The sequence below is a fragment of the Pedobacter sp. MR2016-19 genome, assembly GCF_014947265.1.
Classification (GTDB): Bacteria; Bacteroidota; Bacteroidia; order Sphingobacteriales; family Sphingobacteriaceae; genus Pedobacter.
Genome location: NZ_JADCNK010000001.1, coordinates 1 through 57,671, shown reverse-complemented (window position 1 = coordinate 57,671; position 57,671 = coordinate 1). Strand labels below are relative to the sequence as shown.

54 protein-coding genes (1 of these 54 running past the window's edge) are annotated in these 57,671 nt (G+C 37.8%); 27 read left to right on the top strand and 27 right to left on the bottom strand.

Going from position 1 to position 57,671, the window contains the following annotated elements:
• On the top strand, positions 1-136 hold the 3' portion of the coding sequence (locus tag IM793_RS00270; RefSeq protein WP_227256084.1) for a CapA family protein. 992 nt of this gene lie to the left of the window's left edge; only the last 136 of its 1,128 coding nucleotides appear in the window; its start codon lies beyond the left edge, outside the window; the stop codon is at positions 134-136.
• A 115-nt stretch (positions 137-251) separates the two neighbouring features.
• Complete coding sequence (locus IM793_RS00265; RefSeq protein WP_193419208.1) at positions 252-437, top strand: hypothetical protein; 186 nt, start codon at positions 252-254, stop codon at positions 435-437.
• Between the two features lie 121 nt (positions 438-558).
• On the opposite strand, the gene IM793_RS25070 is transcribed toward IM793_RS00265, so the two are convergent.
• The 3 genes from IM793_RS25070 to IM793_RS00250 all read right to left on the bottom strand — a co-directional run bounded on the left by IM793_RS25070 (position 559) and on the right by IM793_RS00250 (position 3,858).
• Positions 559-771 (bottom strand): helix-turn-helix domain-containing protein, encoded by a 213-nt coding sequence (locus tag IM793_RS25070; protein WP_193419207.1) that lies wholly within the window; start codon positions 769-771, stop codon positions 559-561.
• 743 nt (positions 772-1,514) lie between these two features.
• Positions 1,515-1,700: a hypothetical protein gene (locus IM793_RS00255; RefSeq protein ID WP_193419206.1), complete on the bottom strand. Its 186-nt coding sequence runs from the start codon at positions 1,698-1,700 to the stop codon at positions 1,515-1,517.
• Between the two features lie 115 nt (positions 1,701-1,815).
• Positions 1,816-3,858, bottom strand: coding sequence for a M13 family metallopeptidase (locus IM793_RS00250; protein ID WP_193419205.1), 2,043 nt, complete (start codon positions 3,856-3,858; stop codon positions 1,816-1,818).
• A gap of 89 nt (positions 3,859-3,947) precedes the next feature.
• Between IM793_RS00250 and IM793_RS00245 the strand changes: the two genes are divergently transcribed.
• The 3 genes from IM793_RS00245 (at position 3,948) to IM793_RS00235 (ending at position 6,901) form a co-directional block, all read left to right on the top strand.
• Complete coding sequence (locus tag IM793_RS00245) at positions 3,948-4,877, top strand: SPFH domain-containing protein (RefSeq protein ID WP_193419204.1); 930 nt, start codon at positions 3,948-3,950, stop codon at positions 4,875-4,877.
• 201 nt (positions 4,878-5,078) lie between these two features.
• On the top strand, positions 5,079-5,972 hold the full coding sequence (locus tag IM793_RS00240; RefSeq protein ID WP_193419203.1) for an SDR family oxidoreductase: 894 nt from the start codon (positions 5,079-5,081) through the stop codon (positions 5,970-5,972).
• Between the two features lie 8 nt (positions 5,973-5,980).
• Entirely contained in the window at positions 5,981-6,901 is a 921-nt protein-coding gene (locus IM793_RS00235; protein ID WP_193419202.1) for an AraC family transcriptional regulator, read from the top strand.
• 66 nt (positions 6,902-6,967) lie between these two features.
• On the opposite strand, the gene IM793_RS00230 is transcribed toward IM793_RS00235, so the two are convergent.
• The 4 genes from IM793_RS00230 to IM793_RS00215 form a co-directional block, all read right to left on the bottom strand.
• Positions 6,968-9,133 (bottom strand): carboxy terminal-processing peptidase, encoded by a 2,166-nt coding sequence (locus IM793_RS00230; RefSeq protein WP_227256083.1) that lies wholly within the window; start codon positions 9,131-9,133, stop codon positions 6,968-6,970.
• Between the two features lie 270 nt (positions 9,134-9,403).
• The gene (locus tag IM793_RS00225; RefSeq protein WP_132395466.1) at positions 9,404-10,093 is read right to left on the bottom strand and encodes a hypothetical protein; all 690 of its coding nucleotides are present in this window, start codon (positions 10,091-10,093) and stop codon (positions 9,404-9,406) included.
• Positions 10,094-10,122: 29 nt separating this feature from the next.
• The gene (locus IM793_RS00220) at positions 10,123-10,965 is read right to left on the bottom strand and encodes an isoaspartyl peptidase/L-asparaginase (RefSeq protein ID WP_193419200.1); all 843 of its coding nucleotides are present in this window, start codon (positions 10,963-10,965) and stop codon (positions 10,123-10,125) included.
• Between the two features lie 119 nt (positions 10,966-11,084).
• Positions 11,085-11,960, bottom strand: coding sequence for a cyanophycinase (locus IM793_RS00215; RefSeq protein ID WP_132395464.1), 876 nt, complete (start codon positions 11,958-11,960; stop codon positions 11,085-11,087).
• A gap of 296 nt (positions 11,961-12,256) precedes the next feature.
• Between IM793_RS00215 and cphA the strand changes: the two genes are divergently transcribed.
• The gene (gene cphA, locus IM793_RS00210) at positions 12,257-14,872 is read left to right on the top strand and encodes a cyanophycin synthetase (RefSeq protein ID WP_193419199.1); all 2,616 of its coding nucleotides are present in this window, start codon (positions 12,257-12,259) and stop codon (positions 14,870-14,872) included.
• A 165-nt stretch (positions 14,873-15,037) separates the two neighbouring features.
• Here cphA and IM793_RS00205 read toward each other — a convergent pair whose 3' ends face one another.
• The 14 genes from IM793_RS00205 to IM793_RS00140 form a co-directional block, all read right to left on the bottom strand.
• Complete coding sequence (locus IM793_RS00205) at positions 15,038-15,493, bottom strand: PA2169 family four-helix-bundle protein (RefSeq protein ID WP_193419198.1); 456 nt, start codon at positions 15,491-15,493, stop codon at positions 15,038-15,040.
• Between the two features lie 128 nt (positions 15,494-15,621).
• Entirely contained in the window at positions 15,622-16,539 is a 918-nt protein-coding gene (locus IM793_RS00200) for a glycosyltransferase (RefSeq protein ID WP_193419197.1), read from the bottom strand.
• A gap of 92 nt (positions 16,540-16,631) precedes the next feature.
• Positions 16,632-17,042: a GxxExxY protein gene (locus IM793_RS00195; protein ID WP_193419196.1), complete on the bottom strand. Its 411-nt coding sequence runs from the start codon at positions 17,040-17,042 to the stop codon at positions 16,632-16,634.
• A gap of 256 nt (positions 17,043-17,298) precedes the next feature.
• Entirely contained in the window at positions 17,299-18,060 is a 762-nt protein-coding gene (locus IM793_RS00190) for a class I SAM-dependent methyltransferase (protein WP_193419195.1), read from the bottom strand.
• Positions 18,061-18,072: 12 nt separating this feature from the next.
• On the bottom strand, positions 18,073-18,720 hold the full coding sequence (locus tag IM793_RS00185) for an FkbM family methyltransferase (protein ID WP_193419194.1): 648 nt from the start codon (positions 18,718-18,720) through the stop codon (positions 18,073-18,075).
• Positions 18,717-20,045 carry a flippase gene (locus tag IM793_RS00180; protein WP_193419193.1) on the bottom strand — a complete coding sequence of 443 codons (1,329 nt, stop codon included), beginning with the start codon at positions 20,043-20,045 and terminating at the stop codon, positions 18,717-18,719. Before IM793_RS00180 ends, IM793_RS00185 begins: the two co-directional genes overlap by 4 nt.
• A 75-nt stretch (positions 20,046-20,120) precedes the next feature.
• Entirely contained in the window at positions 20,121-20,738 is a 618-nt protein-coding gene (locus tag IM793_RS00175; protein ID WP_193419192.1) for a hypothetical protein, read from the bottom strand.
• 41 nt (positions 20,739-20,779) lie between these two features.
• Positions 20,780-21,298 (bottom strand): DUF1569 domain-containing protein, encoded by a 519-nt coding sequence (locus IM793_RS00170; protein WP_193419191.1) that lies wholly within the window; start codon positions 21,296-21,298, stop codon positions 20,780-20,782.
• Positions 21,299-21,317: 19 nt separating this feature from the next.
• Complete coding sequence (locus tag IM793_RS00165) at positions 21,318-22,022, bottom strand: DUF4476 domain-containing protein (protein WP_193419190.1); 705 nt, start codon at positions 22,020-22,022, stop codon at positions 21,318-21,320.
• A gap of 77 nt (positions 22,023-22,099) precedes the next feature.
• Positions 22,100-22,789 carry a YjjG family noncanonical pyrimidine nucleotidase gene (locus IM793_RS00160; RefSeq protein WP_132395454.1) on the bottom strand — a complete coding sequence of 230 codons (690 nt, stop codon included), beginning with the start codon at positions 22,787-22,789 and terminating at the stop codon, positions 22,100-22,102.
• Between the two features lie 39 nt (positions 22,790-22,828).
• The gene (locus IM793_RS00155) at positions 22,829-23,146 is read right to left on the bottom strand and encodes a low molecular weight protein tyrosine phosphatase family protein (protein WP_193419189.1); all 318 of its coding nucleotides are present in this window, start codon (positions 23,144-23,146) and stop codon (positions 22,829-22,831) included.
• A 54-nt stretch (positions 23,147-23,200) separates the two neighbouring features.
• Positions 23,201-23,845, bottom strand: a complete 645-nt coding sequence (gene upp, locus IM793_RS00150) for a uracil phosphoribosyltransferase (protein ID WP_193419573.1) — start codon at positions 23,843-23,845, stop codon at positions 23,201-23,203.
• Between the two features lie 73 nt (positions 23,846-23,918).
• On the bottom strand, positions 23,919-25,187 hold the full coding sequence (locus IM793_RS00145) for a hypothetical protein (RefSeq protein ID WP_193419188.1): 1,269 nt from the start codon (positions 25,185-25,187) through the stop codon (positions 23,919-23,921).
• Positions 25,188-25,323: 136 nt separating this feature from the next.
• On the bottom strand, positions 25,324-25,833 hold the full coding sequence (locus IM793_RS00140) for a DUF6702 family protein (protein ID WP_193419187.1): 510 nt from the start codon (positions 25,831-25,833) through the stop codon (positions 25,324-25,326).
• Between the two features lie 187 nt (positions 25,834-26,020).
• On the opposite strand from IM793_RS00140, the gene IM793_RS00135 reads away from it, so the two are divergent.
• The 3 genes from IM793_RS00135 (at position 26,021) to uvrB (ending at position 31,401) form a co-directional block, all read left to right on the top strand.
• Positions 26,021-26,605 carry a HupE/UreJ family protein gene (locus IM793_RS00135; protein ID WP_193419186.1) on the top strand — a complete coding sequence of 195 codons (585 nt, stop codon included), beginning with the start codon at positions 26,021-26,023 and terminating at the stop codon, positions 26,603-26,605.
• A gap of 10 nt (positions 26,606-26,615) precedes the next feature.
• Entirely contained in the window at positions 26,616-28,988 is a 2,373-nt protein-coding gene (locus IM793_RS00130; protein WP_193419185.1) for a M1 family metallopeptidase, read from the top strand.
• Between the two features lie 370 nt (positions 28,989-29,358).
• On the top strand, positions 29,359-31,401 hold the full coding sequence (uvrB, locus tag IM793_RS00125; protein WP_227256082.1) for an excinuclease ABC subunit UvrB: 2,043 nt from the start codon (positions 29,359-29,361) through the stop codon (positions 31,399-31,401).
• 154 nt (positions 31,402-31,555) lie between these two features.
• On the opposite strand, the gene IM793_RS00120 is transcribed toward uvrB, so the two are convergent.
• Positions 31,556-32,428 (bottom strand): RDD family protein, encoded by an 873-nt coding sequence (locus IM793_RS00120; protein WP_193419184.1) that lies wholly within the window; start codon positions 32,426-32,428, stop codon positions 31,556-31,558.
• A gap of 239 nt (positions 32,429-32,667) precedes the next feature.
• Here IM793_RS00120 and IM793_RS00115 point away from each other — a divergent pair, with 239 nt between their 5' ends.
• A complete protein-coding gene (locus tag IM793_RS00115) occupies positions 32,668-32,865 on the top strand; it encodes a YwbE family protein (protein WP_090497912.1) in 198 nt (65 codons plus the stop codon).
• 127 nt (positions 32,866-32,992) lie between these two features.
• On the top strand, positions 32,993-33,244 hold the full coding sequence (locus tag IM793_RS00110; RefSeq protein WP_121285951.1) for a DUF4834 family protein: 252 nt from the start codon (positions 32,993-32,995) through the stop codon (positions 33,242-33,244).
• A 40-nt stretch (positions 33,245-33,284) separates the two neighbouring features.
• Here the strand turns inward: IM793_RS00110 and IM793_RS00105 are convergent, their stop codons facing one another.
• The 5 genes from IM793_RS00105 to IM793_RS00085 all read right to left on the bottom strand — a co-directional run bounded on the left by IM793_RS00105 (position 33,285) and on the right by IM793_RS00085 (position 37,325).
• Complete coding sequence (locus IM793_RS00105) at positions 33,285-33,740, bottom strand: SRPBCC family protein (RefSeq protein ID WP_193419183.1); 456 nt, start codon at positions 33,738-33,740, stop codon at positions 33,285-33,287.
• Positions 33,741-33,766: 26 nt separating this feature from the next.
• The gene (locus tag IM793_RS00100; RefSeq protein ID WP_193419182.1) at positions 33,767-34,690 is read right to left on the bottom strand and encodes a TIGR01777 family oxidoreductase; all 924 of its coding nucleotides are present in this window, start codon (positions 34,688-34,690) and stop codon (positions 33,767-33,769) included.
• Between the two features lie 6 nt (positions 34,691-34,696).
• Positions 34,697-35,512 (bottom strand): DUF393 domain-containing protein, encoded by an 816-nt coding sequence (locus IM793_RS00095; RefSeq protein WP_193419181.1) that lies wholly within the window; start codon positions 35,510-35,512, stop codon positions 34,697-34,699.
• A gap of 159 nt (positions 35,513-35,671) precedes the next feature.
• On the bottom strand, positions 35,672-36,178 hold the full coding sequence (locus IM793_RS00090; protein ID WP_193419180.1) for a GbsR/MarR family transcriptional regulator: 507 nt from the start codon (positions 36,176-36,178) through the stop codon (positions 35,672-35,674).
• Positions 36,179-36,224: 46 nt separating this feature from the next.
• Positions 36,225-37,325 carry an alginate lyase family protein gene (locus IM793_RS00085; protein ID WP_193419179.1) on the bottom strand — a complete coding sequence of 367 codons (1,101 nt, stop codon included), beginning with the start codon at positions 37,323-37,325 and terminating at the stop codon, positions 36,225-36,227.
• A 129-nt stretch (positions 37,326-37,454) separates the two neighbouring features.
• On the opposite strand from IM793_RS00085, the gene IM793_RS00080 reads away from it, so the two are divergent.
• The 16 genes from IM793_RS00080 (at position 37,455) to rfbA (ending at position 57,519) form a co-directional block, all read left to right on the top strand.
• On the top strand, positions 37,455-39,962 hold the full coding sequence (locus IM793_RS00080; protein ID WP_193419178.1) for a YfhO family protein: 2,508 nt from the start codon (positions 37,455-37,457) through the stop codon (positions 39,960-39,962).
• 2,488 nt (positions 39,963-42,450) lie between these two features.
• On the top strand, positions 42,451-43,305 hold the full coding sequence (locus IM793_RS00075) for a UDP-2,3-diacylglucosamine diphosphatase (RefSeq protein WP_193419177.1): 855 nt from the start codon (positions 42,451-42,453) through the stop codon (positions 43,303-43,305).
• A 20-nt stretch (positions 43,306-43,325) separates the two neighbouring features.
• Complete coding sequence (locus IM793_RS00070) at positions 43,326-44,315, top strand: glycosyltransferase family protein (RefSeq protein ID WP_193419176.1); 990 nt, start codon at positions 43,326-43,328, stop codon at positions 44,313-44,315.
• Between the two features lie 833 nt (positions 44,316-45,148).
• Positions 45,149-46,129 carry a DUF6427 family protein gene (locus tag IM793_RS00065; protein ID WP_193419175.1) on the top strand — a complete coding sequence of 327 codons (981 nt, stop codon included), beginning with the start codon at positions 45,149-45,151 and terminating at the stop codon, positions 46,127-46,129.
• A 155-nt stretch (positions 46,130-46,284) separates the two neighbouring features.
• Positions 46,285-47,019 (top strand): type III pantothenate kinase, encoded by a 735-nt coding sequence (locus tag IM793_RS00060; protein ID WP_193419174.1) that lies wholly within the window; start codon positions 46,285-46,287, stop codon positions 47,017-47,019.
• 1 nt (position 47,020) lies between these two features.
• Entirely contained in the window at positions 47,021-48,313 is a 1,293-nt protein-coding gene (locus IM793_RS00055) for an OmpP1/FadL family transporter (RefSeq protein ID WP_227256081.1), read from the top strand.
• Positions 48,313-48,885 carry a hypothetical protein gene (locus IM793_RS00050; RefSeq protein WP_193419172.1) on the top strand — a complete coding sequence of 191 codons (573 nt, stop codon included), beginning with the start codon at positions 48,313-48,315 and terminating at the stop codon, positions 48,883-48,885. Before IM793_RS00055 ends, IM793_RS00050 begins: the two co-directional genes overlap by 1 nt.
• A 233-nt stretch (positions 48,886-49,118) precedes the next feature.
• The gene (locus IM793_RS00045) at positions 49,119-51,203 is read left to right on the top strand and encodes a SurA N-terminal domain-containing protein (RefSeq protein ID WP_193419171.1); all 2,085 of its coding nucleotides are present in this window, start codon (positions 49,119-49,121) and stop codon (positions 51,201-51,203) included.
• Between the two features lie 65 nt (positions 51,204-51,268).
• The gene (locus IM793_RS00040) at positions 51,269-51,784 is read left to right on the top strand and encodes a DUF2480 family protein (protein ID WP_193419170.1); all 516 of its coding nucleotides are present in this window, start codon (positions 51,269-51,271) and stop codon (positions 51,782-51,784) included.
• A 160-nt stretch (positions 51,785-51,944) separates the two neighbouring features.
• Positions 51,945-52,718 (top strand): DUF3108 domain-containing protein, encoded by a 774-nt coding sequence (locus IM793_RS00035; protein ID WP_193419169.1) that lies wholly within the window; start codon positions 51,945-51,947, stop codon positions 52,716-52,718.
• A 2-nt stretch (positions 52,719-52,720) separates the two neighbouring features.
• A complete protein-coding gene (locus tag IM793_RS00030) occupies positions 52,721-53,284 on the top strand; it encodes a DUF3109 family protein (protein ID WP_193419571.1) in 564 nt (187 codons plus the stop codon).
• Positions 53,285-53,512: 228 nt separating this feature from the next.
• The gene (locus IM793_RS00025) at positions 53,513-53,725 is read left to right on the top strand and encodes a hypothetical protein (protein WP_193419168.1); all 213 of its coding nucleotides are present in this window, start codon (positions 53,513-53,515) and stop codon (positions 53,723-53,725) included.
• 412 nt (positions 53,726-54,137) lie between these two features.
• Positions 54,138-55,190: a dTDP-glucose 4,6-dehydratase gene (gene rfbB, locus IM793_RS00020; protein WP_193419167.1), complete on the top strand. Its 1,053-nt coding sequence runs from the start codon at positions 54,138-54,140 to the stop codon at positions 55,188-55,190.
• Entirely contained in the window at positions 55,190-55,738 is a 549-nt protein-coding gene (gene rfbC, locus IM793_RS00015) for a dTDP-4-dehydrorhamnose 3,5-epimerase (protein ID WP_193419166.1), read from the top strand. Before rfbB ends, rfbC begins: the two co-directional genes overlap by 1 nt.
• The gene (gene rfbD / locus IM793_RS00010) at positions 55,735-56,592 is read left to right on the top strand and encodes a dTDP-4-dehydrorhamnose reductase (RefSeq protein ID WP_193419165.1); all 858 of its coding nucleotides are present in this window, start codon (positions 55,735-55,737) and stop codon (positions 56,590-56,592) included. The genes rfbC and rfbD overlap by 4 nt, the downstream gene beginning before the upstream one ends.
• Positions 56,593-56,658: 66 nt before the next feature.
• Complete coding sequence (gene rfbA / locus IM793_RS00005; protein WP_193419164.1) at positions 56,659-57,519, top strand: glucose-1-phosphate thymidylyltransferase RfbA; 861 nt, start codon at positions 56,659-56,661, stop codon at positions 57,517-57,519.
• Positions 57,520-57,671: the final 152 nt, after the last annotated feature.

Below are 57,671 nucleotides of genomic sequence, written 5' to 3'. Positions count from 1 at the left end.
TAAACAGGATAAGATCAACCGTTTAACCCTGGATGATAACCATAGCGCCTTTAAACGGATTAAAGAGTTGACAGATATTGATTTCGTTGGTCACCAGTTGAAGTTCGCTGACAACAGAATCAGTTTAAAAGATTAATCTCCTACGACATCAGTCTCAATTTATTTCAGAATATTTGTGGTCTGAAATCGTCATATTTTAAGTCATTTAGTGACTGAATAAGTGACTCAAACCTTTAAAAACAACTTTAAGGATGAAAAAAGGATTAATACTTCATTATATTATAGGTATTGCTGCTGCAATTTTAGTATTGGCAGCAGCCTACTATATCAACCAAAATCCTAAAAACCTGTTATCTGCTGGAATTATTATCCTGGCGGGCTGCCTGGTTGCTTTTAGCCAGTACCAGATCATCAAACAGAAAAAAAAGCAGAAATGATTGCTGTTATTTTAGGAGTTACCAAGGCTGAAAATTTTAAGTCGGGTTTATCTTGACCTGGCAATCGGTGTGGTTGTTGTGTTTTTTCTATTATTGAGGAAATTTGGGCGGAATGGCTAACCTAATTATTCAATAATCCTTCAAAAGGTATATTCAAAATCTCACAAATCTGGATCACTCTTTCCAAAGATACATCTTTCATATTTCTTTCATTTTTAGAATAAACGTTCTGCGATATACCTAATTCTTGTGCCATATATTCTTGACTATAACCAAGAGTTAAACGGACTATCCTAATTTTTTCACTAACTTTCTTGTATCTGATTTCGTTCATTTCTGAGAGCATTATAAAAGAGCTGTAAAATGTTGACGACATATTAATCAGCTTTCGTTTACAATAACCCCAATTTTACATAAAAAGTATAATTAATAAAGGAATTTTACGCCAAATGGCATTTTCAAAGGGTCAAGACCAGCCAATTTTTTACACGAAACCTATTTTCTGTTAACGAATATAAATAATAAACTCTAATTTAAACATATAGTGTTTAGTAGAATTGAATTTTAGCCTGTATTTTTAGTTATTGCTGTTTGGGCTTAACCTGCTCTTCTCAGATCCAGTGCGTACTGAATGTATGAATTCATAAATATCAATATGAAGTATTTAATAAATTTTCTTCCAGCTGTTTTTTTTGGAATTTTAGGAGTTGCTATTAACAATTTTCAATTGTTTGATTTAGGCCCAGGGTATAGTACACCATATGTCCTAATGGTAGCATTATTTATAGTCGGCGTTTATAAGACAATAAAACTTAAAAATAGCACAAAGACTTACTAATCCTGTTACTGAAATTATTTAAAAAAGGAAGCATATAGTTTTTCAATCAACTGGCTCAATTGAAATCATAACATCATTGCCGCATTAGCTCCAAAAACAGAGAATTTCATTTTGGAATTATTTATAATATTAAAGGCAGACATGGGAATTCTTTTGATTACCAATAAAGAAAGTACTGCTAAAATTGCAGATGAAGTTTATGAAATTGAAGGTAGTTCAAAACGTTTGACCTATACAAACTAACTCTCATCTTTTGTATTTTTTACCAAGCCAATGCCTGATACAAAAAATATTAGTCCGATGATGCCATAAACCATCAATCCCCTTGTATTTTGACTGTGGTTTACAAAGCCATAGCCTGCGTATATTAAACCAATTATACCAAGTACAGTTAATATGGTGCCAAAAGTGCGTTTTACGTTCATGTGGTGATTATTTAATAAGATAAAGACAAATTTTTCCCCTATTTGTTTTAAAGCAAAAAAAAAGTCCATTTCGGCTATCGAAATGGACTTTTTAACAAAAATTTAAGCGCTTAATCTACCAAACTCCTAACCTGTTCGCAGGTGCTACATACATTTTTGCAGTTGCAGGAATGTTAAATGCTTTATAAAATGCTTCCATATTATACACAGGGCCATTCACACGGAACATCTCTGGGCTATGTGGATCTGTTTTTAATCTTACACGCATACTTTCATCACGGGTTTTGATTCTCCAAACCTGTGCAAAACTTAAGAAGAAACGTTGATCGGGCGTAAAACCATCAACCTTTTTATCGCCTTTTCCTTGTTCGGTTAATTTAAAGGCATCGTATGCAATGTTTAATCCACCAATATCGGCCAGGTTTTCACCTAAGGTTAAAGAACCATTTACATGCTGATTGTCCAATAGCGAGAAGTTATTGTAAAATGACTCTACTTTACCGGTTTTAGCTTTAAATTTATCAGCATCGGCTTTTGTCCACCATTCTTTTAAATTGCCTACAGCATCGTACTGGCGACCTTGATCGTCAAAACCATGTGTCATTTCGTGACCAATTACCGCACCAATTGCACCATAGTTAATGGCATCATCTGCTGCAAAATCAAAGAATGGGAACTGTAAAATTCCGGCTGGGAAAACAATTTCATTGAAAGACGGATTGTAATAGGCATTAACTGTCGGCGGAGTCATTCCCCACTCAGTTTTATCTACATTTTTGCCCAATTTATCCATCATTTCTTTGTAGGCATGTTTATTAGCGGATTGAAGATTGGCGTAGTAAGTATTTTTAGACACCTCTACATCATCATATTTTTTCCACTTATCAGGATAACCGATTTTTTTGATAAATGCATTCAGTTTTTCTAAAGCTTTCTTCTTGGTATCCGGTGTCATCCAATCTACCTTCTGGATTCTTTCAGCATATACTTTCTGCAAATTGTTTACGAGAGTTAACATGCGCTCTTTCGCCTCTGGTTTGAAGTACTTTTCAGCATATAATTGACCTAAAAGTTCTCCTAAATGATCATCGGTAGCATTTACAATAGCTTTCCATCTTTCTGTTGGTGCCTGTTGACCATAAAGTGTTTTAGCGAAAAAGTCGAATTTGGCGTCTCTGAATTTTTTAGTAAAAGCATTGGCTGATCTATTTAAAGCATCAAACTTTAATTTTTCTTTCCAGATTTCGATAGGCTGGCTTTTTACCAGGGCTGATAAGGTTTGATAGTATTTTGGCTGCCTAACAATAAGGGTATCTGTGTTTGCCCCTAGTTTGTTCAGAACAGATTTCCACTCAATGTTTGGGGTCTGTTTTTGAAAATCAGCCACCGTCATTTTGTTATAATTCTTCTGTGGATCACGAAGTTGAACAGGCGTTGAATGGGACTGTGCAATTGCTGTTTCCAGTTTTAAAATATTGTCGGCATATTTAGCTGCATTCGCAGAATCGCCTGAAAGGTTAAAAATCTTTGTGATGTATTTGATATACTCCACTCTGATTTTTTTTGCTTTATCGTCCTGTTCTAAATAGTAACTGCGATCTGGCAGGGTAAGACCGGCCTGAGAAAATGATAAAGCATTTTTACTGCTTAATTTATCATCCGGGTCTACGCCAAAGCCTAATAAATCTCCTTCGCCATTTTTATAGCCTTCAGCAGCAAAATTGATTAAATCCTTCTCGTTTTTAATCCCGTCTATTTTATTTAAGAGCGGTTTTATAGGTTCGATACCCAGCTTCTCAATGGTAAGGGTATCCATTCCACTGGTATAAAAATCGCCCACCTTCTGTTCGCTACTTCCTTTCGCCGCATTAGCTTTCGCCGCATTTTCAAGAATGCTGTTCAGATTTTTCAGGTTATCATTATATAAAGTATAAAAAGAACCCCAGCCTGTTTCGGTTTTAGGAATCTGGGTGTTTTTCATCCATTTTCCATTGGCATACAGGAAAAAGTTATCACCAGGTTTTACAGTGGTATCCATGCCGGCCTTATCGAAAAATTCGGTACGTGCATTTACGGTATCAGTTTCCTGATGGCTCTTATTCTGGCATGCCGCAAATAGCAAAACACTTGCTGCGGGAAGAAATAATTTAATTTTCATTATGCATAAGTTAGTTAGAAAGCTTAAAGCTACAAAATGCCTGATGTAGTTTGTATGAATTTTTATAACTTCATAAAAAAAATCTATTTATGCAATATACCATTTACATTATAGCTGTCGTAGGATTTATTATCTTACTCAGCTCTTTCGTTACTGTTAAACAGGGAACCATTGCGGTGGTAACGGTTTTCGGTAAGTACCGCCGTCAATTAAGGCCAGGTTTAAATTTTAAAATCCCATTAATAGAGCAGATCTATTCCCGTATTTCCATTCAAAACCGCTCCGTGGAACTATCTTTTCAAGCAGTAACACAAGATCAGGCCAATGTATATTTTAAGGCCATGCTTTTATATTCCGTAGTGAACCAGGACGAGGAAACAATAAAAAACGTAGCCTTTAAATTTGTAGATGCGACCAACTTAATGCAAGCATTAATCAGAACCATTGAAGGTTCTATCAGGGCTTATGTGGCTACGCAAAAGCAGGCAAATGTATTGGCACAACGTAATGAAATTGTACTTCACGTTAAGGAACAGATTGATCAGGTTTTAGACGGATGGGGTTACCATCTTCAGGATCTTCAATTGAATGATATTACTTTTGACGAAGAAATTATGCGTTCAATGAGTCGTGTAGTAGCTTCGAACAATTTGAAAGCAGCTGCTGAAAACGAAGGACAGGCATTATTAATTACCAAAACCAAAGCTGCTGAAGCTGATGGTAATGCGATCAAAATTGCTGCTACGGCGGAACGTGAGGCTGCACAATTACGGGGACAAGGTATTGCGTTGTTCCGTGCAGAGGTTGCCCATGGTATGAGCAAAGCCGCCCAGGAAATGGAACAGGCTAACCTTGACATTTCGGTAATCTTATTCACCATGTGGACAGAATCGATCAAACACTTTGCAGAAAATGGCGATGGTAACGTAATCTTTTTAGATGGTAGTACCGAGGGAATGAATAAAACCATGAAGGAAATGATGGCCATGCAATTGAGTCAGAATCCAAAGAAGAACTAGAGGTGTTTTTCATGCAAAAAAGACTGTTGCGGATAGCAGCGGTCTTTTTTTTTGCGTAAATTCTTCGTTTTGGCTAAACGAAGAATTGATTAGCCTAAATTGTTTCTATAAAATTGATTGAATTTTGAGTGATCATTAGATGCGATTCATATCGTAATCAATGTGTAATTGTTTACTATTTAAAACTTAAAATCAATTAATATGAAAGTTTTTGTAACAGGCGCAACCGGATTTGTCGGTTCTGCGGTAGTAAGGGAATTAATTAATGCAGGCCACGAGGTTTTGGGTTTGGCGCGGAATGAAACGGCTGAAAAAGCACTAGTACTTGCCGGAGCCGAAGTGCATAAAGGCGATTTGGAAGACTTACAGAGCCTGCGGGAGGGCGCAAGATTAGCTGATGGCATTATCCATACTGGCTTTATCCATGATTTTTCCCGATTTGCAGCGGTTTGCGAAATCGATAGACTTGCAATAGAGACCATTGGAAACTCAATTGCAGGGACCGATAAACCCTTTATTGTAACTTCCGGAACTCTCGTAGTTAATCCGGGCATCTTGGCCACAGAAGATATGCTGCCCAATTATAATGGTACGAACCCCAGGCTTGCTTCGGAAAAGGCAGTCGACGCACTTGCTTCTCAAAATATTCGCGTATCAGTGGTTCGTTTATCGCCATCTGTACACGGGGAAGGTGATCATCAGGGCTTTGTACCCATACTGATCGATATCGCCCGCAAAACGGGTTCATCGGCTTATATTGGTGGTGGAGAAAACCGATGGACAGGTGTTCATAGGCTGGATGCCGCGAAACTTTACAGGTTGGCTTTGGAACAAGCTATGCCAGGAGCACGTTTTCACGGGGTGGCTGAAGAATCAATAACTCTTAAAGAAATAGCAGAGGCCATTGGCGAACCACTTGGTTTACCTGTCGTTTCTATATCTAAAAATGAAGCAGCCGCACACTTTGGTTGGTTTGAACATTTCGTAAGTATAGATGGACCGGCTTCCGGGCGTTTAACCAGGGAACGTTTAAATTGGGAACCTGAATATTCAAGTTTGATTCAAGATTTGGAGCACGGCATTTATTTTAAGTAAATTGTATCATGGAAACTTCGAACCGCTATCGTTTTAAAACCATATCAGAATACCATAAACTTGCAGGATTGCCGAAACCAGCTCATCCCTTAGTTAGTGTTGTTAATATGGAGGAGGTTAATATGCCAGTCAATGGCCGGTCAAAAACAATAATTTTTGATTTTTACTCCATTGCGCTCAAGCGTGTTCCTGATGCGAAAATTAAATATGGGCAACAAATGAGTGATTTTGATGATGGTGTGTTGTTCTTTATGGCTCCAGGACAGGTTTTCACCGTTGAGATTAATCAGGATAAAACCCACCGGCCAACTGGCTGGATGATACTTTTCCACTCCGACTTACTTTGGCAGACACATTTAGCTAAAACAATTAAGGATTATGACTTTTTTAGTTACGCGCTATTTGAGGCTTTACATGTTTCTGAAACTGAAGAAGCGGTGCTTAATTCGATCGCTACATTGGTGAAAAATGAAATCAAGAGCAATATCGATCATTTTACTCAAAATGTGGTGATCGCGCAAATAGAATTACTGCTTAACTATGCACAGCGTTTTTATGGCCGTCAATTTATAACACGTAAAGCAATCAATCATCAGCTGCTTGATCGATTAGAGCATATTGTTAAGGACTATTTCGAACACGATGATCTAGGTAACAGGGGCTTGCCAACAGTAACTTACATCGCCGAGAGGCTTAACGTTTCACCAGGATATCTATCCGGATTGTTGAAAACACTTATCGGACAAAACACTCAACAATATTTACATCAGAAACTGATTGATTTAGCAAAAGAAAAACTTTCTACAACAAATCTATCTGTTAGTGAAATCGCTTATGCCCTCGGCTTTGAACATTTACAATCCTTTACTAAGTTGTTCAAATCCAAAACAAAGCTTACACCTTCAGCATTTAGACAATCGTTTAATTGAAAAATAATTTTAAAAAAAAGCGAGCTACCTCAATAAGATAGCTCGCTTTTTTTTAGATTTCTTTTATTAGAGTTTAGGTGCAGCTACACCAAGATTCATTACATAGTTGCCAGATTGTTGCATAAAATCGCCCATTACTTTCAACGATTCATCTTCGATAAAATCAAAAGCATCTTGCTTGGTAATTTTATCTCCTTTTTTAATGGCTGGCAATCCTCTTAATGCTCTTAATTCATTCTGTCTGGCAAGTGTTTTAGCTTCTTGCGCATCACGTTCAGCTTTAAGTTTTGCCTCGTTTAAAGTTATTGAAACTTCACTATCGCGTTTTCTAAGGTCTGCAATATCTTGTTTAAGGTATTTAAAATCCAATGAATTTGCGATGCGCTGTTCGCTATTTTTAACCAATTGCGCTTTAACCGGAGTCAGGTTGGCAACTGCTTTAAAGTTTGAGCTTGGAATAACGTCCCATGGTAAGGCAGATGATTCAGTATCTTCTCCAATTTTATCCATCGGATAAAGTGAAGGGAAAACAACATCAGGCGTTACCCCTTTATGTTGAGTACTACTTCCCGCTACACGGTAAAATTTAGCCATAGTTAAATTAATCTGACCTAAGTTGATGTCAGCCGGGCTTGTTCCGCTTGGCGAAGTGCCAACAGTTTTATCTTTAGAAATTAATCCTGCTATCTTTTGCAACATGCTTGGGTTTACCAGTTTATTTAAATCGATGGAAGATTGAACGGTACCTTTACCATAAGTTTGGCTACCCATAATAATACCACGGCCATAATCTTGTATGGCTCCGGCGAAAATTTCTGATGCAGATGCACTTAAGCGGTCTACAATTACACCAAAAGGACCGTTCCAGGTTACACCGCTATTTTCATCCTCGTCCACTTCAATTTTACCGCGTAAATCTTTCACCTGAACTACAGGACCTCTATCGATAAATAAACCAGTTAATGAAATGGCTTCAACTAATGATCCTCCACCGTTTCCACGTAAATCCATTACGATTGCATTTACCTTATCGTACGTTTTTAACGAGTCGATTAATTTCCTAACATCTCTGGTAGTGCTTTTGTAGTTTTTATCACCTGCATTTGCTGCTTTAAAATCAGCATAGAATGCTGGTAGGGTAATAATCCCGATTTTATATTCTTTGCCATTACTGTTAATGGTTTTAACTTTTTTCTTGGCAGATGTTTCTTCCAAAACAATTTTATCACGAACCAATTCGATAATTACTGGTTTAGATGACATTTCTTTTCCAACAGGGATAACTTTTAAACGCACTTTAGTTCCTTTAGGACCTTTAATTTTCGATACGGTATTATCCAATCTCCAGCCTATCACATCAACAAATTCTCCATCACCTTGGGCTACAGCAATAATGCGATCGCCAGCACTCAGTTGTTTGCCTTTAAATGCAGGTCCACCAGCAATAATTTCAGAGATTTTAACTACTTCATTTTCTAATTGTAAACGGGCACCAATACCTTCAAAAGAGCGAGACATTTCTTCATTAAACTCTGTAGCTTTCGTTGGTATAAAGTAATTTGTATGTGGATCAATCGATTCGGTAAATGCATCCATTAAAATCTGGAAAACATCCTGATTATTGGTTTTAGATGTCTGCGACTGCAAGTTCTGGTAACGTTTCGTTAATGTTTCTACATTTTTTGCTTCAGTAGTTCCAGCTAGATTAAGACTAATCAACTCATACTTCACACGTTTTTTCCAGGTATCATTTAATGCTGTTGAAGAAGTTGCCCAGGGCTGCTTCTCTCTATCATATACATAACTGTCGGTTTGATTAAAATCAAATTTTGTTTTAATCTGAGCCAGAGAATAAGTAAAATATTCATTTAATCTTTTGGCATAAACGTTATAAATGAAAAACGGGCCGCTCAGGTCGCCATTTTTGAAATCATCGTCCAAAGTATACCTGTATTTCTCAAATTCCTTGATATCTGATGCCAAAAAGTAATTTTTGCCCTGATCAAGCGATTTGATGTATTTATCTAAAATAATCGAAGATATAGAGTCGTTGATCTGAATTTTTTTATAATTGTAACTCTCAATCAAATTTACAACCTCTTTTATAACAAGTTGTTGCTGCTCATCAGGTTTCACATTGGTAACCCCCTCAACTATTGGCTGAGTTTTAGGTGCAGCATGACAAGCAAGTACTGCTGCAGTAAAAATTACAAAAAATATTCTCTTTAACATCTCTTTAAATGATTTAAAATCCATTTCCAATTCTATATAGCCAATATGATACCATTTTAGCAAAAAAACAAAAAAGAGACAGCATTATTACCGTCTCTTGTTAAAACTTTATCAAATCTAACTAAAAGCTTTTTATTTAACAATTTCTTACGTAGAACGTTGAGTGTTATTTTTTGTTTTAATGAAAAGGCAAAATTTGACCAATTAAAGACCTTTGAGGGGCAATAATATACTTTAGATAGGGATGTTTAGCAGAATTAAAGCGTTTGCCTAGCTCGGGTTTACTTTTTTACTGGTGGTTTTGCTGGCAATTGTTTCCCTGGCATCTTTAATCTGCGTTTTATACTGAGTGGTTTTGATGGAATTGGCCAGCCATTCTGCTGATTTCAGATCTCTCAGGGCAAGTGTAAAATCTTTCTTTTTAATTTTAACCTGGGCAATGCCTAAAATAGATTCGATATAAGCATTGTTGCTTTTTAATTGTTTTGCCAGGATACCTTGCTGGGTGTAGAACCACATTGATTGGGTGTACTTGGTATTGGCCAAATAAACTTTGCCTAACAGGCTGTAGGTGTTCATTACTCCTGCTCTGTTTCCAGTTTTAGAATAATTTTTTAAGGCTACGTTTAAGAGAATCTGCTCCGCATCAGTAAAACGGCCAAGTTGATAATGCATACTGCTCATCTTGATAACCGCCTGTCCGTACCTGTTGAAATTTTTTACGGCATTGTATTCAAAAGCTGCTTTGCCAAATAGGGTGAGGGCTTCGTTGTAATCGCCTTTCCGCTCTAAATCTTCTGCTTCCTCAAAAAAAGAATTCCCATCCTCCAGGTCAAATTTAGATACTGCTATATTTATCGCACTACCATTAGGTTCCTGGATCTCAGATTTATCTATATTTTGAGCTTGTAGTTGTAATGATGCAAAAAGGCCAATTAAAGCCAATACAATTTTGGTCATGCAACAAAAATAATACTTTAAATCTAATTTCAGCTAAATACCTGTAAATTAACATCAAAAGATGCCCAAACCATGTAAGGATGAGAGTCGCAATGGTATACTTCGCCTGCTGCAGAAATGCCTACAATGCCCGCAAAGCCATCAAAAGCTTTAAGTTCAGCAAAAGATTTATCAGATGCTTCCTTTAAAGAAAAACCATCTGTAACGCGGGTTACAATTTTTGCAGCCAGGGCACCGCTAACAATATCTTCGCCTACTCCGGTACAAGAAATACCCGCATATTGATTGGCATAGTTGCCTGCCACAGTTGCAGAATCGCTCACCCGGCAAGGGATTTCGAATCCTTTTCCACCTGTAGAAGTTGCTGCGGCTAAATTTCCATCTGCATCGAGTGCTACACAGCCTACCGTTCCTTTATTATTCCTTTGATTTAATTTGGCTTCGTACTCTGACTGGCGCTGTTGGGTAATCGGATTGAAATATTCAAATCCATTTGTTCTTGCAAATTGCCGGGCACCATCACCACTAAGCACCCGGTCATCATATGTTAGTAGATTCTGCGCAATTTGGATAGGATTTTTAACATCTTCAACATTAATTACGCCACTAAATTTTTCAGTTTTACCATCCATTAGCGCTGCGCTCAGTCTTACTTTTCCATCGCTTTGGATCTGCGAACCGATACCTGCATTAAACAGTTCGTTATCTTCTAACAGCGCAACAGTATAAACAACGGTTTCTAAAGCAGTATGCGTTTTTAGATACTCATGTCCGAGCGCAACAATCGAAGCCAAAGCATCTTGTTTTGCCTTTTTTGTTTCCTGGTTGGTAGACGATTCGCTGAAGAAGCCGCCATGTATGATTAGTTTCATTTTTGTAGTATCAAGATTTTAGTATCAGGTATCAAGATGGAAGTAGCAAGATTTAGGTAACAAATATCAAGATTGGGTAAATCCTAGCTGAAAATCGCCCACTGTTAACTGCTACTGAATTAGGCTATCGGAATTACCTTTGGGTGGTGGATCACTAAGCTATGATCTGTTAAGTCATAAACGTCGCCATCGCACATCACGTGTACCACCATGTTTTTAATCGAAACAGGTTGCCCCATTTCTACATCAGTTAAATTGGTATCAGCCATAGTGCGGCCATCTACTAAAATTACCATGCCAGAGCCAATAGCCTCCATTATATGGCCATCAGAGATAAAAAGCCCGGTGTCTTCACCAAGACCGATCCCTAAAATACCAGGATTACTGGCCGCGGCATACAATAAGCGACCGATTCTTCCACGCTGTACAAAATGTGTATCTACAATAACATCATCAATAAAGCCTAATCCACCTGTAATTTTAACTTCACCTTTAAGTAAAGCATCTTTACTGCTGCCCTGGTAAATCATATTTTTAGAACTTGCAGCGGCCCCGGCAGAAGTACCTGCAATAACAACAGGTTCATTTCTGTATTTTTCTAACAAGATCTGATGAATTTTTGTTCCGCCAAAGATTGAAGAAAGACGGAGCTGATCTCCACCAGTAAAAATAATTACCTCTGCGGCTTTGATACGCTCATAATTTTCATCAGAATTGGCTTCTTCACGGTTGGAAATATTAAGAACACCAACATTATGCACGTCTAATTGTGCATAAGCCTTAATATATTCTTCACCGACTTTTTCGGGCATTAATGATGCTGTAGTGATGATCTCGAAACGAGATTGCGTATCTCTTAATGATTCTGTAGTAATCCGTTTTAAAATTCCACGCTCAAAAAAATTCATATTCTCAGGTAGTCCGAATTGCGTTTCTGCGAAGCTACCTGTGTTTATTGCGCCACCAATGATGATGAGTTTACCTTTCGGAACCATTTTTTGTGTATTATAATTGTATCAAAAAACCCAAATATATAGGCTTAAGATAAAAAACACGACTTTTTTTGTAAAGAATATTCAACTTATTAACAAAAGTTAAAATATTATAACTTAAAATTAACAGGATTGTACTTGAAAATAAAACAAATACACCTTAAAATTGATTTAGCTAAATGGAACGTCTATTTTCAAAATAAATGCATAATTTACAGTCATCAATTTCATTCTAAAAATTGAGGATAAAGAGCGATTCATAAATCCCTCTGCAACATAAAAAACGAACAAAACATTACATGAAGATATTAAATATACAAGTATTAAGAGGACCAAACATATGGTCTATTAGCCGGAAGAAATTGATCCAGATGCGGTTGGATTTAGAAGATTTAGAGCAAAAACCAACAAACGTAATAGAAGGATTTAGCGAAAGGATTGAGAAACTGTTGCCAAGCATGTTTACCCACCGTTGCTCGAAAGGTGTTGAAGGTGGCTTTTTTACAAGAGTGAAAGAAGGCACCTGGATGGGGCACGTGATTGAACACATTGCATTGGAAATTCAGACACTCGCCGGTATGGAAACTGGTTTTGGCAGAACGCGCATGACTAAAACCGAAGGCATTTATAATGTGGTTTTCAGTTATCTGGAGGAGAAAGTAGGTGTTTACTCGGCGGAAGCTGCGGTGAGAATTGCCGAAGCTTTGATCAATAATGAAGAGTACGATTTAGAACACGATATCCGCAGGATGAAGGAAATACGTGAGCTGGAAGCCTTAGGGCCAAGTACAGGTTCGATTGTGGAAGAAGCGGTAAAAAGAAGCATTCCATGGATAAGATTGAACAAGAGTTCATTGGTACAATTGGGTTACGGCAAAAATCAGGTGCGTTTTAGGGCCACCATGACCGAAAAAACCAGTAGCATTGCTGTAGATCTTGCCAGCAACAAGGAAGAAACGAAACGTTTGCTCACCGAAGCAGCCATTCCGGTAGCCTCTGGAGTAACCATTTCAAATCCTGACGATCTTGAAGCATCTGTTAAAAAGGTTGGATTTCCTTTAGTTTTTAAACCACTTGATGGCAACCACGGTAAAGGTGCAACCATTAATGTGAAAACAATGGAAGATGCTGTGGCTGCTTTTGAATATGCCAAAACGTATTCGAGAAGGGTAATTATAGAAAAATTCATCACCGGATTTGACTTCCGGGTGCTGGTAATCGACCATAAAGTGGTTGCCGCGGCACAGCGTGATCCGGCTCATGTAAAAGGAAACGGTATCCATACCATCCAGGAATTAATTGATAAGGAAAATGAAGATCCACGTCGCGGTTATGGCCATGAGAATGTGTTAACAGAAATAGCTGTCGATCGTGATACCCTGGATTTATTAGCCAAAAAAGAATATACTTTAGAGACTATCCCGGAAAAAGGAGAAGTGGTTTATTTAAAATCGACCGCCAATTTAAGTACAGGAGGAACATCCATTGATGTAACAGACACTGTTCACCCACAGAACATTTTTATTTGTGAAAGAATTTCAAGGGTAATTGGATTGGACATCTGCGGTATCGATATCATGGCACAGAACCTTACTCAACCCTTAACTGAAAATGGTGGTGTGGTGTTAGAAGTTAATGCTGCTCCTGGTTTTAGGATGCACCTGGCGCCGAGCGAGGGTTTGCCACGTAATGTGGCGGCACCAGTAATTGATATGTTATATCCACAGGGAAAATTATCACAGATCCCGATTATCGCGGTAACCGGAACCAACGGAAAAACCACCACTACCCGTTTAATTGCGCACATTATCCGCAGCAACGGTAAACGTGTAGGTTTTACCACCAGCGATGGCGTTTATGTGCACAATACCATGTTGATGAAGGGTGATACAACAGGACCGGTAAGTGCAGAGTTTATTTTAAAAGACCCGACAGTAGAGTTTGCCGTATTGGAAACTGCCCGTGGCGGAATTTTAAGAGCAGGATTGGGCTTTAATGCCTGCGATATTGGCGTGGTGACCAACATCCAGGAAGATCACCTGGGCCTTTCTGACATTCATAATCTTGACGATTTAACCCGTGTTAAAGCGGTTGTGATTGGTGCGGTACGCCGCAAAGGTTGGGCTGTATTGAATGCCGATAACGGTTATTGCGTGCGCATTGCTAAAGAGGCCCGTTGTAATGTTGCTTACTTCAGCATGGATGAAAACAATCCTGTCGTTAAAGAACATTGTAGAAAAGGCGGTATTGCTGCCATTTATGAAAACGGGTATATCACCATTAAAACCGGCGACTGGAAATTAAGGGTAGATAAAGCCACCCATATTCCTTTAACCTTTGGTGGTTCTGTAAACTTTATGATTCAGAATGTACTTGCAGCAACGTTAGCAGCCTATTTATGGGGCTACAAACCTGAAGATATCCGTTTGTCGTTAGAAACCTTTATTCCATCAGCAGCGCACACGCCAGGCAGGATGAATATTTTCAGATTTAAAGATTTTAAAGTACTGGTCGATTTTGCGCATAATCCTGATGGATTTAATGGTGTAAAAGGTTTCTTGCAGGGTGTAGAATCTACTGAACATGTAGGTATTATTTCGGCAACTGGCGACAGAAGGGATGAAGACATTATCGAAACCGCCCGCATTTCTGCACAGATGTTTGATAAGATCTACGTTTGTCAGGAGAAATATCTCCGTGGCAGACAACAGCAGGAACTGGTTGATTTACTGATAAAAGGGATTAGAGAGGTTGATCCTAATAAAGAGATTATTGTAAACAATAAGAGTACGGAATGTTTACAAATCGCTATTGAAACCGCTAAGAAGGGTTCATACCTCACTATTTTAAGTAATACTATTGATAATACGATTCAGCGTGTTACTGAACATTTAGACCGGGAATTAGAATCGTAGTTTCTTGACTGATTTATTCCGCCGTTGATCGTCATTCCCAACTCGATTGGGAATCGTAATGCAATAAGTTTTAAGATTCCCGCCTGCGCGGGAATGATGGTTGTAATAAAAAAAACCTCCTCCGAATTAATCATTCGAAGGAGGTTTTTTTATGTTTTAATTTATTTATGCCTGGGCATCACGTAATCTTTTAATTTCATCATGTGATACTCTTAGAGATGCCTTTTGTTCTGAAATCAGTTCTCTGATATTTGAAGGGATATTTTCTTCCTCTAAGGCCATTTTGTATGCATTTTGTGCAGCATCTTCGCCAAATTCACAATTGTTTAAAACAGTTTTACGGTCGTGCCCGGTAAAAAGCGCTTTAACATCCATCCAGGCCCTGTAGATTTTGCCCGAATTGGTTGTTCCTGTTTCAATATCTTCACCAAAAGCCGATACTTCTGTTGCCAATGCCATTTTATATTTTTGACTTTCGCCTATCATATTTAGAAATAACGTCTTTAAATCGGCATCTTCATCTTTTAATTCCTGGCGGGCTTTTTCGTAACCTTCAATACGATCGTTATTAATTTGAATCAAATCGTTTAATACCTCTGCTGTTTCTGTTGTCGTTTTCATGTTTTTTATTTTTATAGTTTCGATGTATAAAAGCAACATGATCAATTAAAAAAGGTTTGTCATTTTTTTAATTGCCTACAACGGTGCGCTATATCAGCTGGTTTTGATGATCAATAGACTACCGATCATTATTTTTTGGAAAAATATTGGGTTAGCTTTTCTTTTACAAAACGCCTGACCCGTGTTACCATATTGCCTTTTCGCTTAATCAAAAAGCTCTTGATGGCTTTGTATGCAATAGGGTCTTCGGCTATTACAGTAGGGAATTCTACAATTGGTTTGGGGTTGATAATTACGTTATAGATGTCGTTTATTCCAGAGTGTACACCCGTGCCATCATGGCCAATATTGTTAACTAGTGATTGTGATGGATTAAGTGTAATACCTCCTTTTAAAAAAATTGAAGCGTACCATCTTATGGCCCAGCTATTGTTTTTACCTTTTTTAAATTCCTGCATCTGTTTCCAGAAATTCATTTTATTGTCGATTGAAAATGCAGTCCTTTTCTTTTTATCAAACTGTTTGATAAGAATGTTAATATCTGGTTCAAAATTTTTCCATGCTCTTCCCCATGTTGCCCAACCCCAGCTTGTGGCTGCCCTGTAGAAAAAAGATGGTGAAAGGTTATCCGATTTTAAAGGATACATATAGGCTCCGATGTGCATTACTTTTTCCTCTTCGCGGTAATGGTTTAAAGCGTTGTTGAAATAGGATAAGGTATGCGGGGAGGTAATGAGGTCATCTTCAAACACAATTACCTGATCGTATTCTGCTATTAACTGGGTTACTCCTGAAATTACCGCATTGGCTAGGCCTGCATTAACCTTACTTTCGATTATTTTAACCGACTTAAAGCCATCTGCTTTTTTGATGATTTTTCTTACGGCAGTAACTTTTTCTCTATCCAGATCGGTTTTGGCACCATCAGAAAAAATATACAAATGGCTTTGTGCTGCCAACTCATTTTGTTGCAGAAATTGTAATGTACGCTCAGTGTGCTGCGGACGGTTGTATACGAAAAGTGCTATTGGGGCAAGGCTTTGCATTTATATTTATCAATTAAGCTTATCAATAAGCGGGCTAGGCATTTTTACCATATAAGAAATTTAAGTTTCATATAAGCTATGACAAAAGTATATCAATAAATTGATTCATATATCTCGTTTACATATGTTTTTTGGCCTTCTGAAAAGATATGCAAACAATTAAAATTTATCATTAGTCCAAGAGGCAATTTTAGTAGTTTCATATAAGTTAACAGTTGTGCTACATGGATTGGGGCAACGTTTTCAACAGCTTTAAATTCAACGACTAGGGAGTCTTCAATTAATAAATCACACCTTAGTTCTGAATCAATTATTAACCCTTTATAATCTATTGGGATAGTTAACTCAGATTTGAAATTAATATTTCTGATTTCCAGCTCGTGAATCATGCATTTATGATAAGTGCATTCTAAAAGCCCTGGGCCTAATGTCCTGTGTACCTCGATGGCTGCTCCGTTTACCTTGTAAACTAAGTCCTTTAAGTAATTTCTAGTTAACAACATCCTTTATTTTTTATTAATAATTAACTGGGGATGTATTTTTAACAGAATTTAATTTCTATTGCAATATATTAAATTAATTTTGGTAGTAAGAGGAATACGCTTATATTTTCTTCTATTCCTTATATGGTTAAATGGCCAAAATAAAATTCCAAGTATTATAAGATATAGTATATCCAGTTACGTTTTTCACCATATGAGAAGTTTAAGACCCATATAAGTTTGGATATATCTTGCCCTCTGTATTCACATTTAATCACTAAAATATCTGCAGGTTATGATCTGATTTTTTGGTTAACACAGTATAGGCATTGGCAAACTGCTCTTGCTTTTTCCTCCCAAACAAATTACCTAAGGTTTTCTTAACCCGGTATTCCAGCTCAATTTTTAAATTTTTAGAAAATGTTTTTGGCGCTTTTCTATTAATAAATTCATTAAATTTTACGGTTTCCGGCGCAGTCATCGATACCTTATCTTCTAAAATTTGTAAACCCTCACTCTGCAATAAAAACCTTAAAGAAGTTGGCGTATACATGTTAATGTGTCCATAATCTAAAAAATGTTTCATTCTTTCGTCTACACCAAAGCGATAATCTTTAGGTACCTCTACTACAATATATTTTGCAACTCTTTTCAATTCACGGATCAGGATCCGCTCATGTTCTACATGTTCTAAAACGTGAGCAAGAATAATCAGATCGAAAGTATCATCTTCATAAGGAATTTTATAACCATCGAAAGTTTGTGCTTCTTTTAAACTGGCAAGGTTACGATCCACTATAATATCTACACCACTTTGTGCAATTTCTAAAGCATAAAGTTCTGGTGCGAAATGCCATTCATTTAAAAAATGTAAGATACTGCCATCTCCGGCACCAACCTCAAGCACTTTTTTAGGCTTTAGTCCTTTGCACACATCAACAATGTTCTGGGCTTTATATTTTGCACCGAGCATTCTCCAGGCTACATCGCTATTGGTATAAAAATTATCGTAGGCCGTTTTTACTTCTTCGCTTAACATGATCCTGACTGATTAAATACATAAACAATTATCTTGCTTATAAAAAACCGAAGTTGCTTTTTCGTAAAAGAGTCCGGGAGAAATTCCACTGAAACTGATTTCTTTAAAACCCTGGGCTTTTAACAGCACGCGTGCAGGCTGATAGACCTCACGTTCGCTGTCATCCAAAACCAATACACCATTTGCTGATAGAGCATCAACGCTGTACTTACAACAGTTTACACGGTCCCGTCCGTCAACAATAATAATATCGAATTTTTTATCAAGCAAAGTTGCTTTTTTAGCATATTCTCCATCTTTTTCCAATTGGCAGAAGATCATTTCAGCATTGCCCGGACTGGTGTTTTTTACTTTATAAAACCAGCCCTTATCGTGCTCAACAGAAGTTACCGAGCCAGCTCTTTCGGCGTAAAAAATAGTAGAACTGCCAGAGCCATATTCGAAAATGTGTTGTGTTTTGTTTATTCGCTCCTTAATAAAATCGATAAAGGAATAGGTTACCCACGGTAAAGCCTTCCCTTGCCCGTCTACGGCCTGTTTTTTATCAAAGGCCGTAAACCAGCCAATACTGTTCAGGTAGCCCTTATGTCCGTATGATAATAATGCTTTAAGCCTGCTAGGCTTTGCAATTAGTGTGCTTAATGCTTTAAGAGTACTCAACGTTTAAATATTTTTTGAAATGCTGTGACCAAAAATAATGATTTTAACATCATTATACCTTGTTGACGTGTTTTAGGAATTAATAAAATAAAAAAGGTGGCTGTGAAGTAAGCAATAAGAGTAGCAAGTGCAGCTCCCATGATACCATATTTTGGTATCCATAATACGTTTAAAACAATATTCACAATTGCGCCCATTCCGGTTCGGAGCATCGATAACTTAGTATATCCTTCTGCAATAAGATACTGCCCGCTGGCGCTACCTAAAAAAACAAATATACCTGCCCAAACATGGACAGTTAGCACATGTGCACCATCCCAAAATTCTGGAGTATAAACGATATGGTATATAATTGGTGAGGCAAAAGTCATGAAAAGTGCTACGCTCAAACTTATCCAAACCATAATGTCATACATATTCTGTAGACGTTTCATATATCTTTCCGGATTATCTCTTTTGGCATTCATAATTGCAGGAAATACAGAAGTTACTATTGCAACTGGTATAAAATACCAGCTTTCACTTAACGCTACAACGGTTGAATAAATCCCTAAAGCGCCAGTGCCAAGATAATTTTCCACCATCAGCTGATCAATTTTCATGTATATTGAAACCAGAACTGCAGATAGTGCTAGCGGCCATGAATGTTTGACGAGGTATTTTGCTAATGCTGAATCAAATACCCATTTGAAAATACTTCCAACTTTTATGCTATAAAAATAAACGTACCCAATTGCCAGAATTATAGTGTCAAGTAGCAGAGCAAAAACAAACCATTCTACATTTAATTTTAAAAGAATAAATACCAATTTTATTAATGCAGAAATAATATTTCCGAATACCTGAACACGCATTACGTATTTGGCTTGTACTTTAGATTGGAAATAACTATCGGTAATATAGAAAGCCTGAGTTATTCCGGTAAGCCCTACAATCACAATATAGATGAGCGGGGTTTCAATGGGCTTATGCGTATTCCAAAGAATATATGCAAAATATATAAGTGGGATAATACAAATTCCCCCAGCAAGCTTAAGCCAGAAGGCCGTTCCAAGTAAACGATCTCTATTTTCTGGTGTACGAAGAAGTTCACGGGTAGTAAAACCATCTAAACCAAGGGCGGCCGCTGCAACAAAAAACGTTGTAAATGCAGTTGGATAATTTAAGATACCATTTTGAGTCTTTCCTAAATAATTGGTAATTGCAAATCCTACTAAAATTTTGATTACTAAACTTCCAACTCTGGCCAACATTAACCACCCCGTATTCTTTAAATACTTGTTAAATGCTTCTTCGTCAAAACCTTTTATGGCGGGTAATTTCATTACCGCAAAGATGTAAAAAAATGTGCGTTAAGTGTGGTACCCTAAATTCAAATATTTTTATTGGCTATGTGGCGGTTAGCCCTCGCTTTTTGTTTCCAGCACTTTTGTCTCGATAGTTCTAGCATCAGGCGTTGGAATTGGTACTGGGTTTGCAGCCGGGGCAGGTTTACTGTTCAATGGCGCACCAACAGCAAGATCGCACCTATGGTTTGGCCGACCATGCGGTGGGTTTAAACCTTTTCCTGCTTTTGCACCCGATACCTGCGTAACGGCAGGTTGCGTCGTAGTAACCACTTGCGTTGGCTTACTATCTAAAGGCGCACCAACAGCGATATCACATCTATGACCAGGCTCTCCGTGCTTGGGGTTTAGCTTTTTTCCTGAGGAATTTACAACAGTCGCCGCTGGGGCAGGTGTTGGCTGTGGATTTGTATTTTGTTGGGGCTGCACTTTTGCTGTAGGGTTTAACGGAGCACCAACGGCCAGTGCACAGCTATGTCCGGCTTCGCCATGCGGCGGATTAAAAATCAGATTACTTTTATTATTCTGTGCTACTGGCTGAGCGACATTGCTTTTTTGCAATCCCTGGAGCCCGGTAGGTGTTGGAATAACAGCCTGAGCGCTTTCTTTCTTTTCGCTGCTATTACAAGCACAAAGTATCGCAATCATGGAGAGATAAAAAATATATTTCATGAGCACATATTTTAGGATTAACCAAATATGGCGAAATTAATTTACGCCTGAAAACTCTTTTCTATTCTTTCTAACTGTTTTAGGTGGTGCTTTAAATGTATTTCTATAAACCTAAGCCATTGTTTAGCATTTAAATGACCTAATCTTGGGTGTTTCGTTTTGCTGTTGGTTGTTGCATGTGCAAGTAATGGGTAGTTATCGTCCAGAGCTTTTTCAAATTCTAAAATAAAATCGAGGGCTTCTGTTTTGCTGATCTTTTTTACACGCTCTGCCAGCCGTTTGGGCACTTTATACTTTTTTGCAGGAGGTAAAGCGCCTAGTAATAAAATCAGCTTTACCATAAAATGAGTCGGTTTGTTCTCACCTTTGCCATTTGCAGCGTGTGCAAAAGCAATTATTGAAAGTAGGCTCGAATCAAAAATATGTGAATATACCTCGCTATAACTCCAGCCAGAAATTGGAGGGATTGTTTGGAAAATACCTTCAGGGTAACGCGATAATTTCGATTTATAGGCATCGACCACCTGATGTATCGATGCCTTCACTTTTGCAGCCGTCATTTAATAAAGATAGGCTGAATTACGGCTTCTCCAAATATTTTAAAAATTCATCTTTATAGTAAGGGAATTCAAATGTCTCAGCAATTGTAAAATAATTTTGTGGGTCTACAACGGTTTGATATAGGTTTTTAGCGATTTTCAAACGTTCTTGATCAAATGTGAATGTTTTAAGAATAAGTTTGCTCTGACCGCTGGAAAAGGAAGCGTTTTTACTTACTGCATTGATCAATCTTACTCTTTCGTTATCAAAATCGCATTTTTTATAACTGGTATAAAATTCCTGAAAAGCCTCTGGCGATAATAAACGGTAATTCGGATCTGGCTGCGGCAGCACTGGCGGAACAATACCTGTATTATAATCTCCGGTATATCCATCAAAATCGTCCAGGGCGTATTGCCTGTTCTGAAAGATATTCAGCTGTTTCAGCGTGATTAATTCCTTACCTTCCAAACTTAAAACAAGCCTTTGTTCCGGAATCACCCTTACCCGCTGTTTTAAGATTTCCGTATTGCCCTGAATAATAGATAGTACTGGTGTAGAATTGTAGACATCGTAAAAGCGAAATCTACCAGTGGCCGATGAAACAAGTTCTTCGTCTAAATACACGTTGTATTTACCAGGATTAACGATTTCTAAGAAAACTTCGGCAGATCTTCGGTTGTTTTGAGCGAAACTTAGGGTAGCAAATAACATTGCCAGTCCTAAAAAGATGGTTTTTTTCATTTTGATTAAGGTTTCATTTGTGTGTGTTTTGAATTAATGCCAAACAAATGCCAAAACCAAACAAAAAAGGAGTAGGATTAAAAAAGTTTTAACAATTCTTCTAAATGAAAGATTTCCTGTTTTACATCTTCAGGTTTTTCTTTTTTCAAAGGATTAAAAAAGATGGCCTCCATACCAAAACCTAAAGCACCATAAATATCGGCTTCTAAACTGTCGCCAATCATAATGCTTTCTGTCTTTAAAGCCTTTGCTTTATCCAATGCATATTCAAAAATGACAGGATTTGGTTTATTTACTCCCACATCTTCCGAAATGATTACATTTTCGAAATATGGATTAAGATTCGAAAGATTCATTTTGGTTAAGGTTGTTTCCTTAAACCCATTAGAAATAATATGCAGAGTATACTTTTGTTGAAGATAGCCCAAAACGTTTTCTGCTCCTTCGAACAAATTTGTTTTAGTTGGTGAAATATTTACATAGTCGTCTTCAAATTGATGAGGAACAACATCAGGATGAATTCCCAATTGAATAAACGTTTTGCTAAAGCGCTCCGATCTTAAAAAATCTTTTGTGATTTTGCCCAGATGGTAATCGGCCCACAATTGATGGTTATTTTCGGTGTAAGTGGAGATAAAATCGGCGCAGGATTTAAGGCCGAGTTCATCCAGTTTATAAGTATGATAAAGCTCGTTTAATGTTTCTTCGGCATTGCGGTCAAAATCCCAGATGGTATGGTCAAGGTCGAAGAAGATATGTTTTTTCATTTGTGACGTTTTCACAAAGGTAACTTAATGATCTTTGATTTATAAATAATCAGCCACCTTTGCGTTTAGCTCTTCGATAAGCTCCTCATCCATGTACTGATAATCATCCGGAATATCGAGCGTAATAATTTCCTTTTCGTACATTTCTTCAGGAAAACGTTCGAAAATCCTTTGTTTGTGTTTTTTCTCCATCACAAAGATCAGTTCAGACCAGGTAATCAGTTTTACACTGATTTTAATCCTTGCCGATGGCTCCGTGCCGGCTGAGCGTACCTGGTGTTCGGGATGGTTCTTATAAATGGTCTCGGCAGTAGCACTACGCCATTTATTTCTACTGCATACAAAGAGGATATTCATTTTATATTGGGCGTTACAAGAACCGGGACTAAAGACTTCAGACTAATAACTAACCTAAATCTTCTCTCCATAAGCTAAATCCCCGGCATCGCCAAGACCCGGTACGATGTAAGATTTACTGGTCATTTCCTCATCTATTGCCCCGAGCCAAAGTTTTGCTTTAGGCAGGTTGGCACGTACATGGGCAACACCTTCTGCACTCGCTATTGCAGCAACGATATGAAGCTCGGCAATTTTGTAGCGGTTCATCAGCTCTTTACAGCACATCACCATGCTTTGTCCGGTGGCCAGCATTGGATCGGCCATAATCAAAACTTTTCCTTCTAAATCCGGAGTAGAAATGTAATCCATTTGAATTACAAAATCGCCGCCCTTATTTACTTTGCGATAAGCAGAAATAAAGCAGCATTCGGCTTTGTCGAAGATGTTGAGCAGGCCCTGTTGAAGTGGTAACCCCGCCCGGAGTATGGTAGCTAAAACAGGCTGTTGGCTTAAAACTTCACAAGATGATACACCTAAAGGCGTTACGATTTCCTGGTGAGTGTATGTCAATGATCTGCTGATCTCATAAGCAAAGAACTCACCAAGCCTTTCGAGGTTTTTGCGGAAACGCATTGAGTCTTTCTGGATATGCTCGTCACGAAGTTCGGCAATAAAAGTATTGGCGATAGATTTTGTCTTGCTTACATCAAAAATCATCATGTGGTTTTTTGAAATATTAGGGATTAATAATTAAAATTAGCAATTCTGAGTTAAATAATGTAAACTAAAATCAATTCCCTGCATAATTAAGCATTTCTCTAAAAAGTGATTTTAACTTCTTATATTTAGGATGATCTGACAAACTTTTCAAGCTCCAGCTGCTGTAAAAGGTGCCATTTACCATTTTTACTGCATCAGTATATTGATGTATTTTTTCAGTTGCTGCTTCATGGATTAAAAACTGAAGGATATGATCGTTCAGGCAATAGGAATGAACTACCAAAGGTGTTACTTTCTCGAGCTGGAGATCATACCAGTTAAACGGAGTGCAGGTTCCTGCCCTAAATCCTGGTACACTGCCATAACCCATAGAATAATCGGAAGTAATGCCCGAATTAAGAATGTTTAAATAACAGATCGGGAATTTTAATACTTCTAACTGTTGGCTGGTTGATGTAGTAAGGTTGGGATGGATTTTTTTGAGCTTAACCAAACCTTCTTTAATTTCAGTCATCTTTTGCTTGTTGCTGGCGCAGGGCCTTAACAATCCAACTGATTGATTATTCAAGATTTTAGCAATGTTGTTTGTCCTGATGTAATCCATCGGAACATCAGGAAAATCGAGAAAATAAAGTGGGTTGCTTTTTTTTGAAACAAAGATTTCCTTGACCTGCTCAAGCACTTGTTCATTATTAATCCCAATTCCTGTTAACCTGTCAAATTTCGAACCCAGGTAATTATTCTCTTTTTTAAATACAGCACTGAAAATAAATTTGGTCTTGTTTAAGAAACCATCAGGCAGATGGGTTAACATATTAAAATGGATGGTAGGCTGGTGCTGAAATTTCTTTTCCTGAAACTTAAAGGTTGGATGCTTTTTCCTGATGATACTTTTAATGATTAATGCCCACTCGTCAATAATCGGCTTATCAAGCACCCTCCATTTATGCTGATAACTTTTTGAGGGCTTAAATTCTTCTTCTGTATTTCGCTGACTAAGGTATTCTTCGTACCTGCTGATCATAAAAAAGGATGCAGCAAAAACATCAAATGGTAATGCAGATTGCTCTACCGGAAAAGGAACCTGGTACTCTCCAAATGAAACGGTTTTAGGTTTAATTTCTTCTAATTTATTAGAGAAAAGCAAAGGTGTACTTTTAAAGAAAAGTTCTTCGCCTAAGGGTTCATTGCCATAACTGATTTTGATGTGTTCGCTCTGCAAAAAATACGCGCTATTGCCCGTAAATTCTACTTCTGCTTTAAGGATATCTTTAAAAATGAAATTAAAGATATATTTAATCCGAGGCGTTAATATGTTAGAGAAGATGATTAGATGCATAACTTATTTTTAACAACGCTGTATTTAAAAAAAGATTACAAGAAATATTTCTCAGCCTATATTAACCTAATTAATAATGACCATTAAAATTAACAGTAATTTAACACTGAATCATTATTTAATACAAAAATTACAATTAAAAGTTTGCAGTAAACTTCTTTTCGGGGTACAGTATTTTAGTGCTTTTACGGGTGCTACCCTTTACCACATGTACGATACTCATCTGATCATCAAACATATCGTATAAAATGGTATCGTTAACCTCAACAGATTTTACAGCTGCAACTTTTTCAACTTCCAGGTAAATATTAGTAGCCTCATGGTCGATCTCAAATCCGATGTAGTTCATGGCAACAGCTTTGCCGTTGGCTTTTAGCTGTAAATGAGAAAGCAGGTATTTTTTTACCAGTTCATCCATTGCAGTTTTCATTGTTGCGTTGCTTAAATCGGTTTTCTGTTTATATAATTTAGCTAAAATTGCCTCGAAGTCGTCTGAAAAAATTTTACAGCTTATTTCTAAAGTTTTATCCTTTGCATTAAAGTTTACTTCAGTTGTGCTTACATGCAGTGGATGTTTTATACCAGCTTTAACAGAAAAAAAGGCAAAGCACAAAAACAGCAGGGTATATTTTAATTTACGCATCATTTTTTGTTAAGAGAAAACAAAGTTAAGCTTTAAAGCTAAAACCAAATAATTAGCCTAAATAACAGAAAAAACAGTAACAAATTTAGGATTTATGCTTTTGTTTAAGGAATACCTAGGGTTTTTGCAATTAAAAATATAATTTTAACTATTGTAAACTATTTTATGCCCAATTTTAGCTTATTATTTCATGCCGTTACAAGATTTTATCTTTTATTTTAAATTGGGTTGGGAGCATATTATCAGTGCCGACGCTTTAGATCACCAGCTGTTTGTTTTAGCCCTGGTGGCTATTTACAGTTATGTTAATTTAAAGCAGGTACTTATATTGGTTACGGCCTTTACCGTAGGCCACTCATTTACCTTACTTTTAAGCGTATTGGATATCATCAGGTTTGATAGTAAGTGGGTAGAGTTTTTGATTCCCTGTACCATTGTGATTACGGCGATCAGCAATTTGTTCAGAAAAAATTTCTCCTTAAAATCCATTAAGATTAATTATTTTTTGGCATTGGGTTTTGGATTGATCCATGGCATGGGTTTCGCTAATTCCATCAGGATTATGCTGGCAAAAGACCAGAACATTGGCTGGGGATTATTCGGCTTTAATGTAGGGCTTGAGGCAGGACAGATTTTTATGGTGATTATCATTCTTTTAATTACTTTTTTAATTTTCAATTACACCCGCATAAAACGTATGAGCTGGGTTTTATTTATATCAGCAGCCGTATTCAGCCTGGCTTTAAAGATGGCTTTAGAACGAATTCCTTTTTAATAAACATATAATGAATAAACTATTTACTTTAACCGGCTTGCTATTTCTTTCTGGAAGTTTAGCTATGGCTCAAAATATTCAGAATAACCCTGGGAGCAATCACGGTAATAAGTTTGAGCAGTTGGGTACTATTTTGCCAACACCAAACGAACAGCGCACAGCCAGTGGCGCACCCGGCGTTAAATACTGGCAGCAACGTGCCGATTATAACATCAAATGTGAGCTGGATGAAAAAAACCTGTTACTTACGGGATCTGAAACCGTAACCTATACCAACAATTCTCCTGATCCTCTAACTTATATCTGGCTGCAGCTTGATGAAAATGAGCATAGTACCGATAAGAATGCCAACTATCAGGATGCAACAAGAATGCCAACCGTAGGAAGTATCCAGTCTTTAGATGAGCTGAGTTCGAAAGCAAACAATGGCAATGGCATCAACATTTCCAAATTAACAGATGCTGCTGGCAAAAACCTAAAATATACGGTTAACAAAACCATGATGAGGATTGATTTACCAGTAGCTTTAAGAACCGGACAGAAATTTATCTTTAACATAGACTGGAACTACAAAATTACCGACAGGATGAGTGTTGGTGGGCGTGGTGGTTACGAGTTTTTCCCGGCAGATGGCAATTACCTGTTTACCATGACACAGTGGTATCCACGTTTGTGTGTGTACAGCGATTTTCAAGGCTGGCAAAACCACCAGTTTACAGGAAGAGGCGAGTTTGCTTTAACTTTTGGCGATTTTAAAGTACAGATGACTGTTCCTGCTGACCACCTTGTTGGTTCAACTGGCGAATGTATCAACTATAGCGCTGTTTTAAACCCTACGCAGTTAAGCAGGTACAATGCTGCAAAAACGGCGGCTGCACCTGTAGAGATTCAAACTTTGGCTGAAGCTAAAATAGCGGAGACCAAAAAATCAACCGCTAAAAAAACCTGGGTTTTCAATGCCAGTAATGTTCGTGATTTTGCATGGACTTCTTCCCGTAAATTTATCTGGGATGCCATGCCACAAAAAATCCAGGCCAACAACAATACCGTAATGTGTATGAGTTTTTATGGGAAAGAAGCTTACAGCCTGTACAGTAAATTTTCTACTCGTGCAGTAGCACATACCATTAAAACCTATTCAGACTTTACCATTCCTTACCCTTACCCGGTTGCGCAAAGTATCGAAGCAGCCAATGGAATGGAATATCCGATGATTTGTTTTAACTATGGCCGTACCGATGTAGATGGAACTTATAGCGAAAGCACCAAAAACGGAATGCTTGGTGTAATTATCCATGAGGTTGGGCACAACTTTTTCCCGATGATTGTAAATAGCGACGAACGTCAATGGACCTGGATGGATGAAGGTTTGAACTCGTTTGTTGAATATTTAACCGAAGAGCTTTGGGATAACAAATTTCCAAGTAAAAAAGGGCCTGCCTTCACCATTGTTGATTATATGAAACTGCCTAAAGATGAGTTAGAGCCCATTATGACCAACTCTGAAAACATTGCGCGTTTTGGCCCAAATGCTTATTCAAAGCCTGCTACAGGCCTGAATATACTTCGCGAAACCATTATGGGCAGAGAACTATTCGATTACGCATTTAAAGAATATGCAAAAAGATGGGCATTTAAACATCCACAACCAGCAGATCTTTTCCGTACCATGGAAGATGCCAGTGGTGAAGATTTAGATTGGTTTTGGCGAGGTTGGTTTTATGGAACAGATCCATGCGACATTTCGTTAGACAGTGTGAAATTTGCTAAAGCAGACTTCCCTAAAGAACTTCCGGCGGCAAGATCAAGAATGATAAAAATTGATAAACCGATGGTTAATGCTTTTGAGGATATTTCAAAAATCAGAAACCGCGAGGACAAGAAAATTAGCTTTTATGTAGATAAAAATGCTGCTGCACAGGATTTTTATTATAAATACGATAGAGGAATGGTGACCGTAGATACTACAGTGGCTACTAAAACAACTCTTCCATTTTCTGCGGATGTTGTTCCGGAAGCAGAAAAAAGCAAGTACGATAATAAGTTCTTATACGAATTAAGTTTTAGCAATAAGGGAGGTTTAGTGATGCCGATTATTGTAGAATTTACCTATAAAGATGGTACAAAAGAACTTGACCGTATTCCGGCACAAATATGGAGACATAATGAATTGAAAACCTCTAAATTTTATGTAAAAGATAAAGAAGTGGCTTCTGTTTTAATAGATCCTTTACTCGAAACTGCTGATATTGACACCTCAAATAATACATGGGGAGGCAAAGTAAAAGAAAGCAAGTTTAAGGCTTACAAAATGAAGGCAAGCACTACTGTAAGGGGTCAATCGGTTGGTAAAAACCCTATGCAGGCAGCTGCGGAGAAATAATAATTTTATCGTCATTTCGAGCAGACCGGATAGCTAGCTATCGGGTGCAAGCGCAGTTCAGAAATCTACCATAGATCTCTCCATTCCGCTGAGCTTCATCCATAGCTATCGGATAGAGATGACAACACTTATAAAAATCCCCGTTGAAGAAAATTCAACGGGGATTTTTTTATTATCAACCTAGTAAATCAAAAGTTAAACTTTCGATTTACTAGGTTGATAGCCATTTAAACGCTCTAAACGTGATATTTAATTTTTGGCATAAATCATTTATATAATCTTAAAACTTTTATTAACCGGTCAATCTCCAACTTTCCTGACTTTTGCCTGTTTTACTGTTTAATCCCTAAATCGTATATTTGATATACTCATGAAATTTAAAATCACCTCAGAATATCAACCTACCGGAGATCAGCCTAGTGCCATTAAACAGCTGGTTGATGGCGTAAATGCTAACGAACATTATCAAACTTTATTGGGCGTTACCGGATCAGGAAAAACGTTTACCGTGGCCAATGTAATTGAGCAGACCCAAAAGCCTACTTTGATTTTAAGTCACAATAAAACCTTGGCGGCACAGCTTTATGGAGAGTTTAAAAATTTCTTTCCTGAAAACTCGGTAAACTACTTTGTATCCTATTACGATTATTATCAGCCAGAGGCCTTTATCGCTTCCAGTAATACTTATATCGAAAAGGATTTAAGTATTAACGAGGAAATTGAGAAACTGCGTTTACGTACCACCTCATCGCTAATGAGCGGTAGGCGCGACATTATCGTGGTATCATCCATCTCATGCATTTATGGTATGGGTAATCCAGAAGATTTTTCCCGGATGGTTTTCCGCTTTGGTGTAGGGCTTCGGATTTCGAGAAATGCATTTTTACATAGTTTGGTGGAGATTTTATATTCGCGTACCACAACCGAATTTAAAAGGGGCACTTTCAGGGTAAAGGGCGATACCGTGGATATTTATCCGGCCTATCTCGATCATGCCTACCGCATTTCTTTTTTCGGCGATGATATTGAAGAGCTTTCGGCAATCGACCCCGTTTCAGGCAAAACCCTCGAAAAACTGGAAGATATGGCTATTTATCCGGCCAACCTTTTTGTTACGCCAAAAGACCGCTTTAATCAATCTATTTGGGGTATACAGGAAGAATTGGAGATCCGTAAAAACCAATTGATTGCCGATAGACACTTATTGGAAGCCAAAAGGCTGGAAGAACGGACCAATTTCGATATTGAAATGATGAAAGAATTGGGCTATTGTTCAGGGATTGAAAACTATTCGCGTTTCTTTGATGGAAGGCAGCCTGGTATGCGTCCTTTCTGTCTGCTGGATTATTTCCCTGAAGATTATTTAATGGTAATTGACGAAAGTCATGTTACCGTTCCGCAGATCAGGGCCATGTATGGTGGAGATAGATCAAGAAAATTATCTTTGGTTGAATATGGATTCCGTTTGCCGGCCGCATTGGATAACCGCCCTTTAAATTTTAATGAATTCGAAGCCCTTGCACCACAAACCATTTATGTGAGTGCAACACCTGCAGAATATGAATTGGAAAAATCAGAAGGCGTGGTGGTAGAGCAGGTAATCAGGCCAACCGGATTATTGGATCCTGTTATAGAGATCAGACCTGCCATTAACCAGGTTGATGATCTTTTGGATGAAATAGACATTACCATAAAAGACGGCGGACGTATTTTGGTTACTACCCTAACCAAACGCATGGCTGAAGAATTGACAAAATATCTTGATCGCCTAAACATTAAAACCAGGTACATCCACTCCGAAATTAAAACTTTAGAACGGGTAGAAATTCTGCGCGGCTTACGTTTAGGGGAATTTGATGTTTTAGTAGGTATTAACCTGCTGCGTGAAGGTTTGGACTTACCGGAGGTTACTCTGGTTGCTATTTTAGATGCAGATAAAGAAGGTTTCTTACGGTCTGAAAAATCGCTGATTCAAACCATCGGCCGTGCGGCCCGTAACGATAAAGGGCGTGTAATTATGTATGCTGATGGCATTACAGATAGTATGGAAAAAACCATCTCTGAAACGAACAGACGTAGAGATATACAGATTGCATACAACCTTGAACATGGCATTACACCAAAAACTGTCGGAAAATCAAGAGAAGCAATTTTAGAGCAGACATCGGTACTCGATTTCTCTCAAAAAGCAAGCGACAATAAAGCCAGGGCTTATGTAGAAAATGCAGAAATCAGTATTGCTGCTGATCCCATTGTGCAGTATATGGGTAAGGCCGAACTGCAAAGGGCAATTGATACTACCCGTAAGGATATGCAGAAAGCAGCAAAAGATATGGACTTTTTGCAAGCTGCAAAGCTGCGCGACGAAATGTTTGCACTAGAGAAAATGTTTAACGAAAAGTTTTCAAAATAACTTAGAGCCTGTTTAAAAATTAGATAAAATTAATTCGTATGTCAGTCTGAGCATAGTCGAAGACCATTTCAACGCATTAATAAAAGTAATCAATTACGCTCAGGGTGACAGCAAAAGGCTATGTAATATTTGCTGTAAAAATTTAAACAGGCTCTTAGTCGTTCTCGTTTTTAAAGGATTTATCGGCTTTTACAATATAGGTTTCTGTTAGACTATCATGCCAGCCTCTGTAGAGAAAAATAAAAGAAAATGCATCAAAAGGTATTAGTCGGGCAAATGTTCGCCCTATTCTTTGTCGGACTGAGGGTTGTTCCGCTGTTTCGTTAACGATTATATTGCTAAATATTATTTTACCTATAGATGTATTAAAAATACCCTCGCTTATTAAGTAATAAAAAGTTAAACTGAAGTATACAGGCAAATAAATCTCGTCTTGATAATTGAAAAAATAACCTATTGCAGACAGAAAATTATTCTCGCTTCTAACTAAAACAAAAATAATTCGATCAATAAAATCAATATTATAGTAAAGAAAACAAAAAACAAAAATTACATCTATAATTCGATGCAGTAGACGCTGCACCTTGTTTATTTCTGTAAATTCAAACTCATTATTCAGCTCTGTTACTTTTGGTTTAAGCTGTTTTTGTAGGTGAAAAAGTATGTAAGAATCCAGTGCAACTGTTACGATCCCCATCAGAAAATATTTTGTCTCCGTTTTGAGAATTAAATCCTGATTATCTGATACTGCATTCAACATTCTGATCAGAAAAAAAAATATCTGTGAAAAAATGGAATACAAAAGTACAATTCTCAATAAAGCGGATTTTTTATATTTCGAAAAAACATAAATCAATATTCCCAATAAATTAATAAAAAGAATTATTGGATAGATGTAATTTGTAATATAAAATGAGGAACCTTTTTTAGCTATCTGTAACAAATGGGAGAAGAAATCTATAGAACTTATAATATTATATAAAAAGACGGCAATTAATAATGTTAAAATAATTAGATTTTTTTTCATATGGATAATTTGAGGCGAACTCTAAGGTATTTATTTTTAATAATTATTAGAAATTTTAACTCGAAATATGTACTTAATGAAAAGTTCGGCAAGTAACGATTTGGTTTTAAAGATTGATTTTTATATCATTTAAATTAGAATTGCCGGGTAAGAAACCGGAAATAGATTTTAGTAAATTACCTTTACATTCAAAATAATTATAGATTTTTGATGTTTTCATCATCAAACAATAAAGCACAATGGACGGTCAAAACAGAAAGGACATTTATCCGGGCTTAGAAGTCGGGATTATATTGAAGAAAGATCAGCGGTCTGGAAACATCACTTATGGTGTAGTGAAAGATCTGCTTACTTCATCTGCCTTTCATTCCAGGGGGATAAAAGTGAGGCTCGAGGATGGGCAGGTAGGCCGCGTAGCAGAAATAGTTGAAGATTAATCGCAATATTAAAACCTTTATGGCCTTATTTGCGTATTATATTTGTAATCGGATTGCAATTAAAGGCTAAAAAAGTAACAAAATAAATGTTACGACGTCTATATTTGTAACAACAGTAATTTAAAGAATGGCATTAGTAAAATTCATTTTCATCACAATATTGGTACTTTGGCTGATCAGAATGTTGATTAAGTTAATTCTGCCAATGCTGTTTAATAACCTGGCCAGCAAAATGCAGAGCCAGGCAACAGGGCAGCAACAACAACAAAGACGGTCAAAACCTGAAGGTTCTATTTCAATAGATTATATGCCTCCAAAGCCAGATCAGAGTAAAACAGATAAACTCGGCGACTTCGTAGACTACGAAGAAGTGAAATAAAACTAAACCCTGAACTTGTTTCAGGGTTTTTTGTTTAAATTCAATATGTAATTTCAGCCTGAAATTTGATTACCTTATTTCTTTTCTCAATGAGTTTCAACATATAATTTTTGAGAAATATTTTTTCTGCTAACCAGCCTAATAAGCCAAACGGTGCCTGAAACTCAAAAATATCAGTCATCTCTGTTTGAGTATCTATAAATTTAAACTGATGCTGGTGATGGAGTTTTTTAAAAGGTCCCTTAATCATCTCGTCAATGAAAAAAGTTGGATATTCCATCGCGCTAATCTTATTGGTCATTTCAAATGAAATGCCAAAGTGCATGGCTTTCCAGGTAACTGATTCATCCAGGTCGATCAGACCACTATTTTTTCCGGCTATTGCTTTTTCTTCAGACGATTGCATCGACTGTAAATGAAGATCAATACTTCTGGATAAATCAAAACAGCGCCGAATCGGTGCATTAATCAATGTTTTTAAGATAATTGTGGGCATATACGTCCGTTTCGGTTACAATTACCTTATTGCTTTCCGCTCAATGCTGCCATTGCCTGATCAATCTTTCCGTATTTAAAATCAAAGCCACTATGTAGCAGCACTGCTGGCTTAACCCACCTGCTTTTTAAAATCAGTTCCGTTTCCGTTCCGATAATTTTTGCACCAATAGCCAATAGCCATGCTGGAGCAGGCAAGCCGAAATTGCGACCAAAGGCTTTTCTGATGCTACGCATAAAAACATGGTTTTTAATCACTTCAGGTGCTGTGCAGTTTACAATTCCTTCAATTTCAGGGTGATTAAGGAGCCATGCTATGCTACCTGCAGCATCCTCTTCGTGAACCCAGCTCATGTACTGTTCGCCATTGCCCTGTTTACCGCCCATACCCAATTTCACCAGGTTAAGTAAGCGGGGAAACGCCCCATCTTTCAGACCTAAAACAATGCCCATTCTAAGGGCTATTTTTCGGGTATTGGGCATTTCTGTTTCAAAAAAGCTATTTTCCCAGGCTTTGCAAACCTCGATAGAGAAACCTTCACCGATTTCGCCTGTTAACTCATCTTGTGGATGGTCTTCGGCATGGCGGTAAATGGTTGCAGAAGTAATATTGATCCAAAGTTTTGGCGGATTTTCCATTTCTCCGATCGCTCTGCCCAGTAATCGGGTGGGAATCAATCTTGAATCAAAAATTTCTTTTTTGTTTCTTTCAGTATACCTGCAGTTTACATTTTTGCCGCAAAGGTTAACCAGGAGGTCGGCCCCTTGTAAGCTGTACACCCACTCACCCATGTTTTTGCCATCCCATACCAACGTTTTAATATTGCCCGTTTCAGCTTGTGCTTTTCTGGACAGAATGATCACTTCATCAGCCAGGCTGCTAAAATATTTCGCTAATACACTGCCTAAATAACCATTTCCGCCGGCCAGTACAATTTTTCTGTATTTCATGATAGATTATAAAATTAAGATTAAACCCAAAACAATTAAGCGGTAAAGCGCCCAGGTAATGCTCATCAACCAACCTAGCTTTAATAATTTACTTCTACGGATATGTTCTAAAAACATCAATCCTGCAACCATTAAAAAGTATAACAGATAAAATAAAGGCAGAAAGCTGATGTATTTTGCCAGAATTATAATGGGCAAGAGTAGAAGTGAACCTGCGAAAGAAATGGTCATCATATTCCCTAAGTAATCCCAAAGCTTTTCTTTTCTATAAAAGCGAATGATTGCACCCTGGAAAAATAGCTGGCCACCACAGATTAAGTATTCGCGGTACTTACTACCCAGTGGTACAAAACCAGTAAGCAGATGTGCATAATCTGTTAATATATAAGCGGTAATAAACCAGGTTAAAAGCAAGAATGCGATTCGGTAATGAAGTTTGAAAGTTGGCTGTAATGTGTTTTCTTTTACTGCAGCTGGTATAATTACTTTACGGGTGTAAGAAATAAATGCATAAAATTTCCTCATCAGATAAACAAATGGACTGAACAAAAACAATGGCTTAAAAAAGGGCATAGCGTATGCAATAATTTTGAATAAACTCTGGATGCCGTAAGTAACTTCACCGGTTTCTGTATTAACCAGTGCAATTTCATTGGCAGCCCTTTGCCGGTCTACCAGTGGGCAAATATTTTGGGGCATCTCCTGGTAAGCTTCACGACCATCTTGAGCCAGCATACCTGTTTTTACAAAGGCCTTAGTATAGGCATAACACATCGGACATTCATTGTCAAATAAAATTACATGGTTTTTAAGTGTTTTCATTTTATTTAAATTTTAATACTTTCAGTAAAATATGAAAGTTATGATTAAAAAATAAAGCCGAACAATAGGTAAGGCTTTTTTTAAGGTCTAGGGTAAATCTGTCTTGATTACTTGCTGCTTCTATCTTGCTACTCTTGTCTCACATCTCCCCTCTCAAATCTATTTAAACACCTTCAGCACCGAACCCCAGAACCAGCTTTCTTCTGCCTTAAGCATCGTTTCTAAAGTCTTATCTACGTTTCCGGCCAGTTTGTTAATATCGTTTATTGACTTTTTGAAAGTTTTAAATTCCGGGTCTTTTTCATCCCCCACTACCGTTGATAGTTCATTTAAAACTTTCAAAACTGGCTCCAACTCTCTTTTTTTACGCTCTTTAGCTACCTGCCGGGCAATATTCCAAACATCCTTATCAGCAAAAAAGTATTCTTTCCGCTCACCTGCCTTATGTTGCTTTTCAATCAATCCCCAACCAATCAGGTCGCGGAGGGTCATGTTTGCATTGCCCCTCGAAATACTGAGCTGCTCCATAATTTCTTCGGTGGTTAATGCTTCTGGCGAAATTAATAACAGCGCATGTACCTGGGCCATGGTGCGGTTAATTCCCCATTCTGAGCCTAATTTGCCCCAGGCTTCTATAAACTTTAATTTTGCTGCTGCTAATTCCATGTACAAATATAAAGTTATTTTTAAACTTTCAAAAATTATTGAAAGTTTATTTGTTTGGAGAATATTTGCTATCGCGTTGAATCTCATCCAGCACCGTCTGCCAGTTAGCCTCATTGTTATTTACTTTTTTTAACAGATCAGCCTGTGTCCTATCGAAATAGACAGATAGTTTTAATACGGGCAAAGCCAGGCTGGGTTTAAACATTGTCCCGGGAGCAAATCCAGGCTCATTGTTCCTGGCACGGTCGCGGTCGAATTTAACGGTTGTATTTACGTATTCTTCGTGTTGTTTTTCACCATTGAGGTATGGGATCAGCCATTCTACAGATTTTTTGATCGAAGATCCTTTAGGCGACTCATAAGTATAAAAATTAGCCCCATTTGCCCTATCAATTATAATGGCCAGTTTTAACATAGGTTCCAGGTCATAAATATGGTAATGCATCGCATCGCGCTCTTTAAAATCCAAACTTGTTCCGTCGGGATATAAATTGATATTGATGTGGCTTTTTAAATTGTCTATGGCCCACCTGATCAAATCCTGATTGTTTAAAGTATAACCGATTTCACCAACTTCTTTTAGGCGGTGCGCGTTCCAGTTGTTAATGGCAGTGGCCCTGCCCGCTTTCATCCGTTTGCTGTTAATTTCTGCCCAAGCCGTTTCGGTAAGCCATTGTTCAATCTGTTGTTTATCTGTACCTGGGATATCTTTTTTAATCAGATCGTAAGCTTCAATGGCTTTATCCAGATTGGTGTCGTCAATAGGATCGCCATTTGGTTTATTAATTTTGGCCCATGCACCAAGAAATTCTACACATTTGTTTAAATATTTTTGATCATCGGTAATCCGGTATTGTAAGGCCAATGCAAACATTTTGTTCATGTCTGCCAGGGCTAACCTGGTTTTTTCTTTTTTTGGATTTCCCTTTAATAAGCCTTCAGTCCGGATGGTATCAATTGGGTTTGGTTGTGCGGTTAAATAAATTAATGTCGATTTTTCAAAGCCCAGGTATAGTTTTTTGGTTTCCCCGTCATTTTTGATCTGTATTTTTAGCTTTTTGATTTCATCATTATTTAAACTGACCAGCTGCGAAAACGAGGAAAAAGATAATAAAGCAAGAGCAATTGTAACGACAAACTTTCTCATAATAAATAGGTTGAATTTTTATTCTTTATGGCAAATCTAATTTTTTATTCAGCATGCATTTAATTTATTGCTTTTTTATACCGCCCAATTTTTTATTTTTGACATTCGTTTAAACTTAAACAAACCTTAATGAATAACTGGTTTAATAAAAATGGCATTCACTTAGCCATTATTGCATTTTTTGTAGTCATCACTTTTGCCTACTTCAGTCCTGTTTTGGTAGGTAAAGCCCCTGCGCAAAGCGATGTGATCCAATCGCAAGCGATGCAGAAGGAAATTATGGACTTTAAAGAAAAGGATGGAAAGGCACCACTTTGGACCAACCAGATGTTTGGCGGCATGCCCGCCTATCAAATTTGGGTACCTTATGCCTATAATGGGGCTACTTATGGAATTGCTTTAATTACTAAAGCCTTGCCAAATCCAACAGGTACGGTTCTTCTGTTGCTTTTAGGCGCTTATTTCTTGTTTATTGTGTTAAAGGTTAATCCATGGCTCGCTGCGGCAGGTGCAATTGCCTTTACATTTACCATGTACAATTTTGTGTTAATTGCAAGTGGGCATAGTAGTAAGGCATTAGCAATTGGTTTTTTCGCGCCAATAATAGCTAGTATATTGTTAACCTTAAGGGGCAGATATTGGTATGGAGCTAGTTTAACGGCGCTATTTTTAGCCCTTGAAATAAGAACTAACCACGTTCAAATGACGTATTATTTGATGTTGGCTATTTTTATATTTGTTATTGTAGAATTTTACCAGGCATTTAAGAATAAAACCGTTTCAAATCTATTAAAATCGTTTTCTTTTCTTGCTTTTTCGGTGGCTATTGCTTTAATGATTAACGCAAGTTTATTATGGTCTACCGCAGAATATGCGAAAGAAACAAACCGTGGAAAATCTAACCTAACTGCTACAGAAGCTGCACCAGCGGAAAAAGGAACAGGTATGTCGAAAGAGTATGCTTACCAATGGAGCCAGGGGGTTGGGGAGAGTTTTACCTTTTTAATTCCAGATTTATACGGTGGTGCTTCAGGAGTAGATAAGTTGGTGAAGCCAGATGGAAACATGTATAAAGCTGTTTCTGAAATTACAGGCGGTGACCCAACTCAAACTTCACAAGCTATTCAGCAGTTGGGTGGACAACTAAATATGCAACAGTATTGGGGTGAGAAACCATTTACCCAGGGGGGCTATTATTTCGGTGCAATTATCTGTTTCTTATTTGTTTTCGGCTTATTCGTTGTTCGCAGTCGGTTAAAGTGGTGGATATTGGTAACAACAGTTTTATTTATTTTGCTTTCTTTTGGACGTCACTTCCCTTTTATAAGTGATCTGTTCTTCGATTATTTCCCGCTTTATAATAAATTCAGAGCGGTTGAATCAATTTTGGCAGTAGTTGGTTTAATGGTTCCAATATTGGCCATTTTAGCGATCAAGGAAATCCAGGATGGGAATACAGATCAAAAGGTATTGATCAAGAAATTAACCTGGTCTGCTGCTATTACTGGTGGTTTTGCTTTAATTGTAGCCATCGTGCCTACAATGTTCTTCAGTTTTAAAGCATCAAACCATATGCAGATTGTGCAGGCTTTAACGCAGACTTTGCAAAATAATGCTGCCGTTGCACAAAAGATAGCGAATGGATTAGTTGACGACAGAATTGCAATAGGACGTGCAGATGCTTTACGCTCGTTCTTTTTTGTGGTTATTGGTTTCGGAATAGTTTGGGCATTTATTACCAAAAAATTAAATGCACAATTGGCTTTAGGCTTATTAGGGCTAGCTATTTTGGTCGATATGTGGCAGGTGGATCGCAGGTATTTAAATAACCAGAACTTTGAATACAAAAAAACAGCTTCAGACTTTTTTAAGCCAAGAGACGTTGATAATTTTATCATGGCTGATAAAGATCCGAATTTTAGGGTATTCGATGCTTCTATAAGTACTTTTAGCGATGCCAGTACCTCTAATTTTCATAAAACAATAGGGGGTTATCATGCCGCTAAACTAAAGCGTTTTGATGAACTTATTCAGCATCAATTTACCAAAAGTATTAACCAGGACGTTCTGGATATGTTAAATACCAAGTACATTATTACACAGGATCCTCAGAACGGATCGTATAAAATGCAACGTAACGCTACGGCTGCAGGTAACGCATGGTTTGTACAAAGTGTTCAGTTTGCTAAAAACGCTGACGAAGAAATGAAGGCAATCAGCAGTTTTGATGCGAAGAAGGAAGCTATTGTTGATGAAAGTTTCAAAAATTCGATTGATACCAAACGTTTAGGAACTGGCCAGGAAGGTTTTATTAAATTAACGAACTACAACCCTGATCATTTAACTTACGAATATTCAACCGCCAAAGACGTGATAGCAGTATTTTCAGAAATCTATTATAATAAAGGCTGGAAAATGTATATCGACGGTGTTGAGAAGCCATACTTCAGGGCCGATTATGTTTTACGTGCAGCGCAGTTAGAGGCAGGTAACCATAAACTTGAGTTTATTTTCCATCCAAGATCTTATTATACCGGAGAGAAGATCTCTTTGGCAGGATCGATCTTGTTATTGGCCGGATTGGGCTTTGGATTTTATTCAGAAGAAAAGAAGAAAAAGAAAGCGGTTAAAGCTTAAACTTCTTTAAATAGATTTACGCCCCGTAGGATTCAATCTTACGGGGTTTTTTGTTACCAGAATTTTTTGCAGCGGTTTCTGCCACGGAAACACAGAAGCACGGAATATCTCCCTCGGTTTGTCATCCTGAGGGGTAATTTATTGTATAAAAATCAATATAATTGACAGAGGGTTTTAGTGCTATGTTCCGGCGAGGCTTTTTCAACCGACAGCCTGCCCCGATTTTCGGGGAAGAAATCTTACAACTATCGCGAGTAGCGAGCGCTTTAAGGCTGCTTCGTGCCTTATGATGACGATCTTTCTATTGGGGCTGTCAATGGTAGCGTAGTCGAAATGCTTTATTAATGCGTTGTAAATAGGTCTTCGACAACCCGCTCTGTCCGTAGCGTTAAGCATAGCGTCTCTAATGGATACAAAGAATAAAATTGAGTTTATAAACTCAATAGAAACGAGTCACAGACTCTTTTCTATTATTAATCCTTAGAACCCTTCTGAACGCTACAGACAGACACGAACAAATTGCATTTCTGCTGTCCGTGCCAAAAATTACGAAGCTCTTTTTTTGCCCGCTTCACCATAATTTTTTATATTAGATTAATCAAAAGCGATGATAACCCAAATCAATCCGTCTGATTAAAGATCCCCCCCAAAAAAAATATTCCAAGTCCACCTTTACGCCACATTTACCCCACGTTTATGCCACCTTTCGGCCAGGCTTGCTTAACACCTGCTTGCACACTGCTTAACCCTTGCTTTGGTTGAGTGATGCCCCTGCTGGAGATCAGGTAGATCAAAGATTTGACTCGCTTTAGATCGGCAGGCTAACAATAGCTAAATAAAAGGTAAAGGGAAAGTTATCTTAAGGTATTGTTGGTGTATCACTGTGTCGAAGCAGCCTGGTTATAGAAACAATAAACGGCTGTTCGGAGTTTTTTTTATCCCCGCGCTGTCCGTAGCGTTAAGCACAGCGTCTCTAAGGATACAAGAATAAAGAGGCTGTATCAAAAATATTTATGCTGGTCCACTAAGCAAATTATATTTTGAGACGTCGTCATTCCCAATTTAATTGGGAATCCTAATGCTATTGCAGCGCGCTTTAAGATTAGCTTCGCTGAGCACTTCGTGGTTCCCGCTTGTGCCTATCGTGTGGACACATGTTTTAAGTATTTTTAGGCGTTTTGCTAACCAACTTTAATAAAGCACAGTCTTCACCGAAGGACGCCGTCAACCCCAAGTGGCGGGAGAATCAAAAAAACAGGTGCACAATGGCCCAAATAGCATAACCAAACCTGAAACGCAGTGGTTTTGTGTTCATTAGCATTGAATTCAAAATTTAATATAAATTGAACACAAAACGAAGTGCCACTGTTTTTTTGATGAGCGTGGGCGGTGAGAAGCCACATTGCTGGATTGACAAAGCGCTTTGGGTACTTTGGCGCTGCAAAGTACCATGCCCCGCGGCAAAGAGCGGAAAAAATCAACATTTATCCCCAAAACTATTGCTTCTTAAGGAATGAGGACCAGTTAATGGCGGGGAAGATGCTGACCACGCAGTAGCTACATGACAATTGAAAATACTAACTTCTACTTGTAAAATAAATTCAGCATGACGATCGCCTTAGGAATATGTGCTATAAAAAACAAATGCAGCTAACAGAAATGTGTCCACACGATAGGCTTGTGCGGGAATGACGACCGTACTAATGGATTCTATCTATGGTAGCGTAGTCGAAGGATCTTTTACAATAGGTTACAATCAAAAATTGACATTGGCAGGGTCTTCGACTCCGCTCAGACTGACAAATCAGGTTGTTTCCACCCGCGCTGTCATCCTGAGGGATAATTTATTGTATAAGAATCAATTTGAATCACAAGGGATTTTAACGAATTGATAGTCCGAGAAGAATCGTCATCTCGACCGTAGTGGAGAGATCTTTTAACATAGTTCAAAGATTTCTCCGTTTCTCTGCGCTTCAGTCGAAATGACGGCGATTTTTTAAATCTGTCATTGATGGCGTAGTCGAAAGATTTTTAAGATGAATTAACTGCGTACCTTGTGATTCTGAGCGTTCGTACTTACGAACGCCCTCCTGAACCCGATAGCTATAGACTTGTTTCAGGATCTATGAAAAGTAACTAACTGTTCAATCTTTATCCGTTTACTCATTAGTCCAATTAGATTTAATTTCAGTTCAATTTTATACAATTAACCCTCAGCGGGTCATTTTAACATACTTTATCAAATTGAATAATAATTTAACAATGTCGTAACATTTGTTTGATATACAGCGTCTTATCTTTGTAATGAAAAATCAGGTGATATGTTAGAGTCATTCTTTGCCGTATGTTTATTAATTGTTGTACTTTATTTCTTTAGCCCTTTTGAGGTAAAACTCGATGAGGAAGAAGAGTGGTAATACAACTAATTTATCTCTAAACTGCTTTAACCGGGCGGTAACATTACCCTTCCCCCTAAAATTTCCCTTTTATGGATAAAAGAAATATTGATGTAGTCGTAATCTCCGATGTACATTTAGGTACTTATGGCTGTCATGCAAAAGAACTTTTAAAGTATCTGAAAAGCATTAAACCCAAAACATTAATCCTAAACGGCGATATCATCGATATCTGGCAGTTTAGTAAAAGTTACTGGCCCGAATCGCACATGAAGGTGATCCGTAAACTGATGAAGTTCGTCTCTGAGGGTGTGCAGGTGCATTACCTGACCGGTAACCATGATGAGATGCTCCGCAAATTCGACGGCATGGAGATGGGTACTTTTCACCTTCAAAATAAGCTGATTTTAGAGCTTGATGGTAAAAAAGCATGGTTTTTTCATGGTGATGTGTTTGATGTAACCATGCAGCATTCTAAATGGCTGGCTAAATTGGGAGCGGTTGGTTACGATACGCTGATCCTCATTAATAGTTTCGTAAACTGGGTACTTACCGCATTTCGAAGGGAGAAAATGAGCTTTTCGAAAAAAATCAAAGCTAAGTTTAAAGACGCTGTAAAGTTTATAAACAGTTTTGAACAAACTGCAGCAGAACTGGCCATTCAAAAAGGTTACCAGTATGTAGTTTGTGGCCACATTCATCAGGCCGAGCAACGCGAAATTGTCACCGAAGAAGGAAAAGTAACTTACCTGAACAGCGGCGATTGGGTGGAGAGTTTAACGGCTTTAGAATATCAGGATAAAAACTGGACGATATTTAAGTATGAGCATCAACACTTTACAAAAGATCAGTTGGATGAGGGAATTCTTTCTGATGCTGAAGATTTAAAAAGTAAACTCGACATAAATATTCTTTTACAGAATATAAAATATGAAATTGCCCAATAATTTTAGATATTCGGGCACAAATGAAGATACTTTACGCAATACAGGGAACAGGTAACGGTCATATCAGCAGAGCGAGGGAAATTATTCCTTTGCTTCAAAAATATGGCGAATTAGATATTTTAGTGAGCGGTACCCAGGCCGATGTGAAACTCAGTCAGCCCGTAAAATACCAATTACATGGTTTCAGTTTTATCTTTGGAAAAAAAGGTGGTGTAGACCATTTTAAAACCTGGATGAGCATGAATCTTTTCCGTTTCAGGAAAGATATGAAGCAGCTGCCACTTAAAGATTACAATCTAATCGTTAACGATTTTGAGCCGGTGAGTGCCTGGGCCTGTAAGTTGCAGGGAATTGAATGTGTTTCATTGAGCCATCAGGCAGCATTTAAATCTAAAAAAGTACCACGCCCGAGAACTTTGGATTGGGGTAAGCTTATTTTAAGCCGCTATGCACCTACCAAATACCACATTGGCTTTCATTTCGATCGCTACGATAGTTTTATTCATACTCCGGTAATCCGGGCAGAGATCCGAAACCTGAAAAGTGAAAATTTAGGGCATTATACCGTTTATCTTCCTGCCATTGACGATAAGCGTCTGGTAAAGCTTTTTACACAAGTACCTAAAGTTACCTGGCAGGTTTTCTCTAAACACAGCAAAGTGGCCTACCAGGAAGGAAATGTTTTTGTAGAGCCTGTTAATAACGAGAAGTTTAATAAAAGTTTGGCCACCTGTGAAGGGCTATTTACCGGTGGAGGCTTTGAAGGCCCGGCAGAAGCACTTTATTTGAAGAAAAAATTATTGGTAGCCCCTATGCGTTTCCAGTTTGAGCAGCAATGCAATGCTTATGCTTTAAAACAGTTTGGTTTGCCTGTAATTTGGGGCAGTACCAGAAACTGGTTGCCTATTATTAAAAACTGGGTTGAAAACCCTCAACAGCATGAGTTTAATTTTCCGGATGAAACCGCACAGATTATAGATGATATGGTGAAGAAATACGCGAGGGTTTAGTCATGAGTCTTCAGTCGGTAGTCCAGAGTCGACTTTCTCGTTTATCGTCCTGAGCGTAGTCGAAGCATCTCCAATGATGAATTAATTTACTTGATTGGTTTTGAAACGAATGCCGGTAGCTTTTGGCTTGTACAGCCCCGTCATTCGCTATAGCCCGATGAAGGATCGGGGCTGCCGCTACTCCCGGGTTTATTTAACGCAAAGCAGCGCTTTTGGGAAAGGTTAGCTATACATCGCCTATTAGTACATTCCCCTGTTATCTATTCTCTTTGGTCTTAGGTTTATTCTAATCCGTGGCACAATCCTGCGTAATCTAAACCTGACAGGAGCGGGCACCGAACGTTTGAGGTAAAGTGGATGGCAGGGCTACCGGAACCGAAACGAAAAGGAACCTGCTTTTCAAAAAATAACAGAAGCCACTTTTGTTTGTCAAACGGTCTTCGACTACGCTCAGACTGACAAAGCTTTGAGTATCTTTAATAAGATGATGTTTTAATCTTTCCGCTTATTTTTAATCTGTTGCACAGTTCTGCGTAATCTAAACCTGACAGGAGCGGGCACCGAACTTAGTGAGGAAAAGCGGATGGCAGGACTACCGGAAGCGAAACGAACAGGAACATGCTTTTCAAAAAAAATAAGACATTCGCTGTTCAGTATATACTTCTTCACTTGTCGCATGGTCTTCGACTCCGCTCAGACTGACAACTCTATAATTATTTGACTATAAATTCTCCCTTTAGTTCTTTCCGCTTTAAGCTTTAGCCTTTCCGCTCTTCATCTTTCTTCCTTACTCTTAAATTATTTTCTTTACTTTGCCTACTCTTTAAAAAGGCATGATTAATCAGTTTAGAAAGCTAAATCCAATTAACCTCGTATTCTTGCTGGCATATACGTTCTTTCTGCGTATTGCCATTTTTCAGGAAACGCACGATAAGCTGAATTTTGATTTTTTGGAACCTTTTGCCCGATTGCTGATCAATGTAGATTTAGATAATGCCTTTACTCCGTATACCAATATTTTTATTGCGGCACTTTTGGTTTATGTGCAGGCATTAATTTTCAACCGGATTGTAAATAACCATAATTTATTAGCCAAACCCAGTTTCCTGCCAGGACTGATGTTTATCACAGGAACGAGCTTGTTTATGCCTTTTATGATCCTAAGTCCGGCATTGTTATGCAACTTCCTGTTGATCTGGATTATAGATAAGTTTTTAAAACTGGGTAAGAGTTCGAATTCCATTACTACGGTTTTCGATATCGGGATGATTATAGGGGTTGGAACATTGATCTACTTTCCGTTTATGGCTATGTTGCTGATGATCTTTTTAGCGTTGTTGCTTTTCAGGTCATTTAATTGGCGAGAGTGGGTGGCAGGCTTGATTGGTTTTATCACCGTTTTCTTTTTTCTGGCTGTATTTTATTACTGGAAAGATAATTTAAGCTCGTTTTATCAGATCTGGAAACCATTGGGTAATAAGTTTCCATCGGTATTTAAAATTAACTATAACGATTATTTGGTACTCATCCCGGTTACGGTAATTATTATATTGGCATCACTACAACTGCGTGAAAATTTCTTCAGGAGTTTTATTAGCACAAGAAAAAGTTTTCAGCTGTTATTTTTCATGTTTATTGTTTCTGCAGCTAGTTTTTACCTGAAACCCGATTTCAGGACCTGGCATTTTTTGCTTTGTGTACCACCAGGATCGGTACTGTTGGCATACTATTTTAGTAATGCCAAAAAACGTTGGTTTTACGAAACATTGTTCGTTTTATTTGTGCTTTCAATACAGTATTTTCTGTTTGTTTAACCTTTTTTAACAAATAACTAGAACGAAACTTAACAAAGATTAATAGCTTTGTGGATGATTTTAGAATTAAAGCTTTTTTAGTTTTAATTAAGATGGATAAAAAATGGAGTCATTGGAATTTCTAAGAAAACATTATTTGCTGTGGGAGATTTTAAATGCGTAGGTTAAGCATTGATATTGGAAATTCTGCTGTTAAGGTTGGTGTTTTTGCAAATAAAGAAATTGTTCACCATCAGCGTTTCAATAAAATTGGAATACTTGATCTGGCTCAATTGATTGAGAAGTTTTCGCCTGCAAAGTCTATCATCAGTAGTGTTAACCAGGAAATCGGGCCATTAGAAGTATTTTTAAAAAAGCATACTGAATATATCCGTTTTTCAACCATGTTGACGAATGGAGTGCATAACAGATATAAAACGCCATCTACTTTAGGCCTGGATAGATGGGCGGCTATTTTGGCTGTAAATGGCTTATATCCGGCAAATGCAAGTTTAGTAGTTGATGCGGGTACCTGTATTACTTACGATGTTTTAACCGGCTCGAAGGAATATTTTGGTGGAAGCATAAGTCCGGGTATTAACATGCGGTTTAAGGCTGTACACGAATTTACCGGCCGTTTGCCTTTGGTTGAGTGGGATGCAAATGAAGGTATTGTGGAAGGTATTGATACACAATCGGCAATCAAGAACGGCGTTTTACAGGGAATAATAAACGAAATTGAAGGCTTTATCGCCCTAAATAATAAAAAAGAAAGTGCTCTGAAGGTAATTATAACAGGGGGAGATGCTAATTTTTTGTATAAACAATTACAAAACAGCATCTTTGCGCCTCAAATTATAAAAGATCCTTACTTAGTATTAAAAGGATTAAATGAAGCTATTGCAGATTAAAATGTACAAAAGAATAAATTATATTGCAGCCATACTCGTTCTAGTTTGTGGTTTAAGTGCTCAGGCGCAGGTTACCACTTCATCACCATATTCAAGATATGGGCTTGGAAATATAAAAGGATCTTTATTGCCCCAGTTTAGGGCAATGGGCGGAATTTCTACTGCTGTAAGCAAAGTTACCGGTTTTAATAACATCAATATGCAGAATCCGGCATCTTATGCTGGTATTTCATTAACCACGATCGATATTGGTATGAGTGCAAGTGTAACCAGCTTAACACGCAATAACTTGAGCGAATCTAGTTTCAATTCCACATTTAGTCACCTGGCGTTTGCGGCCCCGGTTACCAGAAGATCGGCATTGAGTTTTGGTATTTTACCATATTCCGATCTGGGTTATAATTACAGGAACACCGTGAAAGTTGATACCACAACCTTAAATCAACTTTATGAAGGAGAAGGTGGTTTATCAAAAGCTTATTTGGGCTATGGTTACCGTTTTGGCGACCATTTAAGGATTGGTGGTAACCTGGAATATATTTTCGGAAATCTTCAAACCAGCCGTGCTACTGAATTTAGTAGTGCAGGTTCTTATAATGCAAAACTTCAGACCAAAAATAGTGTTGCAGGGTTAAGCTATTCTTACGGTATTCAGTACGATTTTACATTGGGTAAGAAAACGATTGTTACCTTGGGTTACTCTGGAAGTACTTCTGGAAAAATAAACTCCACGCTAACTTCTTATGCTACGCTGTATACAAGAGATCAGGATGGAAATGAAAGCACTGCAGCAGATACATTAAATACGGTGAATAATGGTAAATCTAATCTTACTTTACCTTTAACACACAATTTTGGGATCGCTATCCAACAGAATGACAAGTGGTTAATCGGTGCCGATTTTAGAATGGGTAAATGGTCTGCAACAAGTATCAATAATGTTAACCAGGGTTTACAAGATAGCTGGGGTGCTTCGTTGGGAGGTCAGTGGACACCAGATGCATTTTCTTACAACAGTTACCTGAAACGTATAGATTACCGCATTGGTGTTAATTATGATAAAACTTATATTAAGATCGGTAATCAGGATATCAAACAAATGGGAGCATCATTAGGTTTTGGTTTCCCGCTACCTACTGCTAATGGCGGTACTGCATTTTATAAAATCAATTTTACAACAGAACTCGGACAAAGAGGAACATTAAACAATAACCTGGTTAAAGAGCAATATATTAATTTCCATTTAGGTTTTACTTTGAACGATACCTGGTTCCGTAAGTACCGTGTTGATTAATGAAACTGAAAGCATTTTTATATGGTCTGTTTCTGGTGTTGCCTTTTTTTCTGGCTTCCTGTGGAGACGACGATCTAAAAAAAGCAAACTCAGTTTCGATAAATAAGACCATCCTATCCCGCGACCGCACTATAGGTGTGGATATTATCTACAGCGATTCTGCAAGGATCAAAGCAAAAGGTGCTGCTCCGATACTTGATAAGGTTACGCCCGCTAATGGGAGTACCTATCAGGAGATGATTAAAGGGGTAAACATTGATTTTTATAATCCTAATGGAACCATTGATGGAAATCTGGTATGCGATTATGCCATCAGGAGAGATAATGAGCTCAAAACCGAATTCAGGAAGAACGTAGTGGTGAAAAGTAGTAAAGGTGATACCTTCTCCTCTCAGGAACTAATCTGGGATGAATCGAAGAAAATTTTCTATTCCAATCAGCGTGTGTATGTTAAGGGAGTAGACGGAAGCGTTGGAGAAGGGATAAATTTCAAGGCACCCCAGGATTTTAGTACCTATGAAATGGATAGCGGAAACGGTGAATTGAATATGAAAGAAGGCGTAGCGCCTTAATTGATGTAAAATGTGGGATGTAAGATGGATGAGTGATTAAGCATCTATTGAATTTCCATTAGCTTTGAAGTCAATTTTGGTGGCAAATCTTCCATCTTTCATTTGCCATTTTACCTCTTCCATCCCCTTAATAATTAAGCGCTTGATAAATAAAATTTTGTGTTTTCTTTTTTAAGGCAAATTTGTATCTTGCGCCCTCTTAAAAAAGAACTAAATAAATTTATAATTACAATATGGGATTAATGACATTTTTGCGCAACCGTGCAGGCTATATTCTGGTCTTTGCAATCGGTTTTGCAATTGTTGCGTTTTTAGTAGGTGATGCAATTAACGTGGGTAAACCTTTTTGGTCGGCAAATCAAAAGGTTGTTGGGTCTATAGATGGTAACGACATCAATATTGATGAGTTCGGACCAAAGGTTGATCAGGGTGTAAACCAGATGAAACAACAATATGGTGGTAGTGCTAATGCACAGATGACCGCTATGGCTGTTGATCAGGCATGGAATGCAGAGTTGGCAAAAGTTTTGTTGACTAAAGAATATGATCGTTTAGGTTTAACGGTATCAGAAGATGAGTTGTTGGATTTATTACAAGGTCAGAATCCTAGCCCGTTGATTAAACAGTATTTTTCTAATCCTCAAACCGGACAGTTAGACCGTGCTACCCTGATGAATTTTTTGAAATCGAAAGAACCTCAGGCTTTGCAACAATCTACCATGTTACAGGAGGAGATTAAAAACCAGGCGTTACAAACCAAATATTCTAACTTGATCCGTAACTCGGTTTATGTAACATCATTAGAAGCTACAGATGAGTATAACAACCGTAACAAACTGGCTAACTTTAAATATGTAAGCTTAGATTATGCTTCAATTCCTGATAAGTCAGTTAAATTAACGGATGCTGATTATTCGGAATATTATGATCAGAACAAAGCGCGTTTCAACAATCCACAGGAAACACGTGCTTTTGAGTATGTTACTTTCAGCATCAGCCCAAATAAAGCAGATTCATTGGCAATAAAAACTCAGGTAGATAAAATTGCCGCTGATTTCCAGGTAGCTAAAAACGATTCACTTTTCGCAGCGATTAATTCAGACGTAAAAGTTCCCTTTACTTATATTACAAAAGGTAAATTAGATCCGGCTGTTGATTCGGCAGTATTTGCTTTACCTGCAGGCAGTTTCTATGGCCCGAAATTAAGCGGTAACTCATACAAAATTGTGAAAGTGGTTGCTACCCGTATCTCTCCTGATTCGGTAAAAGCAAGCCACATCTTAATCGATCCGGCTAAAGTTGGCGGCGAAGATAAAGCGATCAAACTTGCTGACTCCTTAAAAGGATTAATTTTAAAAGGTGGCAATTTTGCTGAACTGGCTAAAAATTACAGTGTAGATGGTTCTAAAGATAAAGGTGGTGAGTTGGGTACTTTCGCACGTGGTGCAATGGTTCCTGAATTTGAAAATGCTGCTTTTGATGGTAAAACAGGAGATATTAAAGTTGTAAAATCTCAATTCGGTTACCATATTCTTAAAATCGAAAAACAGATCGGTTCTTCTAAAGTAGCTAAATTGGCTTATGTAGAAAAAGCATTGGCAGCAAGTAGCAAAACCCAGGCAGCTGCTTATAAAGCTGCGAGCAGTTTCTTAACAGATGTAAAAGGTAACGATTTCAGTAAATTTGCATCTCAAAAAGGATTGAAAGTAGCTGTAGCTGATAAGGTAGCCGCAACACAAGGATTTGCTGCAGGTTTAGATAACCCACGTAAACTAATCCAGGATGCTTACACAGCAGATAAAGGTGATGTTTTGCCTGAGATTTATACCATGAGCAATGCTTACGTGGTAGCTCGCTTAACCAACATCAGCCCGAAAGGTATTTTATCATTAGCTGATGTGAAGAAAGAAATCGAACCGATGGTAATCAATGCGGTTAAAGCAAAACAATTGAAAGAAAAATTAGCCAATGCAGGTAAAGGAAGTATCGATCAGATTGCGGCTAAAGTTGCCCGCCCGGTTAATCCAGTACAGAACGTAGTATTTGCTAACCCTGTAATTCCAGGTGTTGCCCAGGAAAATGCATTGGTGGGTAGTGTATTCGGTTCACAGCCAGGCAAATTATCTGCTCCTGTTCAAGGCGAACGTGGTGTATATGTATTTACTGTTGATGGATTTACAAACCCTGCACCAATTGCAAATATGTTTAAACAAAAAGAAAGCATGTTGTTAAGTTTAGGTCAGCGTTCATTGGGATCAGCTTTCCAGGCTTTACAGGAAAATGCCAAGATAAAAGACAATCGTGTGAAATTCTATTAATTAGAAAATACGTAATTTTGTAACCGTTCCGACGATCAGTCGGAACGGTTTTTTTATTTAAGGCCATGGAAATTCAGGAAAACATCATAAATAAAGTTGCCAATAGCGGTTTAATTACTTTAAACCTCGAAGATTTTTATCATAAAGGCGAAAGGGTAGTTTACGATATCGTAGATAATTTGTTTCACGGATTAATGCTGAGGGAAAAAGATTTCCGGGCATTTATAAAGGATCACGATTGGGCACAGTATCAGGATAAGAATGTGGCCATTACCTGTTCTGCTGATGCTATTGTACCTACCTGGGCATATATGCTGCTGGCCAATAAGCTAAAACCCTATGCTAATGAAGTAGTATTTGGAGACTTAAACACATTAGAAGCTGTTTTATTTACCAAGGCATTATCCAAAATTAATCCGCAGGATTATGCGAACGAACGTGTGGTGGTAAAAGGGTGCGGCGAAATTGATGTGCCGGTTGCTGCTTATGTAGAAGTTACCAATCTGCTTACCCCGGTAGTTAAAAGCATTATGTTTGGAGAGCCCTGCTCTACTGTTCCTGTATATAAAAGAAAAGATTAAATTTTGGATTGCTTTTTGTATATCTTCATGGAGGAAGAGTTAATTTCTTTTAAAAGAAACCTTTTCCTTATCCAGTCCGTCATCCTGATCCGATAGTTATCGGATTTAGTTCAGGATGTCTCATGCTGGTTATAAACACACAAAAATGCATACAAAAGCAATGAAAAAAATATTTTTAACTGTTACGGCTGGGTTATGCAGTCTCTTCACAATGGCTCAGGAACTTCCCCTGAAGAAAGAAGCTGTATTTCAGGAAGGCGAAGTTTTGCAATATAAACTAAGGTATGGGTTCATCACAGCGGCAGAAGCTACTATTAAGGTTGCTAATTCTGATTTAAAGTTTGATAACAAACCTACCTACAAACTTACCGTTGATGCGCAGACTTCCGGAACTTTTGATGTTTTTTATAAGATAAGAGATCACTACGATTCGTATATCGATAAAACAGACCTTTTACCTTATTTCTATCAGGAGAATATCCGTGAGGCAAGTTATAAACGTCAGGATAAGGCGCGTTTTAATCAGGATGGAAAGAAAGTAGTTTCGAACAGGGGTACGTTTACCACGCCAACCAATCAGACTTTCGATCTGGTTTCGGCTTACTACTTTGCCCGGAGCCTGGATATGAGTAAAATCAAAGTTGGGGATAAGTTTAAACTGAACTATTTCCTGGGCGATGAAATTTCGGCGCTTGAAGTAGAGTATGTGGGCAAAGAAACGGTTAAGAATAAACTGGGCAATATCCGCTGCTTGAAATTTAGCCCTTCAATTAAGCCTGGGCGTATTTTTAAAAAGGATAGCCGGTTATACCTTTGGGTAACCGATGATGGAAATCGGGTGCCCGTGAAGGCACAGGTTGAAATATTGGTGGGTGCAGTTACGATGGAATTAAAATCGGCCAGTGGGCTGAAATATGCTTTAGCAAAAGAATAATGATGATAGAAGTTGAACAGGTGCTGGTGCACGAAGATATATTGAAAGAAAACTTTGTTTGTAATTTAAGCAAATGTAAAGGAATCTGTTGTGTGGAAGGTGATTCTGGCGCACCTTTGGATCATGATGAAAAAGCTGTTTTGGAAGAGATTTATCCGAAAATAAAACACTTATTAAACGAAAAAGGCATTAAAGCGATTGAAGAACAAGGCGTTTATGTAGTTGATGAAGATGGCGATTTAACCACCCCTTGTGTTGATAAAAATAAAGAATGCGCTTATGTGCTTTTTGAAGGCGGCATTACCAAATGCGCTATCGAAAAAGCATACGAGCAAGGTATAGTAGACTGGCAAAAACCAATTTCCTGCCACCTTTATCCTATCCGGATAACCAAATATCCGGAATTTGAGGTGCTTAATTACGATCGCTGGCATATCTGCCATGATGCCTGTACTTTTGGTCGTGAACTCAAGGTTCCGGTATACAGCTTTTTAAAAGGACCACTTATCCGTAAATATGGAGAAGAGTGGTATAAAGAACTGGAAAGTTCAGTAGCTGCGATGTAGGTTTCCTTTTTGTTAGTATGAGTTGAGTGACAGTAAATTATTGCCAGGCTTACGACGCTTTATCAGACTTGGGCTTAGCATCAATTTAAATCTATATATTATTGGATTTATTACTATATCCTTCTCTTTCAACTGTATGCTCCTATTAAACATAAGCAATAAGAATCTCGAAACTAATTTTCAATTTATAGGTTTATAGTTTAACTTTGTATTTCTAACTAAATATTTATGAGCAATATCTCTGATCCTAAACCGGTGAAAAAGGGTGAAAGGATGGGCAATGAACATAATAAATTTGAAGAGTCTTACACTCCTTTTTCAAAACACAAATTCGAAGGATGGCCTATTTTGTGGATTTTAATTGCCATATTTTTGATATCTGCAATTTTATGGTATACAGGAACTGCGCCCCACCTAATTAAGTGGATAGACGATAAATAAAGATGTATTTCAAAAATAATAGAGGCTAAATGCAGCTATATGAATCATTGCGTTTCTGTAAAAAGTTCAATGCATTTAAAAGAGAAGGTTAATTTGAGAACTGATCTTGGAGTCGATCATTTATTCATTTTTTGTTATACTCATGGTCTATTAATGATTTCTATTCGTTTGTAATATCTGAATATGCGGTATAAAGAAATTTTAATGTTTTGATGTTCATTTTATCCTTTGCTCATTCAGGAGCGCAAAGATAATTAAGATGCATATCATCTGTTAAAATATAAAAAATCAATAGGTGCGTGGCTATATTATTTTTTATATTAGAGAGGAACTTAGATGTTATGAATGCCAAAATTAGTTGTATTTCAGTTAAATCTAACTTACTTTAGCAGTTGAAAAACATATAATAACTGTGAAAAAAATCTTAATCACCGGTGGTGCGGGCTTTATAGGCTCTCATGTAGTTCGTCGTTTTGTGAATAACTACCCTCAATATGAAATTGTCAATTTAGACAAACTTACCTATGCTGGTAACCTTGCTAATTTAACTGATATCGAAAATAAGCCAAATTATAGATTTGTAAAACAAGATATTACGGATGCTAACGCGATGTTCGATCTGTTTAAAACAGAAGATTTTGATGCCGTGATCCACCTTGCAGCAGAAAGTCATGTAGATCGCTCAATCAGCGATCCAACAGCTTTCGTAATTACCAATGTAATCGGCACAGTGAATTTATTAAATGCCGCCCGCGAATACTGGAAAGGTGATTATGACAAAAAACGTTTTTACCATGTAAGTACCGATGAGGTATACGGTGCTTTAGGTGAAGAAGGCATGTTTACCGAAACTACTGCTTATGATCCACACAGCCCCTATTCAGCGTCAAAAGCCAGTTCAGATCATTTTGTAAGGGCATATCACGATACTTATGGTATGGACTGCGTGATTTCCAATTGTTCTAATAACTATGGGTCTCATCATTTTCCTGAGAAGCTGATTCCATTAGCCATCAACAATATTAAAAATAATAAAGCTGTACCTGTTTATGGTAAAGGTGAAAATGTGCGCGATTGGTTATGGGTTGAAGATCATGCCAGGGCAATCGACGTAATTTTCCACAATTCGAAAACCGGGGATACTTACAATATCGGTGGCCATAACGAATGGAAGAATATCGATCTGATCAATTTGCTTTGTACGATAATGGATCAAAAACTAGGGCGTGAGGCGGGTGAATCGGCCAAACTGATTACTTATGTAACTGACCGTGCCGGACATGATTTGCGTTATGCAATTGATTCGAGTAAATTGCAAAATCAATTAGATTGGGTGCCAAGCTTGCAGTTTGAAGAAGGTTTAGCCAAAACGGTTGATTGGTACCTGCAAAATGAAGATTGGTTAAACAATGTAACTTCGGGCAATTATCAATCCTACTACGAACAACAGTACAGCAACAAATAATGGAAATTGAACAAACAGGATTAAAAGACTGCCTGATTATTAAACCCAGGGTATTTGAAGATCCAAGAGGTTATTTTTTCGAAAGTTTTAATCAAAATACCTTTGAAGAGAAAACCGGTTTATCTGGCAGGTTTGTACAGGATAACCAATCTTATTCTTCCTATGGTGTAATTCGTGGCTTACATGCTCAAACAGGAGAGTTCGCACAGGCCAAACTGGTGCGCGTAACCAAAGGTGAAGTACTGGATGTTGCCATTGATGTACGCCCAGGTTCACCGACTTATGGCAAACATATTGCCGTACGTTTAAGTGCCGAAAATAAATTACAATTATATATCCCCAGAGGATTTGTACATGGCTTTTCTGTTTTAAGTGAAACCGCAGAGTTTTTATATAAGTGCGATAACTTTTTCAATAAAGCGTCAGAAACAGGAGTGATTTATAATGACAAGGATTTGAATATCGATTGGTTAATCCCGGAAAACGATCAGTCAATTTCGGATAAAGATCTACTTTTAAAACCATTTGCCGAACTCCAGCATATATGAGTAAGATATTAGTAATTGGCGCTGGCGGACAGCTAGGCCAGTGTTTAAAGGTTGTAGCTGAGCGAAGAGGAATAGCGGAAATTGTTTTTCCTGCGGAACAGGATGCCAACATTCTAAATGAAAGTGCTTTGAATGATCTTTTGGCGAAAGAGCAACCAGGTTTTGTAATCAATTGTGCCGCATATACTGCTGTTGATAAAGCAGAAGACGAGGTTGAACTTGCTAAAGCCATTAATGAAACTGGCGCTGCTTACCTGGCTTCGGCCTGTTTGGCAAACGGTGCTACTTTAATCCATGTTTCTACAGATTTCGTTTTCGAAGGAAATGAAGTAAAATTGCTAAGAGAAAATGACGAGGCTAAACCAATCAATGTTTACGGCTTAACGAAACTTGATGGAGAAAAAGCTGTTACTTCAATATTACCGGCCCATTTTATTATCCGCACGAGCTGGTTATATTCTGAATATGCCAATAACTTTGTGAAAACCATGCTTAAACTTGGAGCTGAACGTGATGAACTAAATATCATCGCCGATCAGGTAGGCACACCAACTTATGCCATTGATCTTGCAAACACCATTTTTGAAGTGATTGCTTCTTCATCAACTGCTTATGGGGTGTATCATTACAGCAATGAAGGGGTAACATCATGGTTCGATTTTGCGAAAGCTATATTTGATATTAGCGAAACTGTGGTTAAAGTTAATCCAATACCAGGCTCTGCCTATCCAACAAAGGCAACACGTCCGGCATTTTCGGTAATGGATAAAACTAAAATTAAAGAAACTTTTAATTTAAAAATCCCTTATTGGAGAGATAGTTTGGTGGACTGTATAAAACAAATTAATAAATAAAAGTAATATAGATGTTTAGATAGAGTTATTAATCTCAAATCTAGTATCTAAAATCTCAAATCTAATATGAAAGGTATAATTTTAGCCGGCGGAAGCGGAACACGCTTACACCCTTTAACTTTAGCTTGCAGCAAACAAATGATGCCGGTTTACGATAAGCCGATGATCTATTATCCTTTATCTACCTTAATGTTAGCTGGGATAAAAGAAATCCTCATTATTTCTACCCCACACGATCTGCCAAATTTCGAGAAATTATTAGGTGATGGGACTTCTTTAGGTTGCAAATTCAGTTATGCAGTCCAGGCAGAACCAAATGGTTTAGCCCAGGCTTTTGTAATCGGCGAAGAATTTATCGGTAAAGATAAAGTCGCTTTAGTTTTAGGTGATAATATTTTTCATGGTGATGGCATGGCCAAATTATTACAAGCCAGTTCCGATCCGGATGGTGGAGTGGTATTTGCCTACCAGGTATCAGATCCTGAGCGTTATGGCGTGGTAGAATTTGATGCAGATAAGAAGGCCATTTCTATTGAAGAAAAGCCCGTGCAGCCAAAATCTGACTATGCAGTGCCAGGTTTGTATTTCTATGATAACGAAGTGGTAGAAATTGCAAAGAACATTAAGCCCTCTCCTCGGGGTGAATATGAAATTACTGATGTTAACCGCATTTATTTAGAACGGGGTAAGCTTAAAGTAGGCGTATTAAGCCGTGGTACAGCCTGGTTAGATACAGGTACATTTACTTCATTAATGCAGGCCGGGCAGTTTGTTCAGATTATTGAAGAAAGACAAGGCTTAAAAATCGGGTGTATTGAAGAAATTGCATATAGAATGGGCTTTATCAATGCAGAGCAACTTACTGCAATTGCTACACCTTTGGTTAAAAGCGGATATGGAAGTTATCTGTTAAAACAGATTAAATAATAAGTTTACTGTAATTTATATACTCTTAAGAGGCTGTATCAAAAGTAAAATCTAGCAGTTAAGGCCATAATTTTATTTCGTTTCCCGTCATTCTCGCGCAAGCGGGAATCTTAAAGCGCTATGCAATAGCATTAGGATTCCCAATTAAACCG

What these genes read in the sequence shown, in the direction of transcription:
- IM793_RS00230 (WP_227256083.1), bottom strand. Translation starts at nt 9,133, where the DNA reads ATGTTAAAGAGAATATTTTTTGTAATTTTTACTGCAGCAGTACTTGCT.
- IM793_RS00155 (WP_193419189.1), bottom strand. Translation starts at nt 23,146, where the DNA reads ATGAATATCCTCTTTGTATGCAGTAGAAATAAATGGCGTAGTGCTACT.
- IM793_RS00070 (WP_193419176.1), top strand. Translation starts at nt 43,326, where the DNA reads ATGAAGATACTTTACGCAATACAGGGAACAGGTAACGGTCATATCAGC.
- IM793_RS00265 (WP_193419208.1), top strand. Translation starts at nt 252, where the DNA reads ATGAAAAAAGGATTAATACTTCATTATATTATAGGTATTGCTGCTGCA.
- IM793_RS00190 (WP_193419195.1), bottom strand. Translation starts at nt 18,060, where the DNA reads ATGTTAAGCGAAGAAGTAAAAACGGCCTACGATAATTTTTATACCAAT.
- upp (WP_193419573.1), bottom strand. Translation starts at nt 23,845, where the DNA reads ATGATTTTTGATGTAAGCAAGACAAAATCTATCGCCAATACTTTTATT.
- IM793_RS00195 (WP_193419196.1), bottom strand. Translation starts at nt 17,042, where the DNA reads ATGTTGTTAACTAGAAATTACTTAAAGGACTTAGTTTACAAGGTAAAC.
- IM793_RS00140 (WP_193419187.1), bottom strand. Translation starts at nt 25,833, where the DNA reads ATGATGCGTAAATTAAAATATACCCTGCTGTTTTTGTGCTTTGCCTTT.
- IM793_RS00225 (WP_132395466.1), bottom strand. Translation starts at nt 10,093, where the DNA reads ATGACCAAAATTGTATTGGCTTTAATTGGCCTTTTTGCATCATTACAA.
- IM793_RS00085 (WP_193419179.1), bottom strand. Translation starts at nt 37,325, where the DNA reads ATGAGAAAGTTTGTCGTTACAATTGCTCTTGCTTTATTATCTTTTTCC.
- IM793_RS00100 (WP_193419182.1), bottom strand. Translation starts at nt 34,690, where the DNA reads ATGAAATACAGAAAAATTGTACTGGCCGGCGGAAATGGTTATTTAGGC.
- cphA (WP_193419199.1), top strand. Translation starts at nt 12,257, where the DNA reads ATGAAGATATTAAATATACAAGTATTAAGAGGACCAAACATATGGTCT.
- IM793_RS00250 (WP_193419205.1), bottom strand. Translation starts at nt 3,858, where the DNA reads ATGAAAATTAAATTATTTCTTCCCGCAGCAAGTGTTTTGCTATTTGCG.
- IM793_RS00055 (WP_227256081.1), top strand. Translation starts at nt 47,021, where the DNA reads ATGTACAAAAGAATAAATTATATTGCAGCCATACTCGTTCTAGTTTGT.
- IM793_RS00200 (WP_193419197.1), bottom strand. Translation starts at nt 16,539, where the DNA reads ATGCAAAGCCTTGCCCCAATAGCACTTTTCGTATACAACCGTCCGCAG.
- IM793_RS00245 (WP_193419204.1), top strand. Translation starts at nt 3,948, where the DNA reads ATGCAATATACCATTTACATTATAGCTGTCGTAGGATTTATTATCTTA.
- IM793_RS00160 (WP_132395454.1), bottom strand. Translation starts at nt 22,789, where the DNA reads ATGAAAAAACATATCTTCTTCGACCTTGACCATACCATCTGGGATTTT.
- IM793_RS00180 (WP_193419193.1), bottom strand. Translation starts at nt 20,045, where the DNA reads ATGAAATTACCCGCCATAAAAGGTTTTGACGAAGAAGCATTTAACAAG.
- IM793_RS00175 (WP_193419192.1), bottom strand. Translation starts at nt 20,738, where the DNA reads ATGAAATATATTTTTTATCTCTCCATGATTGCGATACTTTGTGCTTGT.
- IM793_RS00105 (WP_193419183.1), bottom strand. Translation starts at nt 33,740, where the DNA reads ATGCCCACAATTATCTTAAAAACATTGATTAATGCACCGATTCGGCGC.
- IM793_RS00075 (WP_193419177.1), top strand. Translation starts at nt 42,451, where the DNA reads ATGGATAAAAGAAATATTGATGTAGTCGTAATCTCCGATGTACATTTA.
- IM793_RS00110 (WP_121285951.1), top strand. Translation starts at nt 32,993, where the DNA reads ATGGCATTAGTAAAATTCATTTTCATCACAATATTGGTACTTTGGCTG.
- rfbA (WP_193419164.1), top strand. Translation starts at nt 56,659, where the DNA reads ATGAAAGGTATAATTTTAGCCGGCGGAAGCGGAACACGCTTACACCCT.
- IM793_RS00025 (WP_193419168.1), top strand. Translation starts at nt 53,513, where the DNA reads ATGAGCAATATCTCTGATCCTAAACCGGTGAAAAAGGGTGAAAGGATG.
- IM793_RS00080 (WP_193419178.1), top strand. Translation starts at nt 37,455, where the DNA reads ATGAATAACTGGTTTAATAAAAATGGCATTCACTTAGCCATTATTGCA.
- IM793_RS00215 (WP_132395464.1), bottom strand. Translation starts at nt 11,960, where the DNA reads ATGGTTCCGAAAGGTAAACTCATCATCATTGGTGGCGCAATAAACACA.
- IM793_RS00205 (WP_193419198.1), bottom strand. Translation starts at nt 15,493, where the DNA reads ATGAAAACGACAACAGAAACAGCAGAGGTATTAAACGATTTGATTCAA.
- IM793_RS00050 (WP_193419172.1), top strand. Translation starts at nt 48,313, where the DNA reads ATGAAACTGAAAGCATTTTTATATGGTCTGTTTCTGGTGTTGCCTTTT.
- IM793_RS00240 (WP_193419203.1), top strand. Translation starts at nt 5,079, where the DNA reads ATGAAAGTTTTTGTAACAGGCGCAACCGGATTTGTCGGTTCTGCGGTA.
- IM793_RS00255 (WP_193419206.1), bottom strand. Translation starts at nt 1,700, where the DNA reads ATGAACGTAAAACGCACTTTTGGCACCATATTAACTGTACTTGGTATA.
- IM793_RS25070 (WP_193419207.1), bottom strand. Translation starts at nt 771, where the DNA reads ATGAACGAAATCAGATACAAGAAAGTTAGTGAAAAAATTAGGATAGTC.
- IM793_RS00115 (WP_090497912.1), top strand. Translation starts at nt 32,668, where the DNA reads ATGGACGGTCAAAACAGAAAGGACATTTATCCGGGCTTAGAAGTCGGG.
- IM793_RS00095 (WP_193419181.1), bottom strand. Translation starts at nt 35,512, where the DNA reads ATGAAAACACTTAAAAACCATGTAATTTTATTTGACAATGAATGTCCG.
- IM793_RS00120 (WP_193419184.1), bottom strand. Translation starts at nt 32,428, where the DNA reads ATGAAAAAAAATCTAATTATTTTAACATTATTAATTGCCGTCTTTTTA.
- IM793_RS00065 (WP_193419175.1), top strand. Translation starts at nt 45,149, where the DNA reads ATGATTAATCAGTTTAGAAAGCTAAATCCAATTAACCTCGTATTCTTG.
- IM793_RS00145 (WP_193419188.1), bottom strand. Translation starts at nt 25,187, where the DNA reads ATGCATCTAATCATCTTCTCTAACATATTAACGCCTCGGATTAAATAT.
- rfbD (WP_193419165.1), top strand. Translation starts at nt 55,735, where the DNA reads ATGAGTAAGATATTAGTAATTGGCGCTGGCGGACAGCTAGGCCAGTGT.
- IM793_RS00090 (WP_193419180.1), bottom strand. Translation starts at nt 36,178, where the DNA reads ATGGAATTAGCAGCAGCAAAATTAAAGTTTATAGAAGCCTGGGGCAAA.
- uvrB (WP_227256082.1), top strand. Translation starts at nt 29,359, where the DNA reads ATGAAATTTAAAATCACCTCAGAATATCAACCTACCGGAGATCAGCCT.
- IM793_RS00045 (WP_193419171.1), top strand. Translation starts at nt 49,119, where the DNA reads ATGGGATTAATGACATTTTTGCGCAACCGTGCAGGCTATATTCTGGTC.
- IM793_RS00170 (WP_193419191.1), bottom strand. Translation starts at nt 21,298, where the DNA reads ATGACGGCTGCAAAAGTGAAGGCATCGATACATCAGGTGGTCGATGCC.
- IM793_RS00030 (WP_193419571.1), top strand. Translation starts at nt 52,721, where the DNA reads ATGATAGAAGTTGAACAGGTGCTGGTGCACGAAGATATATTGAAAGAA.
- IM793_RS00135 (WP_193419186.1), top strand. Translation starts at nt 26,021, where the DNA reads ATGCCGTTACAAGATTTTATCTTTTATTTTAAATTGGGTTGGGAGCAT.
- IM793_RS00130 (WP_193419185.1), top strand. Translation starts at nt 26,616, where the DNA reads ATGAATAAACTATTTACTTTAACCGGCTTGCTATTTCTTTCTGGAAGT.
- IM793_RS00220 (WP_193419200.1), bottom strand. Translation starts at nt 10,965, where the DNA reads ATGAAACTAATCATACATGGCGGCTTCTTCAGCGAATCGTCTACCAAC.
- IM793_RS00035 (WP_193419169.1), top strand. Translation starts at nt 51,945, where the DNA reads ATGAAAAAAATATTTTTAACTGTTACGGCTGGGTTATGCAGTCTCTTC.
- IM793_RS00235 (WP_193419202.1), top strand. Translation starts at nt 5,981, where the DNA reads ATGGAAACTTCGAACCGCTATCGTTTTAAAACCATATCAGAATACCAT.
- IM793_RS00040 (WP_193419170.1), top strand. Translation starts at nt 51,269, where the DNA reads ATGGAAATTCAGGAAAACATCATAAATAAAGTTGCCAATAGCGGTTTA.
- IM793_RS00165 (WP_193419190.1), bottom strand. Translation starts at nt 22,022, where the DNA reads ATGAAAAAAACCATCTTTTTAGGACTGGCAATGTTATTTGCTACCCTA.
- IM793_RS00060 (WP_193419174.1), top strand. Translation starts at nt 46,285, where the DNA reads ATGCGTAGGTTAAGCATTGATATTGGAAATTCTGCTGTTAAGGTTGGT.
- rfbC (WP_193419166.1), top strand. Translation starts at nt 55,190, where the DNA reads ATGGAAATTGAACAAACAGGATTAAAAGACTGCCTGATTATTAAACCC.